This is a genomic window from Pseudomonas sp. RIT411, from assembly GCF_003057735.2.
GTDB lineage: Bacteria > Pseudomonadota > Gammaproteobacteria > Pseudomonadales > Pseudomonadaceae > Chryseomonas > Chryseomonas oryzihabitans.
In genome coordinates, this window is record NZ_QBIZ02000013.1 from 53,792 (window position 1) to 111,264 (window position 57,473).

50 protein-coding genes and 1 pseudogene (2 of these 51 running past the window's edge) are annotated in these 57,473 nt (G+C 62.1%); 12 read left to right on the forward strand and 39 right to left on the reverse strand.

What is annotated here, in order from left to right:
- Positions 1–170 carry the beginning of a hypothetical protein gene (locus DBY63_RS17330; RefSeq protein ID WP_177411472.1) on the reverse strand. Its footprint begins 814 nt before the window's first position, so the window shows 170 of its 984 coding nt (coding positions 1–170); the start codon lies at positions 168–170; its stop codon lies off the left edge, out of view.
- 174 nt (positions 171–344) lie between these two features.
- Here DBY63_RS17330 and DBY63_RS17335 point away from each other — a divergent pair.
- A pseudogene (locus tag DBY63_RS17335) lies at positions 345–671 on the forward strand (lysis system i-spanin subunit Rz); the annotation flags it as partial.
- Between the two features lie 128 nt (positions 672–799).
- Here DBY63_RS17335 and DBY63_RS17340 read toward each other — a convergent pair.
- From DBY63_RS17340 to DBY63_RS17370, 5 genes are all read right to left on the reverse strand, one after another.
- The gene (locus DBY63_RS17340) at positions 800–1,012 is read right to left on the reverse strand and encodes a hypothetical protein (RefSeq protein ID WP_108576172.1); all 213 of its coding nucleotides are present in this window, start codon (positions 1,010–1,012) and stop codon (positions 800–802) included.
- Between the two features lie 1,643 nt (positions 1,013–2,655).
- Positions 2,656–4,032, reverse strand: a complete 1,377-nt coding sequence (locus DBY63_RS17355) for a gluconate:H+ symporter (protein WP_108576169.1) — start codon at positions 4,030–4,032, stop codon at positions 2,656–2,658.
- Between the two features lie 89 nt (positions 4,033–4,121).
- On the reverse strand, positions 4,122–4,952 hold the full coding sequence (locus DBY63_RS17360) for an amidohydrolase family protein (RefSeq protein WP_108576168.1): 831 nt from the start codon (positions 4,950–4,952) through the stop codon (positions 4,122–4,124).
- 28 nt (positions 4,953–4,980) lie between these two features.
- Positions 4,981–6,270: an MFS transporter gene (locus DBY63_RS17365; RefSeq protein ID WP_108576167.1), complete on the reverse strand. Its 1,290-nt coding sequence runs from the start codon at positions 6,268–6,270 to the stop codon at positions 4,981–4,983.
- A 132-nt stretch (positions 6,271–6,402) separates the two neighbouring features.
- Positions 6,403–7,134, reverse strand: a complete 732-nt coding sequence (locus tag DBY63_RS17370) for a GntR family transcriptional regulator (protein WP_108576166.1) — start codon at positions 7,132–7,134, stop codon at positions 6,403–6,405.
- Positions 7,135–7,486: 352 nt separating this feature from the next.
- Between DBY63_RS17370 and DBY63_RS17375 the strand changes: the two genes are divergently transcribed.
- On the forward strand, positions 7,487–8,068 hold the full coding sequence (locus DBY63_RS17375; protein WP_108576165.1) for a hypothetical protein: 582 nt from the start codon (positions 7,487–7,489) through the stop codon (positions 8,066–8,068).
- Between the two features lie 989 nt (positions 8,069–9,057).
- On the opposite strand, the gene DBY63_RS17385 is transcribed toward DBY63_RS17375, so the two are convergent.
- The 26 genes from DBY63_RS17385 to DBY63_RS17510 form a co-directional block, all read right to left on the reverse strand.
- Positions 9,058–9,762: a GntR family transcriptional regulator gene (locus tag DBY63_RS17385; RefSeq protein WP_108576164.1), complete on the reverse strand. Its 705-nt coding sequence runs from the start codon at positions 9,760–9,762 to the stop codon at positions 9,058–9,060.
- A 3-nt stretch (positions 9,763–9,765) separates the two neighbouring features.
- The gene (gene hpxZ / locus DBY63_RS17390; RefSeq protein WP_108576163.1) at positions 9,766–10,173 is read right to left on the reverse strand and encodes an oxalurate catabolism protein HpxZ; all 408 of its coding nucleotides are present in this window, start codon (positions 10,171–10,173) and stop codon (positions 9,766–9,768) included.
- Positions 10,170–10,844, reverse strand: coding sequence for an isochorismatase family cysteine hydrolase (locus tag DBY63_RS17395; RefSeq protein WP_108576162.1), 675 nt, complete (start codon positions 10,842–10,844; stop codon positions 10,170–10,172). Before DBY63_RS17395 ends, hpxZ begins: the two co-directional genes overlap by 4 nt.
- A complete protein-coding gene (locus DBY63_RS17400; RefSeq protein WP_108576161.1) occupies positions 10,841–12,373 on the reverse strand; it encodes an ATP-binding cassette domain-containing protein in 1,533 nt (510 codons plus the stop codon). Before DBY63_RS17400 ends, DBY63_RS17395 begins: the two co-directional genes overlap by 4 nt.
- 3 nt (positions 12,374–12,376) lie before the next feature.
- Positions 12,377–13,066 (reverse strand): isochorismatase family cysteine hydrolase, encoded by a 690-nt coding sequence (locus DBY63_RS17405; protein ID WP_108576160.1) that lies wholly within the window; start codon positions 13,064–13,066, stop codon positions 12,377–12,379.
- 3 nt (positions 13,067–13,069) lie between these two features.
- A complete protein-coding gene (locus tag DBY63_RS17410; protein WP_108576159.1) occupies positions 13,070–14,077 on the reverse strand; it encodes a formamidase in 1,008 nt (335 codons plus the stop codon).
- Positions 14,078–14,089: 12 nt separating this feature from the next.
- On the reverse strand, positions 14,090–15,010 hold the full coding sequence (locus DBY63_RS17415; protein WP_108576158.1) for an ABC transporter permease: 921 nt from the start codon (positions 15,008–15,010) through the stop codon (positions 14,090–14,092).
- Positions 15,003–16,115 (reverse strand): ABC transporter permease, encoded by a 1,113-nt coding sequence (locus DBY63_RS17420; protein WP_108576157.1) that lies wholly within the window; start codon positions 16,113–16,115, stop codon positions 15,003–15,005. Before DBY63_RS17420 ends, DBY63_RS17415 begins: the two co-directional genes overlap by 8 nt.
- Positions 16,116–16,122: 7 nt before the next feature.
- Entirely contained in the window at positions 16,123–17,232 is a 1,110-nt protein-coding gene (locus DBY63_RS17425) for a BMP family ABC transporter substrate-binding protein (protein WP_108576156.1), read from the reverse strand.
- 26 nt (positions 17,233–17,258) lie between these two features.
- Entirely contained in the window at positions 17,259–19,046 is a 1,788-nt protein-coding gene (gene atzF, locus DBY63_RS17430; RefSeq protein ID WP_108576155.1) for an allophanate hydrolase, read from the reverse strand.
- A gap of 448 nt (positions 19,047–19,494) precedes the next feature.
- Positions 19,495–21,120, reverse strand: a complete 1,626-nt coding sequence (locus DBY63_RS17435) for a methyl-accepting chemotaxis protein (RefSeq protein WP_108576154.1) — start codon at positions 21,118–21,120, stop codon at positions 19,495–19,497.
- Between the two features lie 345 nt (positions 21,121–21,465).
- A complete protein-coding gene (locus DBY63_RS17440; RefSeq protein WP_108576153.1) occupies positions 21,466–22,125 on the reverse strand; it encodes an HAD family hydrolase in 660 nt (219 codons plus the stop codon).
- Between the two features lie 66 nt (positions 22,126–22,191).
- A complete protein-coding gene (locus tag DBY63_RS17445; protein ID WP_017638721.1) occupies positions 22,192–23,730 on the reverse strand; it encodes a sodium:solute symporter in 1,539 nt (512 codons plus the stop codon).
- Entirely contained in the window at positions 23,727–23,972 is a 246-nt protein-coding gene (locus DBY63_RS17450; protein ID WP_108576152.1) for a hypothetical protein, read from the reverse strand. The genes DBY63_RS17445 and DBY63_RS17450 overlap by 4 nt, the downstream gene beginning before the upstream one ends.
- 226 nt (positions 23,973–24,198) lie before the next feature.
- Positions 24,199–25,134 (reverse strand): choline kinase family protein, encoded by a 936-nt coding sequence (locus DBY63_RS17455; protein WP_074585153.1) that lies wholly within the window; start codon positions 25,132–25,134, stop codon positions 24,199–24,201.
- Positions 25,135–25,139: 5 nt separating this feature from the next.
- The gene (locus DBY63_RS17460; protein WP_108576313.1) at positions 25,140–26,081 is read right to left on the reverse strand and encodes an aminoglycoside phosphotransferase family protein; all 942 of its coding nucleotides are present in this window, start codon (positions 26,079–26,081) and stop codon (positions 25,140–25,142) included.
- Positions 26,082–26,092: 11 nt separating this feature from the next.
- Positions 26,093–27,373, reverse strand: a complete 1,281-nt coding sequence (locus DBY63_RS17465; RefSeq protein ID WP_108576312.1) for a Zn-dependent hydrolase — start codon at positions 27,371–27,373, stop codon at positions 26,093–26,095.
- The gene (locus DBY63_RS17470; RefSeq protein WP_074585150.1) at positions 27,351–28,109 is read right to left on the reverse strand and encodes a DeoR/GlpR family DNA-binding transcription regulator; all 759 of its coding nucleotides are present in this window, start codon (positions 28,107–28,109) and stop codon (positions 27,351–27,353) included. Before DBY63_RS17470 ends, DBY63_RS17465 begins: the two co-directional genes overlap by 23 nt.
- A 234-nt stretch (positions 28,110–28,343) precedes the next feature.
- Complete coding sequence (locus DBY63_RS17475) at positions 28,344–29,774, reverse strand: amidase family protein (RefSeq protein WP_074585149.1); 1,431 nt, start codon at positions 29,772–29,774, stop codon at positions 28,344–28,346.
- A 497-nt stretch (positions 29,775–30,271) separates the two neighbouring features.
- Positions 30,272–31,135, reverse strand: a complete 864-nt coding sequence (locus DBY63_RS17480; RefSeq protein WP_108576311.1) for a replication initiation protein — start codon at positions 31,133–31,135, stop codon at positions 30,272–30,274.
- 2,596 nt (positions 31,136–33,731) lie between these two features.
- Complete coding sequence (locus DBY63_RS17485; RefSeq protein WP_223855338.1) at positions 33,732–34,361, reverse strand: ParA family protein; 630 nt, start codon at positions 34,359–34,361, stop codon at positions 33,732–33,734.
- A 1,004-nt stretch (positions 34,362–35,365) separates the two neighbouring features.
- Entirely contained in the window at positions 35,366–38,029 is a 2,664-nt protein-coding gene (locus DBY63_RS17490; RefSeq protein ID WP_108576310.1) for a DEAD/DEAH box helicase, read from the reverse strand.
- Positions 38,030–38,068: 39 nt separating this feature from the next.
- Positions 38,069–38,791 carry a hypothetical protein gene (locus DBY63_RS17495; RefSeq protein WP_108576309.1) on the reverse strand — a complete coding sequence of 241 codons (723 nt, stop codon included), beginning with the start codon at positions 38,789–38,791 and terminating at the stop codon, positions 38,069–38,071.
- 35 nt (positions 38,792–38,826) lie between these two features.
- Positions 38,827–39,387 (reverse strand): hypothetical protein, encoded by a 561-nt coding sequence (locus DBY63_RS17500; protein ID WP_108576308.1) that lies wholly within the window; start codon positions 39,385–39,387, stop codon positions 38,827–38,829.
- Positions 39,384–39,776, reverse strand: a complete 393-nt coding sequence (locus DBY63_RS17505; RefSeq protein ID WP_108576307.1) for a hypothetical protein — start codon at positions 39,774–39,776, stop codon at positions 39,384–39,386. The genes DBY63_RS17500 and DBY63_RS17505 overlap by 4 nt, the downstream gene beginning before the upstream one ends.
- A gap of 1 nt (position 39,777) precedes the next feature.
- Complete coding sequence (locus tag DBY63_RS17510; RefSeq protein ID WP_108576306.1) at positions 39,778–40,029, reverse strand: hypothetical protein; 252 nt, start codon at positions 40,027–40,029, stop codon at positions 39,778–39,780.
- A 239-nt stretch (positions 40,030–40,268) separates the two neighbouring features.
- On the opposite strand from DBY63_RS17510, the gene DBY63_RS17515 reads away from it, so the two are divergent.
- Positions 40,269–40,484, forward strand: coding sequence for an Imm31 family immunity protein (locus tag DBY63_RS17515; RefSeq protein ID WP_077172088.1), 216 nt, complete (start codon positions 40,269–40,271; stop codon positions 40,482–40,484).
- Between the two features lie 123 nt (positions 40,485–40,607).
- Here the strand turns inward: DBY63_RS17515 and DBY63_RS17520 are convergent, their stop codons facing one another.
- Entirely contained in the window at positions 40,608–42,437 is a 1,830-nt protein-coding gene (locus DBY63_RS17520; RefSeq protein ID WP_108576304.1) for a phosphoadenosine phosphosulfate reductase family protein, read from the reverse strand.
- A gap of 375 nt (positions 42,438–42,812) precedes the next feature.
- On the opposite strand from DBY63_RS17520, the gene DBY63_RS17525 reads away from it, so the two are divergent.
- The 4 genes from DBY63_RS17525 (at position 42,813) to DBY63_RS17540 (ending at position 47,076) form a co-directional block, all read left to right on the forward strand.
- Positions 42,813–43,820 (forward strand): CBASS cGAMP-activated phospholipase, encoded by a 1,008-nt coding sequence (locus tag DBY63_RS17525; RefSeq protein WP_108576303.1) that lies wholly within the window; start codon positions 42,813–42,815, stop codon positions 43,818–43,820.
- Positions 43,821–44,972, forward strand: a complete 1,152-nt coding sequence (locus DBY63_RS17530) for a cyclic GMP-AMP synthase DncV-like nucleotidyltransferase (RefSeq protein ID WP_108576302.1) — start codon at positions 43,821–43,823, stop codon at positions 44,970–44,972. It begins immediately after the preceding gene.
- An 86-nt stretch (positions 44,973–45,058) separates the two neighbouring features.
- The gene (locus tag DBY63_RS17535) at positions 45,059–46,603 is read left to right on the forward strand and encodes a ThiF family adenylyltransferase (RefSeq protein ID WP_256594424.1); all 1,545 of its coding nucleotides are present in this window, start codon (positions 45,059–45,061) and stop codon (positions 46,601–46,603) included.
- Positions 46,582–47,076, forward strand: coding sequence for a Mov34/MPN/PAD-1 family protein (locus tag DBY63_RS17540; RefSeq protein ID WP_256594425.1), 495 nt, complete (start codon positions 46,582–46,584; stop codon positions 47,074–47,076). The genes DBY63_RS17535 and DBY63_RS17540 overlap by 22 nt, the downstream gene beginning before the upstream one ends.
- A 218-nt stretch (positions 47,077–47,294) precedes the next feature.
- On the opposite strand, the gene DBY63_RS17545 is transcribed toward DBY63_RS17540, so the two are convergent.
- From DBY63_RS17545 to DBY63_RS17555, 3 genes are all read right to left on the reverse strand, one after another.
- Complete coding sequence (locus tag DBY63_RS17545; RefSeq protein ID WP_108576299.1) at positions 47,295–48,554, reverse strand: DUF1173 family protein; 1,260 nt, start codon at positions 48,552–48,554, stop codon at positions 47,295–47,297.
- 186 nt (positions 48,555–48,740) lie between these two features.
- Entirely contained in the window at positions 48,741–49,310 is a 570-nt protein-coding gene (locus tag DBY63_RS17550; RefSeq protein ID WP_108582473.1) for a hypothetical protein, read from the reverse strand.
- A gap of 171 nt (positions 49,311–49,481) precedes the next feature.
- On the reverse strand, positions 49,482–51,107 hold the full coding sequence (locus DBY63_RS17555) for a methyl-accepting chemotaxis protein (protein WP_108582474.1): 1,626 nt from the start codon (positions 51,105–51,107) through the stop codon (positions 49,482–49,484).
- A 413-nt stretch (positions 51,108–51,520) separates the two neighbouring features.
- Here DBY63_RS17555 and DBY63_RS17560 point away from each other — a divergent pair, with 413 nt between their 5' ends.
- Both DBY63_RS17560 and DBY63_RS17565 read left to right on the forward strand, forming a co-directional pair.
- Positions 51,521–51,754, forward strand: coding sequence for a hypothetical protein (locus DBY63_RS17560; protein ID WP_108582481.1), 234 nt, complete (start codon positions 51,521–51,523; stop codon positions 51,752–51,754).
- A gap of 11 nt (positions 51,755–51,765) precedes the next feature.
- The gene (locus DBY63_RS17565; RefSeq protein ID WP_108582475.1) at positions 51,766–52,317 is read left to right on the forward strand and encodes a hypothetical protein; all 552 of its coding nucleotides are present in this window, start codon (positions 51,766–51,768) and stop codon (positions 52,315–52,317) included.
- Positions 52,318–52,324: 7 nt separating this feature from the next.
- On the opposite strand, the gene DBY63_RS17570 is transcribed toward DBY63_RS17565, so the two are convergent.
- Positions 52,325–52,963 carry a thermonuclease family protein gene (locus tag DBY63_RS17570; RefSeq protein ID WP_256594428.1) on the reverse strand — a complete coding sequence of 213 codons (639 nt, stop codon included), beginning with the start codon at positions 52,961–52,963 and terminating at the stop codon, positions 52,325–52,327.
- Between the two features lie 262 nt (positions 52,964–53,225).
- Positions 53,226–53,861 (reverse strand): hypothetical protein, encoded by a 636-nt coding sequence (locus DBY63_RS17575; protein ID WP_108582477.1) that lies wholly within the window; start codon positions 53,859–53,861, stop codon positions 53,226–53,228.
- Positions 53,862–53,982: 121 nt separating this feature from the next.
- On the opposite strand from DBY63_RS17575, the gene DBY63_RS17580 reads away from it, so the two are divergent.
- The 3 genes from DBY63_RS17580 to DBY63_RS17590 all read left to right on the forward strand — a co-directional run bounded on the left by DBY63_RS17580 (position 53,983) and on the right by DBY63_RS17590 (position 55,480).
- Entirely contained in the window at positions 53,983–54,465 is a 483-nt protein-coding gene (locus tag DBY63_RS17580; RefSeq protein ID WP_108576388.1) for a hypothetical protein, read from the forward strand.
- A 171-nt stretch (positions 54,466–54,636) separates the two neighbouring features.
- A complete protein-coding gene (locus tag DBY63_RS17585) occupies positions 54,637–54,903 on the forward strand; it encodes a hypothetical protein (RefSeq protein WP_007162497.1) in 267 nt (88 codons plus the stop codon).
- A 127-nt stretch (positions 54,904–55,030) separates the two neighbouring features.
- Positions 55,031–55,480 carry a hypothetical protein gene (locus DBY63_RS17590; protein ID WP_108576389.1) on the forward strand — a complete coding sequence of 150 codons (450 nt, stop codon included), beginning with the start codon at positions 55,031–55,033 and terminating at the stop codon, positions 55,478–55,480.
- 192 nt (positions 55,481–55,672) lie between these two features.
- On the opposite strand, the gene DBY63_RS17595 is transcribed toward DBY63_RS17590, so the two are convergent.
- Positions 55,673–57,473 carry the 3' portion of an error-prone DNA polymerase gene (locus DBY63_RS17595; protein WP_177411473.1) on the reverse strand. It continues 1,295 nt past the right edge of the window, so only the last 1,801 of its 3,096 coding nucleotides appear in the window; the start codon falls outside the window, past its right edge; the stop codon is at positions 55,673–55,675.

The following is a 57,473-nucleotide window of genomic DNA, read 5'->3' on the forward strand; positions in this document are numbered from 1 at the left end:
GCTTCTAGCGCGCGCTGCAGGATGTCCGGCAGCCACGGCAGCGCTGCGGCCATTCGCCAGCGTTCGGCAAACTGGCAAGCGCTGAACGTCCCATTCTTGCCGTTGGGCACCACGAACCAACCACACTGGACAGCTTCGGCTATGAGCTGGACGAGCTGCTGCGGGCTCATCACCGGCGCCGTTGTCGTGCTTTTGACCGGCTTCGGCTGAGTCCTCAATGGGTGGCGTCTGGTGGCAGGGTAGCTAACGCGAAGGCCGAGACGGCGAATCAGGCGGTGCTGCATAAGGCCGACCTGGCCGCCATCTCGAACGCCGCGGCGCAGTAGGTCACCCAGGCCCTAGCCAAGCAAGAAGAAGCCCAGCAGGCCGGGACCGATATGGACCTCAAGCACACGAAGGAATTGAAGGATGCACAAGCTGAGAATGATGTGCTGCGCGGCAAGCTTGCTCGCGGCGGCGGCGGCGGAGTGCGTGTCGCAGCCAGCTGTCCAGCCAATCCCGTCAGCGTGCCTGCAGCCGCCGGCGCCGCCAGCGTGGACCATGCAGGAACCGTCGAACTCTATCCAGAAGCTGGACGCAACGTTCTCGACGTCAGAGCCGGCATCATCGCCGACCAAGCTGCCCTGAAGGCATTGCAGCAATACGTCCGGGAGGTCTGCTTGGTGCGTTAGGTCGGCACCCTTGTCGGGCTTGGTTGTTGCTGCTCAAAAGATACCAAGCACTAGCGCTAGAAAGGCCGCGCCCAAGGCAATAGTCGCTATGGCAAGTACGATGACCACAACCCGCAGCTCTCCATCAGTCACCTATCTGCACTCTGCGTACGGTTCGCCGAACATGCCCACTCAAGGAGTGCGGTCTCCTCTCTTGTCCGGGCTTCGCCGCGTTCTTGAAGCTGAGTGATCAATTGCGCCAGAAATCGGGGATCAGTTCGAGCATGATCCATCACCACTTGCAGGTTCAGATCATCGAGAAACATAGTGCGAAGCTGATACTCGCCGTTGCTGATGCCCATGGTTCAGCTCCAAAAATGGCCCGGAGTGGCCTTGGGGAGGCCAGGTTAGACGTTTCGCTGTGGTGCAGATAGCGCCGCTTCGCTGAAAGAAGAGCTAATGCTCAGATGTACTCATACATTGCGCAAAAGAAAGGCCTGGACTCCTGTCCGGGCCTTGGCTCAATACCTTTGGGGGCTGATCGAGCCTGAAGTATTAAGCATAGATCACAGCGAAGCGGCGCGCTCAGTGCAAAATCGAGCCAAGCGGTGTGCCTGTAGAGGTGCCGGTCCATGTATTGGCGGAGGACGCCTGCTTACCTACCCGCGCGGAATGTGGGCTGCGCAAGGAGGACAAACCTGAGGTTAGGGTGTAAGTGTTGCTGCCGGAGCATCGTTAGCGGCATGGCTACCAGCGAAATCTGGCAGCGGGGGGTCGTAAGCGATCAGGGCCTGTCTAACACCATGATTAGGCGATAATCACGGCTGTGATAAACACCGCGCTAAGCCCGATGCACATCGCGCTCAGTGTGAGTAGCAATGGATAGCTCTCATCAACTGGGACGCCTGGGGGGCACGTTTTCTCAGCCTTTGGGAGGCTATCTCTCCCGCGCTGGTCCCTGCGGTCGAAGAGGGTTACTGCTTTGGTCAACTGATGCCGCAACTGAATAATCCTTTTCAGTATGGGGGCTAGGCGACGAATGCCAGCTATTGGCGCTGATTGTCGCGGTGAAAAACGACAATAGCAAGACTAATGCTGCGCAGCACGTCAAGCCCGCCAAAACGTCAATGTCAATGTCAATGTCAATGTCTGATCGCATAGCTTCCTCCAGTCACTGCCGCTTGAGCATGCCGTTTCGGTTGAAGGGGTAGGACAGACTGCGGTCGCGGAAGTGCGGAAGCGTCAGTGTAAGCGTGCCAGTAATCCCTCAAATCTGAGAGATTTAAACGTAGGGGGATCTCGCCTAGTCCGCTATGCGCAGCTCCACGAAGATGGCTCTGATTCGGTCCCAGCTAGATCTTTCACGAGCGCCGAAGCCGCGACCATGCTTGCTCATGCCGCCCGCAGCTATAGACCACGCTTTGGCCACCAGGAGCTCACGCTGCATGCAGGTGTGACAGAACACGGTCTGGTGTCCTATCAGGGTACGGATGGTCTCGCAGATTGCCAGCTGCTCCTCATATGAACACTCGCCTGATTCCAGCAGTCGGGTTGCACCAATTAGGGCTTCGGAGATGGAGGGTTTACTCATCGCTTGGCTTGAGTCGACAGGTTATGGATGCAGCGGTGAAGGGGCACCGCGGCCATCACGTCGCGATCAGTGTCCGACTGAAGGGATACAAAATACCGCCGCGCCCAGGGATAAGCCTCGCTGCAGGATCGCCTGCCAGTAGTACTCTAGAGGGAAGGTAGACCGTTCCGGGGCGAGGAACTCTATGGATTTCATCTTGGCAGCCTGCAGTTGATGCGGCCAGCGTATGAAGAATCGATAGAACGCAAGGTGCCAGTGTTCGAATCAAAGCTGCCGTTGGCGGTGGGCAGCTACTGGCCAAAAGCGGTCGATAGCGCTGCGCGAGTCCAACCCGCTGCAGCTGCCGCTCCTGATCGACGACCAATAAGGGGCTTTACAGAGGTTGGCGTCCTGATTTGACGCCGCCTCAGATCATTACACGACCACGTTCAACAGCAACACCACAATCAAACCGACCATGGCGACGATCGATTGCACTACCGAAATAGTCTTGGTGGCTTCGCCCATCGTCATGCCGAAGGATTCCTTCACCATCCAGAAACCTGCATGGTTGGCGTAGTTGAAGAACAGCGAGCCGCAGCCAATGGACAAGGCCAGCAGCGGCAGGTTGAGGCTGGGATCAGCACCGGCAAGCGGCGCCAGCAAGCCGGCAGCCCCTACGATACCTACCGTGGCGGAACCGGTAGAGACCGAAAGCAACATGGCGATCAACCAACCGAGGACCAGCGGAGGGAACGCCGACTGCTGAGTCAGGTGCACGATCGCATCGCCCACCTTGGCGCTGGTCAGCAGTTGCTGAAAGGCACCGCCGCCGGCGATGATCATGATGATCGAGGCGATTGGCTTGAGGCTCTTGCCCAGCGATTCGCGCAATAGCTCCGCATCGCCGCCGCGTGCGAGTACCAGACTCGCCCCGGCGAACAGCACGCCCAGCAGCATCGCTATCAGCGGATTGCCGAGGAAACCGGCCATTTTCAGTAGCGCATTGTCCTTGGCCAATACCATCTCGGCGACGGCATGGATCAGCATCAGGATCGCCGGCAGCAAGGCTGCCAGCACGCCAAGGTATACGCTGGGGCTTGGTTTATCGTCGGCTTTTTCAGCCAGGGTGAACTGATCCAGCAACACCTGATCGGGCCGAGTGCTCATGCGCGGGGAAATGAATGCGCCATACAGGGGGCCGCCTAAAATCATGGCCGGGATAGCCGCCAGGAAACCATAGAGCATGGTCGGCCCGACCGAGGTTTTCAGTGCGGCGATGGCCGTCAACGGGCCAGGGTGCGGCGGGACCATACCGTGCATGGCGGCCAGGGCGGCAATCACCGGAACGCCCACATAGACATACGCTGAACCCTTGAAGCGCGCCTGACTTTCCAGCTTGCGCGCCACGCTGAAGATCAGCGGCAGCATGATCACCAGGCCGACCTCGAAAAACATCGGAATGCCAATCACAAACGCGACCATCATCATCGCCCACGGAATCATCCGATCCGATGTGCGCTTGAGAATGACCGCAGCAATCTGCTCGGTGACGCCGGCGTCCGCAAGTATCTTGCCGAGCATCGCCCCCAGCGCGATGACCACCCCCACTGCCCCCAGTGTCTTGCCAGCGCCGGTGACCAATTGCGAGACGATGCGATCTGGCTCCATACCGGTTGCAAAGCCTACGCCGACGGAAACTACCAGCAAAGCCAGCAGCGGGTGCATTTTGAGGCGCGAGACGATCAGCGCTACCAGCACCAGGACGCTGATCAATGCCGTCAGTAACAGATCTATATCTAAGGGAGTCATGAAAGGTTCTCGGTTGGGCTGGTGCCAAACTCTTGTAAGTGGATGAGGTGAATGGCATCTGCAACGGCTAAGTTGCAGCGTTCGTCTTTCTAGAAACCAAATAACCTGCGAGGCGCTTGCACCAGCAGCGAGGCGCTGGCTTGCGCCGAAAGCTCCAGGGCTTGCAACTGTTCGACGACGGTGGCGAAACCTATGCTTTGCTCATGCTGCGTATGCGGCCAGTCGCTGCCCCATACCAGGTGAGGCAGGCCAAAGCTTTCTTCCAGCAACGGCAATGCCCTTCGAGCGAAGCCGATGTTCTGTTGAGGCGTACCTCCCAGACGATAGATTCCCGATACCTTGATCCAGATCGAACCTTTCGGTCCGGCCTCAAGCAACTCGCCAAACCCGGGCTGATCGAGACCCGCACGCGCGTCCGGCCGCCCAAAGTGATCGATCACCACTTTCACGCCGAACGGCGTCAACTGCTGGATCAAGCTCGGCAGATCCTTGACTTCCCGATGTAACTCGACATGCCAGTCGAGAGCAGCGATATCGCTGAAAAACCCTTGCCAGGCACTGTCGCGAAAGTCGGGCAAAGCTTTGCCGACCAGGTTCAAACGCACGCCGACCACGCCTAGTTGAGCCATGTCATTCAAGGTAGAACGACTGATGCCTGGCTCCAGCACGACCACACCGCGCAACTGCTGAGGGGCTAGCTTCAACGCCGCCAACAGGTAGCTGTTGTCGGTGCCCAGGAAACTTGGTTGCACCAATACGCCATGACTCAAACCATGGGTTTGCAAATGCTCGAGGTACTGGTCGAGCGTGGCGTCGTACTCGGGACTGTAGCGCCGTGCACCAACCAGCTGCAGATCGCGGCTGAACACATGGGCATGGGCGTCAATGCCGGTGATCGACGTGGGGCGTGGAGCTGACATGGATGTTATCTACTGAAGGTTGGGATCATCACGCCCGAGCGCGTTGATTGCCGTTGATAGTGGCCGGAGCGGGGGTGGCATTGGCTGCAAGGTCCCTGTCGCGGGTCTCAGGCAGGCAAAGTGCGGCAAGCACCGCCACGCCGTAGGCGATTCCGGCATCGATACCGATCGCCGAACCCAGCGACATGGAAGCACTCATCTGCCCGACCAGGAATGGAAATACAGCGGACAGCACCCGCCCGAAGTTGTAGCAAAAGCCAACGCCGGCGCCGCGCACATCGGCAGGGTAAAGTTCGTTGAAGAGCGCTCCCAGGCTGGCCGGAATGCCGGCAGCGAAGAACCCTAACGGGAACCCCAGGAACAGCATCTGCGTATTGGTCAGCGGCAAGAATACGTAGCACTGCACCGTGGCCATGCAGCACAGGGCGAACAGCACGATGTTTTTCCGACGACCAATGCGATCGATCAAATAGCCGCTGGCCACGCAACCACACCAGAAGGCGAAGATGATCACCGCCAGATAGCCGCCCGAGTTCAACACGGACAGATTGCGCTCGGTCTTGAGGAAGGTCGGTAACCAGGTCATCACCGCGTGATAGCCACCGTGCGCGCCCAGTCCCAGCAGCCCGCCAAACAGGGTCACGCGAATCAGTTCCGGGCGAAAAATGCCCGCAAGCGACTTGAAGAAGCTCTGCGGGATGGCGTTGTCTTTTTGCAGACGCCGGAAGCTGTCCGGCTCCTCAACGTTACGACGTACCCAGAGGATCAGGAACGACGGCAGCAAGCCGACAAGGAACATCACGCGCCAGGCCATGTCCTGTGGCACGGCGGTATAGATCAGCGTGAACACCCCGACCGCCAGGCCCCAACCCACCGCCCAGGCACTTTGTACAGTGCCCATGACCTTGCCGCGATAGTGCGGATTGATCGTCTCGGCCATCAGCACCGCACCGGCCGCCCACTCCCCGCCAAGCCCGAAACCCTGCAGCGCCTTGACCACCAACAGCTGATTGAAGCCCGTGACGAAAGCCGAGAGAAAGGTGAAGAACGAGAACCACAGAATCATCAACTGCAAGGTGCGCACGCGGCCGTAGCGGTCAGACAACGTCCCACCCACCCAGCCACCGAGTGCCGAGGTGACGAGGGTAACGCCGCTGATCAATCCGGCATCGCCCTTGGTCAGCGCGAAAGCGGCGATCAGCGCCGGAATCGCCAGACCGAACATCTGTACTTCCAAGGCGTCGAGCGACCATCCGCCGAAGCAGGCCCAAAATGTCTTGCGCTCCCGAGGAGTGATTTGGCGATACCAGCTGAACATGATTCTTATCCTTATAGGTGTCACGCAAGGCAGCCGATTGCCAACCCGCCGCGACAAGGTCAACTCCGGCAAACGAACAGCGATCGGGCGGCGATCCGGCCGCCGCGAAGCGCTTCGCTACGCAAACAGGCGTCAGCGGATATCCACGCGGTAGCGGAAATGCTCCGCGCGGCCACGCGAGCGACGCCATTCCAGAGGGCTACCTGCGTAATCGTGGGCCAAACGCTCGATCACGATCACCGGACTGTGGACCGGTACCTGGAGCAATCGGGCATGCACGTCATTCACCGCTTCGGCGGTCAGCGTTTCTTCGGCCGATGCAACAACCTGTCCGCACGTTTCTTCGTAGATCGGATACAGCAGCGGCCCTTCGCGACTGAGGTCGATCTCCAGCAGCGCCTGAAAACGCTGGCGGGGTAGCCAGATTTCCTCGGCGAGCACCGGTTTAACATCGAGCAATCGCACACGGACAATGTGAATGACCGGCGCATCGGCGGGCAATCCTAGCGCTTGCGCTACGGCCGAAGGTGCTGCAACGGGTTCGATCGAGAGGATGCGACTCTCTGGGACCTGGCGCTCACCGGAAACCGTCTGGAATCGGAAGAAACGGAACAGGGAGGATTGAAACTGCGCTCGTCGAATGAACGTTCCTCGCCCCTGCTGACGTTCCAGAACGCCCTCACTGACTAACGCATCAATCGCTTTGCGCACCGTGCCGGTGGACAGCTGATATTCCGCAGACAGCGCCGCTTCAGTAGGGATCGCCTCGCCCGGACGCCAGCGATTATGGGCGATCTGCTCAGCCAGCTGGTCACGCAGTCGCTGGTACAGCGGCAGTCGAGCATCACTGGAAAAAGAATTCATCGACTTTATTCACCTTATTATCTAGTCATCTATATGAATATTGTGTCGAGTATTTGCCCAGATAACTTGGCTGTCAAGGAAGGACCCGTCGTCCCGCTGACGAATGGCTGCCCTACCGCCCTGCTCATAGACAAGCGGGTGGTCGCCGATGATGTTAGCTTCTAGCCGATCGTTGCCCACCGATCTAACGGCAGCTATGGGTCGATTGCTGCCATTAGCTGTTCCGGGTTAGGTATGTCCAGAATGTCGCACCAATTTCGGAAATTGAGGCAAGGCCTGCGGAGGAGCCGCCAACTTGCGTTCTAAAAAGCTGTGTCAGGGTGATTGGCAGATATCAACCAGGAGCTTCACCATGACTACCGAAATCCTCCCCTCCCCTACCACCGTTACCGCACTGAGCGCCGTCGTGCCGGGCTGCTTTGTCTTTCATCGAGATGAGCCATCCCGCTTCGGTGCCATCGAAGTAATGAGCCAGGATGGCCTGGTAAAGGGCCTGTCGACGAAGCAACAGCAGATCCTGCTTTTTGAGCCAGAGGCGCTCTTCACCGCTGCGCAGCTGGCCGACGTCATCATCGATCTCGCCGGCCAAGCGGCAACGCCGGCGAGCGCTGGCCAGTTAGCGGCCTACGCTCGCACCCTAGGCGAGGCCTATGGCGCGCACAGCCAAGCGGGCGACCTTGCCGTCGGCGACTTCGCGTTCTACCCCGAGGATCCAGATGCATACGGCCCCCTCGCCATCCAGGCGATTACCTCGAAGGTCACCGCCTTCAGCAAGTACAAGGAGCTGGAGTTGGACTTTGACCAGGCAGATCTGAGCACTGCCGACCAGCTGGCTGAAGAGCTCATCAGCGCTGCCGCCATCGAAGACCTCGAGCTGCGGCATTTAAGGGTGTCAACTCGCGCCAAAGCCCTGGCCGCGGCTTTCGCCAGCTAGCCTTCCTAGCTGACTACAGCATCCGCCTTCACCAAGGCCCTTCTTGTTGGGGCCTACCCTCTTGGATACCAATCTCGCCGGCGCCTGGCGAGTTGTCTCGCATCCTCCCTACCACCGTGCGGTGCCGAGTTTCGCTATCGCAGGTCTGCGTTCTGCATGTAAGCCTCTAGCCATCGCAAAGGGATCCGGGGGTGCTCCCAGGTACCTGCGGCAGCACCAGCTGCAGTTGGTCAGGCAGCGCGCGCAGTCGCTCGGCGTTTTTCCTCAGCGCAAGCCACAGCCTCTCCGTCTCGTCCCATGACGCCAACAGCTGGCAGACCTCCCACCAGTCGATAGTGCCCAGACCCGTGAAAGGGAGGGATTTGGTGTTGCGTTACTCACGGTCTTCGATGGTGAATCGGCGGCTACATGTGCGATCTTGAAAGTGGAGCACTGTCGGGTAACGCGGACCTGGTTTCGGATAGTCGCTATTCAGACCAGTCGCAGAAGAAGCAACGGGCTGGCAAGGCGAGACGATTCATGCCGCAATCCATTTGTCGTATGCATACGACAAACTAGGTATGCAGGGCCAGTACCTGTGCTGGAGCAGAGCTGACTCTCCTTTTTCGTATGCAGACGACAAATCATAAGCGGCCGTCTTAATGTCGGTACCGCTGTAGCTGCCTGGAGTGCGGGTGCAGGCGCTGTCCGACGCCGGGCCTTCACCTACTATTGATTTCGCAGCGCACGGTCGAGCTTTCGTAATGCCGCGTTGGAAGCGCTAAAATTGGCTTGTCGCGCTCCGAAACAGTGCTAAACCAGCCGCCTATCAATAGCAGCGGTACTAGAGCAATTCACCTCGGCAACCCGGGCAACGCGTAACAGCCCTCAATCTTATTCTTGCTTACGTAAGCGCTTACGCACTTAAGCACTTGCACGCTTGCGCCAGGGGTGTCTAGACGGTGTACATCGCAAAGCTGGTCGAGGTCCTGGAGGAACGCGTGCTACCCTCACGCGTCGGAGGCCGTCGGTGGACGCTCGAAGCGGCGGCGCGCCTCGGACAGCATCGAGAGGCTGAGCTTGCGGACCTCGATCTTGCTCTGCTCGATATGGGCCCTCAGCATCAGCAGGGTGTCATCGCGCTTGCGCAGGCGCAGTGCCTTGAGGATGCTCACGTGCTCGTTGTAGGTCTCTTCGATCCGGGCGCGTTGGGAGAAGTCCAGACGCCGGACGATGCGGATGTGCTCGGTCACCTCGCGGTGCACCCGCAGCATCTCCCGGTTCCCCGTCGCGGCCACCAGCCCACTGTGAAAGGCTTCGTCCAGTTCGGCAACGGTTTGCATGTCGGTGTGGCGCTGGTCCTGCGGCACGATCCAGACCTGGCACAACTCCTTCAGCATTTCCGGCAAGTCGACCAGCCCGCACAGCCGATCCACGGCGGCGGATTCGAGCACGATGCGCAGGTCGTAGAGCTCGTCGATACGGGCGAAGTCGAGTGGCTTGACCATCCAGCCGCGGCGGAACTCTACCTCTAGATAGCCTTCACGTTGCAGGCGGTACAGGGCGTCGCGTACCGGCGTTCGGGACACCTGGTAGCGCTCGGCGATCTGCGTCTCGGTGAAGCGGTCATGGGGCAGCAGATAGAAATCGAAGATTTCCTGCTTGATTCTCAGGTAGATCTGCTCGCCCAGGGCGTTGGTCTGGAACTGGGTCATGGGTTATCCCCGGGCGTCCAAGGTGTCCAGGTCGATACTGACGTGGGCGGCGACGACCTTCCACTCCCCTTCCAGACACAGCCAGGTCTGCATCTGGCGTCCGACCCGTGCGGTAACGCCATCGCTGAATTCGGTGCTGACGGTGGCGCAGTCCTCGCCGAAGGTGGTGATCACCGTGTGGTGCAGACGTCTGCCCGCCCCGACCGGTTGGCAGAGCCGTCGATACGCGGCGATGGCCTCGCTGCCATAGAGATTTTCCGCCACCCCGAAGCGCACCGTGTGGGGCGACGACCAGAAGTAGCCGTCGAGCGTTTCCAGCTCGTTGGCGATCAGCGCCCGCTCGTAATCGCGAAAGGCCGCCGTCACCGCGGCCACTACCTCGGGAAGATTGATTGCGGAAACCGATGTCATGGCAGGTCCTTGTGCAGGGCGGCTTCCAGGGCCGCCAAAGAGGCCGTCCGGCCGACGATGCCGCCCTGGGCGACGATCATGTCCAGTGTCGCGCGTTTGAACGCCGGGAAATAGCTTTCCGTGGCCTCCTCGATCACCAGACAGCGATAGCCGCGATCGTTGGCTTCCCGCATGCTGGTCTGCACGCAGACCTCGGTGGTGACGCCGGCGAACACCAGGTGACTGACACCCTCGGCTTGCAGTCGCTCGTGCAGACCGGTCGCATAAAACATGCCCTTGCCCGGTTTGTCGATCACCCACTCGCCCTCGATCGGCGCGACCTCGGTGATGAGCTGGTTGCCGGGTTCGCCGCGGACCAGGATGCGCCCCATCGGGCCGGGGTCGCCGATACGCAGCCCGGGCACTCCGTGGGCGTGCTTGGCCGCCGGGCAATCGGACAGGTCGGGAAGGTGGGATTCGCGGGTATGGATCACCCGCAAGTGGTGCTGACGGGCCAGCGCCAGCAGCCGCTGCACGGCCGGGATGATGGCCTTCAGCGGCGTCACATCGTTGCCCAGCGCCGCGCCGAAGCCGCCCGGCTCGATGAAATCCCGCTGCATGTCGATCACCACGAGCGCCGTGCTGGCTGGCTCGAAGGCGAAGGCGTCGGGACGGGCGTTCACCTGGATCATACGGCCTCCGCCTGCGTCTCACCGCCCGCCATATGGTGACCCAGCACGGCCCGGTCGGCCTGGGCGATGGCGGTCTCGAAGCCAATCCGGCCGTCATGCATCACCAGGATGCGATCGGCCAGTTCCAGCAGCTCATCCAGGTCTTCGCTTAACAGCAGCACCGCCGCACCGGCATTCCTGGCCGCGACGATCCGTTGGTGAATGAGCGCCGCCGACGCGAAGTCCAGTCCGAACACCGGATTGGAGACGATCAGCACCGCGACCCCCTCGGTCAACTCCCGCGCCAGGACGGCACGCTGGACGTTCCCCCCCGACAGGGTACCGATGGGCCGCTCCGGATCGGCCGGCGTCACCTGGAAGCGCGCGATGAGGTCACGCGCCTGAGTACGGATGGCTCGGCGATCAAGGCGCCAGCCCTGGCGGCACAGCGGTGCCTGGTCGAAATTGCGCAAGGCCAGGTTCTCCGCCACGCTCAGGCTGGCGATGCAGGCATTGCGCAGCGGCTCCTCCGGCAGGCTGTAGAGGCGTAGGTCCTGTATCTCGCGGCGGGTGGCGTGATAGCGCTGGCCATTCACCCGGATCTCGCCGGCACTGGCCTTGCGCTGCCCCAGCAGGGCCTCGGTGAGCTCACGCTGGCCGTTACCGGAAATCCCGGCGATACCCACGATCTCGCCGGGGCGTACGGCCAGCGACAGCCCGCTGACCGCCAGCGTCCCCTTGTCGCCCGGCACATCCAGCTGAACCACCTCCAGGCGAGGTGCCGCCTCGATCACGCCGGACCGCTCGAGCTTGGCCGCGGCGGCGCCCGCCTCGCCCATCATCCAGCTGGCCAGGGATTCGGGTGAGGTATCCGCGACGGCCGTGCTACCGACCAGCCGGCCCTTGCGCAGGACCGTGACGTCATCGGCGAAGGCGGTCACTTCACGAAACTTATGGGTGATCATCAGCACCGAGATGTCTCCTCGATGGGCCATCTGCTGCATCAACCCCAAGACTTCATCGGCCTCCTGGGGCGTCAGGACCGAGGTCGGCTCATCGAGGATGATGAAAAGCCTTTCCAGGTACAGCTGCTTGAGGATCTCGAGCTTCTGTTTTTCACCCGCCGCCAGGCTGCTCACGGGTCGCTCCAGGTCCAGGCGGAACGGCATGCCCGCCATGAAGGTCGCCAGCCGCTCGCTCTCCTGCGACCAGTCGATACGCCAGCCCAGGTCGCCACGTGACAGCACCAGGTTTTCCGCGACGCTGAGCCCGGGAGCCACGGTGAAGTGCTGGTAGACCATGCCGATTCCGAGGGCGTGGGCATCCCTCGGCGTGCGGATCTGTCGCTCTCGGTCGTTCACCAGGATCGCGCCTTCGTCGAGCGGGCCATAGCCGACGATGCCCTTGACCAGGGTGCTCTTGCCCGCTCCGTTTTCGCCCAACAGGGCGTGCACGGTGCCGGCCCTGACCTTCAGGGAGACCTCAGCCAGGGCGCGAAAGCTGCCGAAGGTCTTGCCGGCACCGATGATCTCCAGGTCCAGGGCGCGCATGGCTCAGCCCCCTGCCAGCACGGCGAGCAGCATGGACGAGTCGCCCACCGCACCAAAGACCCCACCCTGCATCTTGACCATGTTGAGCGCGGCCATGTGGTTGCCGTGGTCCGTGGCGCCGCAGCAGTCTTCGAGCAGGATGCATTCGAAGCCGCGGTCGTTGCCCTCGCGCATGGTGGTATGGACACAGACATCCGTGGTGATCCCGGTGAGGATCAGGTTGGCGATGCCGCGGGTGCGCAGAATGAGCTCAAGATCCGTCGCATAGAACGACCCCTTGCCGGGCTTGTCGATGACGATCTCACCGGGTAGCGGCGCCAGCTCCGGAATGATTTCCCACCCTGGCTCCCCCCGGATCAGGATTCGACCGCAGGGACCGTCGTCGCCAATGCCGGCGCCGATGTTCCGCGAGCGCCAGCGCTTGTTGGCTGGTAAGTCGGACAGGTCGGGACGATGGCCCTCCCGGGTATGGATGATGGGAAATCCCTGGGCCCGCATGACCTCGAGCACAGTCCTTATGGGCTCGATGGGCGCGCGGGTCAGCGACAGGTCGTAGCCCATGGCATCGACATAGCCGCCGACGCCACAGAAGTCGGTCTGCATGTCGATGATGACCAGGGCGGTGTTGGCCGGATCGAGGCGACCGTTATAGGGCCAAGGGTAAGGCGCTGAGGCGAGCTGACGTGGACTCATGGGTCACTCCTGAGCTGAGGGCGTGAACAGGCGCTCCGGCGCGGGCATTCCGCAGGAGGTGCCATCGGTGTGGACCACCTGGTCCTCCCACGGCAGCCGATAGCGGCCCGCCGCCAGGTCATGCATGTAGGTGTAGGGGCAATCCTGGGCGCCGCCCTTGACGGCGGAATAGCCACGATGGCCGAACTGGTAGATGTTGTTCTCCACCCCCCAGTGCACCCGCGCTTCACGCACCAGGTCCGGACGCATTTCACAGCAGACGATCTCGTCGGCACGACCGCCGCCCTGGTTCATCACGCTACCGTCGAAATCGACGAACATGGCTTCGCCCATAGAGTCGAAGGTGCCATCGGATCCACACATGCAGACGCTGGCGGTCTGCAGCAGATTGCAGAAGGCATTGGCCTGATTGGTGATTTGCCAGGCATGACGGATCGGGGCGGTATAGCCCGCGGTACGGATCATGATCTCGGCACCCTTGTAGGCGCATTCGCGCGCCATTTCCGGGAACATGCCATCGTGACAGATGATCAATGCCAGCTTGCTGCCACGCGGGCCGTCGCAGACCGGAATGCCCTGGTCGCCCGGCTCCCAGGGCTCGACCGGCACCCAGGGATGCATCTTGCGGTAGTACAGGCGGATCTCGCCGGTGTCGTCGACGATGAGGCCACTGTTGAAGGGGTTGCCCGCTGGATTGGCCTCCATGATGGAGAAGCACCCCCAGATGTGGTGGTCGACGCAGGCTTGGCGGAGCGCCGCCACTTCCGGCCCTTCCAGGGAGCAAAGGATCTCCGGTGAGGTATCCATGGACAGCCCGTGCAGCGAGTATTCCGGGAAGACGATCAGATCCAGGCTGGGCATGCCCCGCCGGGCCTTGCCGACCATCTCCACCACCCTCTGGGTCTGCGCCCACAGGGCCTCCCGGGTATGGGGATCCGGCAGCGACAGCTGCGCCAGACCGATCACGACGCCATTGGGCGACTTGTTCAAACCACCAAGACCACTGGACATGAGCTTTTACCTCTAGCGGGTGAGACTGAGCTCGCCAGGAGCACCAGTCAGGGTTCGATTCGGCCGGCAGGTGACGAGCATCACCAGCAGCGTCAGGGCATAGGGTGCGGCGGCGAACAGGTAATAGCCGGTACTGATGCCCACTGCCTGCAGGGCGGGGCCGATGGCGCCGGCCGCGCCGAACAACAAGGAGGCCCACAGGCAGTTCAGCGGTTGCCAGCGCGCGAAGATCACCAGGGCCACGGCCATCAACCCCTGGCCACTGGAAAGTCCCTCGTTCCAGCTGCCGGGGTAATACAGCGAGAGATAGGCGCCGCCGACGCCGGCGAGAAAGCCGCCGACCGACGTCGCCCAGATGCGTACCCTGATCGGGTGATAGCCCAGGGCCTGGGCCGATTCGGCATGATCACCGACCAGGCGCAGCATCAGGCCCCAGCGGGTGCTGCGCAGCCCCCAGTGCAGCAGGATGGCCAGGGCCACACCCAGGAAGAACAGCACATTGATGTTCAGTGCCGAGCGCACCCGCTCATCCGCGGACCAGTGCCCCAGCGAAAACGACGGCAGCATGGGTGCCTGCGGCTGGATGAAGGCCTTGCCGAGAAAGAAGGCCAGGCCCGTTCCCAGCAGGATCAGGGCGATACCGAAGGCGATGTCGTTGACCTTGGGTAGCGAGCAGACGATGCCATGCAGCAACCCCAACAGCAGGCCGGTACAGCCTGCCGCGAGCACGCCCAGCCAGGGTGAGCCGGACAGGTAGGACGCGGCATAGCCGGTCATGGCCCCCGCGACCAGGATGCCTTCCAGGCCCAGGTTGATGCGTCCGCCTTTCTCGGTGAGGCACTCGCCAAGGCTGACAAACAGAAAGGGCGTACCCACCCGCACCGCGCCGGCCAGCAGCGCCAGGAAAAAGGTCAGCCAATCGAGGTTAGCCATGTTCGGGAACGCCTCCGACCGGGTTTGCCGCCTTCGCCAACAGCCGCAGACGCCAGGCCGTGATACGCGGGCTCAGGGCTTCCCAGGCCAGCAGATTGGTGAACAGGATGCCCTCGAGGATCAGCGTCGTCGCATCGGGCAGGTCCAGGCGCCGCTGCAACAGGCTGCCGCTGGCCTCTACCCCGCCCAGCAGCGTGGCGCAGAGGATGATGGCCAGGGGGTTATGCCGGGCGGCGAAGGCCACCAGAATGCCGCTGGTGCCATAGCCGGCGATCAGTGCCGCGTTCGCACTGCCCTGCACCGCCGCGACCTCGAACATCCCGGCGAGCCCCGCCGCCGCCCCGCCGAGCAGGCAGGTCATCAGTACCAGGCGATTGACGGAAAGTCCCAGCATCCGCGCGGTTCGCACGTTGCCACCGACGATGCCCAAGGCGAAGCCGCTGACACTATGGCGCAACAGGACATAGGCCAGCAGGCAGGCGATGACACCCGCCACCAATCCCCAGTGCACGGCAAAGGCGTCGCTCACCGCGCCAATGAGATAGCCATCCTCGAGCGGCACGGTCGAGGGCTTGTTCAGGCTCGCTGGATCGCGCAGGGGGCCTTCGACCAATTGCCGAAACAGCGCGATGCCGATGTAGGAGAGCAGCAGGCTGCCGATCGTCTCGTTGAGGCCGCGACTCTGCCGCATCCAGCCCGACAGCCCGATCCACAGGCCGCCGACCAGCATGGCCGCCAGGCCCATCAGTACCAGCATCAAAGGCCCGGGAAAGGCGGGTAGCCACAGGGGCAGCACCGCGGCGGCCAGACCGCCCAGGACCAGGGCCCCTTCCCCGCCGATGATGATCAGCCCGGCCCGGGCTGGCAGCGCGACGCACAGGGCGGTCAGCATCAGGGGCGCGGCGCGCTGGAGGGTATTTTCCCAGGCGAAGGAAGAGCTGAAGGCGCCTTCGAAGACCAAGGCGCCCGCCGCCAGCGCCGGCTTGTTCTGCACGGCGAGGAAGAGCAGAAACAGCGCGCCCGAGGACAGCACGGCGAGCAGCGTGGGCAGTCCAGACAGCGCCCTGGCCGCCAGCCGTTGCAGCTTGTGTTCGAGGCTATTCATGCCACCCTCAGATCTGGCCCTGGACGCCTTCGACCAGGTAGTTCATCCGCTCCAGCACGACGTCGGTCTGCGGCTGGCTGGTACCGTCCGCGATGACGACAGTGCCCTTGTTGTCCTTGATCGGCCCCTTGAAGATGACGAAGCTGCCCGCGAGCATCTGGGCCTTGATGGCGTCGGCCTGCTGCTTGGCCGCGTCGCTCACTTTCGGGCCGTAGGCCGAGGTCTTCACGAAGCCGTCCTTGAGCCCGCCACGCATGAAGTTGATCATCGGCTTGCCGGCCTGCGCGGCCTCGACGTGGGCGCGATAGGGGGTTTCCCAATTCCACTCGGCACCGGTGAGATAGCCCTTGGGCGCCAGGGCAGCCTGGCTGGCGTGATAACCACAGGTCATGACACCGCGCTTCTCGGCGGTCTCGACGATCACCTTGGGGCCATCCACGTGGCAGGTCAGGACGTCGCAGCCGCGGTCGATCAGGCTGTTGGCCGCCTCGGCTTCCTTGACCGGCAGCGACCAGTCACCGGTGAAGATCACCGTCACGGTGATGCTCGGGTCCACCGAACGGGCACCAAGAGTGAAGGCATTGAGGTTGCGCAGTACCTGGGGCACGGGCTTAGCCGCGATGAAGCCGAGCTTCTTCGACTGGCTCATATGGCCCGCTATCACGCCATTGAGGTACTGCCCTTCATCGATGTAGCCGAAGAAACTGCCGGCATTGAGCGGATCCTTGCCCTCCTGCCAGAGACCACCGCAGTGGGCGAAGCGGACATCCGGATACTTCTTCGCCACCTTGAGCACATGGGGGTCGAAGTAGCCAAAGGAGGTGGGGAAGATCAGGGTGGCGCCATCCTGGCGGATCATCGCCTCCATGGATTTCTGCACCGCCACCGTCTCCGGGACATTCTCTTCTTCAATCACCTTGACGTTGGGCAGGGTCTTGATGATCGCAGCGGCCTGCGCATGGGCCTGGTTGTAGCCGAAATCATCGCGGGCGCCGACGTAGATGAAGCCGACGACGAGGGGCTTGTCGGCAGCCCGGGCCAGGCTGAACGGGAGTGCGGCACTGGCGCCGATCAGCCCTGCCAGCTTGATGAAATTGCGACGGTCGATAGGATTCATGTCAAGGTCCTCGGTGGGTGTCGGGATCAGAGCGAAGCGCGATAGGCGCGCCAACCTCCAAAGCGGGTGATGTCTGGGGCGCCATCGAGGCCGGCAGGCTCGCAGATAAAGCCCTTGACCCAGCGCCCATCGGCCAACTCGACCGAACCTATGCCGAGCGGCGCGGGAATCGCGGCGACGAAGGCGCCGAAGAGGCGCAGTGGCATGGCCCACACCTCGAGGTCGATCGCCGCACCCTCCTCCACCACCCTGACCAGGCCAGGCTTGGCCGGCTGGGTATTGGCCAGGGCATAGAGGCGGTAGTGGTCACTGGTGGTGGTGCTGGACAGGCGGCGGGCACCGCTTTCGAGCAGTTGCCAGTTCAGCGGCTGGCCCCAGAGATGAGCACCGACGACGGCCACTTCCACCTGGGGTTCATCCGCATCCAGGGGCGCGAGGGCGATGGCGTCGCCTTGGTCTTCGCCCTCGAACAGCGATTGCCAGCGGGCGGCCGTCTCGGCCAGGTAATGGTCCGAACCAGCCCGGCCGATCAGGGTGATACCTGCCGGCAGACCATCGGCCCGGGGTACCCCTGGCAAAGCGAAGGCCGCCATGTTCATCAGATTGACGAAATTGGTGTAGTGACCCAGGCGCGCATTGCTCTGGACGGGATCGGCCATGACCTCGGCGATGGTGGGCATGCACGGCGCCGTGGGCACCACCAGCAGGTCGAAGCCCGCCAGCAGTCGCTCGGCGTCCCGAGTCAGGGCTTGCAGCCGGTATTGCGCCTCAAAGGTATCGACCGCGGTGAAACGATCCGCACCAGCCAGGATGCCCTTGACCACGGGATGGAGGGCAGCCGGTCGCTGCTCATAGAACTGCCCTACGGCCGCCCGTCTTTCGGCCACCCAGGGCCCCTGATAAAGCAGTGCGGCTGCTTCGGCCAGGACGGCATAGGGTATTTCGTCGATCACGACGCTGGGATCCTGGCGCAACCGCGCCAGGCTCTGGGCGAAGGCTTGCGCGGCCTGGCCGTCGCCGAAGAATTCCGGCTGCGCCGGTACCGCCACCCTACACTGCCGGCGCTGCACCGGCCGGGCCAGGGGTTGGCGCGCATAGGCGTCCTCGGCATCGTAGTGGGCCGCAACCTGCATGACCTGCCAGGCACTGGCGGCATCCGCGGCGAAGATGGACAGCGTATCGACGCTCCGGCAGGCCGGCACGACGCCGCGGCTGCTCAGCAGTCCCAGGCTCGGCTTGAGCCCGACGATCCCATTGAATCCGGCGGGCACCCGCCCGGAGCCGGCCGTATCCGTCCCCAAGGCGAAGGCGACATAGCCCAGGGCGACGGCGACGGCCGAGCCGGAGCTGGAGCCGCCGGACGCGTAGCGCTCATCGACCGCGTTGCGCACGGCGCCATAGGGCGAGCGGACGCCCACCAGGCCCGTGGCGAACTGATCGAGGTTGGTCTTGCCGACCAGGATGGCGCCGGCATCCAGCAGACGCTGGACGACGCAGGCGTTTGCCCGGGCCACGTAGGCGAACTCCGGACAGGCCACCGTCGTAGGGAGTCCTGCCACATCGATGTTGTCCTTGACCGCGAAGGGAATGCCAAAGAGTGGAAACCGCTCCTGCAGCGCGCCGCCGAGCTCGTTGGCCTGCTGCTCCAACTCCCGGGCCCGCGCCTGCAAGGCCTCTTGCGGCAGACGGTGAATCCATACCTCTGGTCGATCACTGAGCTCCAGCATCTCGAGCAAGGTCTGTACGGTCTGGCTGGGCGTCAGATCACCTGCGGCATAGCGCTGGGTCAGAGTACTGATGGGGTACGGATTCATGAGCATTCATTCTTGTATACAAGTGTGAATTCAAGATTTGCATGCTCTGTGCCAACCTGCCCCTGAAGCAGCCCAGGACTACCGTCACCGTCTATCTCAAGCCCCGCACGCTCGAATGACCAACCGGCGTCCCGGTCGGTGATCAATCTGCGCACCAGTAGCGTGCAGCGAGAACCCTGGCGCACCAGCACGGGGAAACCTTCCTGTCCCACCACCGCCTCACACGGCCGCCCTCCCGGTTTGGGCGTGCCGCTCGTCATCCTGGCAGCGCGCCCGGTGAAACCGGGGATCAGCGCGACCCTGACCCTTGCCCATCCTCACCGTGAGGCCGCCGAAGTCCGACCAAGGCCGCGAGGGACCCTGCCCCCTCCCGCATGAGGCAGCTCCCCTGCTGGCTGAATCCGCCTGCCGCAAGTTGACGGCCCTAGGGTGCGCGCCCGACCTCGTCTTACAACTGGAAGCGACCGACCTGTCCCGAGAGCGAAATCGCCAGGTCCGACAGCTGCCGGCTCGCCGCACGGGTCTGGCTGGCGCCGGTAGCAGTCTGCACCGACAGGTCTCGGATTTGCACCAGGTTGCGGTCGACTTCCCGCGCTACCTGCGCCTGCTCCTCGGCGGCGCTGGCGATCACCAGATTCCGCTCGTCGATGCCGGATACCGATTGGGCGATGGCGACCAGTGCGGCATTGGCCGACTCCGCCCGGTCACGGGTCTGCCGTGCCTGGTCGGCACTGGTCAGCAAGGCGTCCACGGTCTGGCCGGTGCCCTGCTGGATGCTGCCGATCATGCCTTCGATTTCCCGCGTGCTTTCCCCGGTGCGATGCGCGAGCGCCCGAACCTCATCGGCCACGACCGCAAAGCCACGCCCCGCATCGCCAGCGCGTGCCGCCTCGATCGCGGCGTTGAGAGCCAAGAGGTTGGTCTGGTCCGCGACCGAGCGAATGACATCCAGCACCTGGCTGATGTTGCGGGTCTGGTCTGCCAGTTCCCGTGCCCGTTCGCTCGCGCCTATGACGTTATCGGTGAGCCTCTGGATCGCGCTGAGCGTTTCGCCCAGCTGCTGCTGGCCTTGGCGCGCCGTCTCGGCCACCTGGCGTGACTCGGCAGAGGTCGAAGTGGCGTTACCCGCCACCTCTTCTACCGCCTGGCTCATTTCGGTGACGGCGGTGGCGGCCATCTCGATTTCGCTGTTCTGCTGCTGGAGCATCTGGGCGCTTTGTTGAGTAACCGCCGACATTTCTTCCGCCTTCGACGCCAGCTGCGTCGCGGAATGCCCGAGGTGCCCCAGGGTGTCACGCAGGTTCGCCTGCATCTGACGCATGGCTTGCAGCAATTGGGCCGCCTCGTCGCGCCCCTGGGTGTCCAGGACCTGCGTCAGGTCGCCACTCGCGATGGTCTTGGCCGCCGCGACCGCTGCCGCGATAGGCCGAGTCATGCTGACCGTCAGCCGCCAGGCCAACAGCAGCGTAAGGCTCAAGGCCAGGGCAATGGCGATCCAGGTGACCGACTTCGCCTGGCCATAGGTGGCGCTGGAAGCATCCGCCGCGGTCTGGATGTCTTCCTGGTTGATCTTCCGCAAGGCCTCGGTGCGCTCGTTCATCTGATTGCCCTGCTGCGTCATGGCGGCTTGCACGAGGGAGCGCCCCTCATCCATCTTTCCCGCCAGTACCAAGTCGGCCACCCGGTAGGCGTTGGCCAGATAATCCCGGTAGGTATCCCGCAGTACCTCGAAGGATTGGCGTTCACGATCGGACATGCCCTGTCGCTCATAGCGACCGAAGCCCGTCGAGACCTCGCCGCTGATGGCTTCGATCTTCTTCCGCGTCGCCGCGACCGAAGCGGCCTCAGGTACGGCCAGCAGGCGCAAGACTTCGATTCGCGTACGGGCCACCTGGACCGCCAGATTGTCCGCCTCGAGGATACCGGGAACACTCCTGGTCTCTATCACCAGACTCTGCCGCCGGATCTGGGTCATTTCCAGAACGCTGAAGATGCCCAGGCCCGCGACCAGGATAGCCATAAGACCGAAACAGAAGAGACTGCGGTGAGCGATGCTGAATAAGCGAAAAGACATAGCGAAGAACCCATGATGAGAGAGGCAAGCGAAGCGGCTGAAACCGCGATTACTTGAGCAGAACCTGTCTGGCGTGCCGCTTTCGATTGCCGGAGGCGGCCACTGACTATCGACGACAGCACGCACGAGAGGGCCGCACCGCTCCGTCAGTTCAGGCTTTAACGAACGGTCGGCAGCGGCGCTCGGCGAGACGCGACGCCTGGCCCCGCACAGCTTGAGCCACGCTGATGACCAAGGCGTGTCCACCGGTTCCAGCAGGTCGCCGTGTAACTCTGCCGCGCCGCGGCCGGAGTCAAAGCGTTCTGGAGCGTGACGTTATGCCGCAGGCTGCCGAGCCGCTAAGGTTCAGGCGATCCGCCAGTCGAGCACCTTCCATCCTGCGGCCTGGGCTTGAGCCAGCAGTACCTCGTCGGGGTTGACCGCCACTGGGTGCTCGACCTTGCTCAACAGGGGCAGGTCGTTACGGGAGTCTGAGTAGAAACTGGCGCACGCCAGGGACTCGTGCTGCTCCTGAAGCCACTGCTCGAGACGGATCACCTTACCCTCACGGTAGGTGAGCACGCCCGAGGTGCGCCCCGTATACCGACCTGCGACCACCTCCAGGTCTATCGCCAGCACCTCCTCGATACCGAGGCGGGCCGCGATGGGTTGGACCAAGAAGGCCGCCGAGGCCGAAATTACCAGCAGACGGTCGCCCGCCTGGCGGTGGGCCTCCACTGTGCTGCGGGCACCGGGATAGAAGCGCGGTGCGATGACAGTATCGAGGTAACCGTGCACCACCTCGGCCACCTCCGCGGGCGTCCGGCCAACCAGCGGTTCAAGACTGAACGCCATGTAGTCTTCCATGGCCAGTTGCCCCTGGCCGTACAGGGCCATGAGCGCCTGGTCGCGGCGCGGGAAGTCCTCGGCGTCTACCCAGCCGATGCGTGCCATCCAGGCACTCCAGAGGCTGGCGCAATCGCCGTGGATGAGGGTTTCGTCGAGGTCGAACAAAGCAAGAGCCATGGGAAGTTTCCAGCGTGTTGAAGAGACGCGGCCGCCAACAGCGCGCTGGCGGCCGGGAAGGACGGCTCAGCCCATTGCCGGCGCTACCGCACCTTTGGCGGCCGGCCGCGGGGCCACGCCGAGTTCGAACAGATCGGCGACCCGCCGGCTTTCCGCCTCACTGGGCTTGATGGCCAGGGCGCAACCCACGAACACCAGGGCATTGAAGATCACGCCGACGATCCCGCTGGTGAGCGAACCCAGGGCAGCGATGTCGTCCGGGTAGAGCACCGTCAGGACGATGGCGATGAGAATGCCGGTGAGCATCCCCAGGATGGCGCCCTGCTTGTTGCCCCAGCGGGTGAAGATGCCGAAGAACAGCGGCACGGCCAGCTGGATGATCCCCTGGTAGGAAATCTGGGCCAGCAGCTGCAGGCGCGAGTAGTTGAACGTCAGGTAGGCCACCACCGCAGCGGCGGCGATGAAGACGATCATTCCGCCCTTGGCCAGCGCAGTGAGCTGGCGGTCGGTCCGGGGCGTGGTCCAGGTCGCGAGATCATTGGCGAACTGCACACCGCAGACCTGCACGCAGCCGTCGACGTGCCCGATGCTCGCGGCCAGGACGATGGCGATGGCCAGCGCCAGCAGCCACGGCCCGCCGATATCGAACAGGGACAGGAACCAGCCCTGCTGCGGATGGGCCGCCACGTTCGGGTCCTGGCTGACCGCGGCGGCGAACAGCATGAGGATGCCGTAGAAGCCGCCCACCAGCAGGATGGTGTAGACCGTGCCCTTCTTTACCGAGCGGACGCCGCTGGCGGTGTAGATGCGCTGGAAGCTCATGGGCCAGCACATGGAACCGATCACCCCGGTGAAGATCAGGCTGAACATGTACCAGGCGCCATAGCCGGTGCCGGTGTCTCCGGGGATCAGCAGCATCTTGGCCGGCAGCTCGGCCAGGTTGGCGAAGGAGGCGTTTTCACTGCCACCCAGCAGGAAGACGCAGAGCGCCGCGGCCAGGACGTAAGCGATCAGGCCCTGGTACATGTCGGTCATGATCAGGCCACGCATGCCCATGCTCACCGTCCAGTATTGGCGGATCAGCACCACCAGCACGCCGGCGGTCAGGCAGGCGGTGATGCCCCAGCTGCCGAAGCTGGCGAACTGGAACAGCATGGCCAGTGCCTGGATGCCCATGACCACCCAGGGGAATACCGAGATGATGCCGATGATGGACGCCAGTCGCTTGACCGCCGGGCTGTCGAATCTCATGCCCAGCAGGTCGGGCTGGGTGGTGAGGTTGAATCTCTGGCCCCAGGTCCAGGCGCGATTGGCCATGAGGTACATGGCGGTCACGCCGAGGGTCGAATAGACCATGCCGTAGAAGCCGAGGGCCCCGCCCACCGACAACGAGAAGAACGCCGTAAAGGTCGCGCCCGGCCACCAGGAATTGGTGTAGCACATGGCGATGTACCAGGGCCCATAGGAGCGACCACCGACCGCGTAGTCGGCGAAGTCATGGCTCTGCTTGTTGGTGAGATAGAGCACGGCGATCATCCCGGCCAGGAACAGGCCGATGACGCCAAAGCTGATGAGCATGTCGAAGGAGCTACCGGCAGGAATCATGGCTGAGTCTCCTCGGGGATGTCGCCATTGGCGGATTCGACCAAATAGAGCGCCGCTACACCGACGCCGAGCAGTACGGCGATGAGGATCCAGTAGAAGATCGGCAAGGGAATGCCCAGTACCAATTGAGTGCTGCCGCTCACGCTGAGGTAGAACGGCGGGAACACCGCCATCAGCAGCAGGGCGAAGAAGTACAGACCGAAACCGCAGGTCTTGAGCGAGAAAGGACGGGAGGACGTCATGATGACATCCCCTTCCGGACGCCGTAGCGCAGCGCTGCGGACGATACACGAGGGGAAATGAGACTGTTCACGAGGACTGGCTCCTGTAGCAGGCCGACGGTTGATCGAAAGAGGCTTCGCGAGGCAGTCGAGGGGCGCGCCTGCGCGATGAAGAGGTCATCTGCAGGGGGACGCCGGTATTTCATATCGTTGTCGGCCACCTTCTGCGAAGTGGCTCGGGGATCCGTCAGACCTGCCTGAGCCAGGTCTCCCAGCGGGAATCGTGGATGACGCTGCGGGCGCGGCTGTGCTTGAGCGCGCCGTATTTGTAGAAGTCAAAGTCGATCTGCGAGACGGCGTGCTGCACCATGGCCCAGGTGGACCACTTGAGGTCGGCCAGCGCCTTGTTGACGTACACCCGCGCCAGCGTCTGAGGGGTCACGGCGCCGAAATAGTCTTCGAGCAAGGCCAATTCCATGTCCGGGGCGAAGAACATCTCGCCGAACCAGAGCGCCAGTTCATAGTGGCGATCATTGTTGGAGGCATATTCGAAGTCCACCAGCCGCACCTCGGCCGCGGCGTTGAGCATGAAATTACCGGCCAGGGTGTCGTTCATGCAGGGCGCCAGATCGACCCCGGACGCCTCCAGTGCCTGCCGGGCACGGCGATACTGGCGGTCGAGCCAGGCATGGTCATCGGGCCATTGCCCGCCCAGCTCATGCACCTGGCGCTGGTGCTCGTCGATCATGTCGAAGGCCGTCTTGGTCTGGATCAGCAACGGCTGGTCGTTGAAGGCCTTGAGTGCACGCAGCGCCCGGTGGCGGACGTCGCGATCGAGGAAGTCACGATTGGACGAGGCGCGCCAGCCCTCCATGAACTCGAAGACCTCCACGCCGTGTGCCTCGAGAAAGGCCACCACCGGGGCGCCATAACCGGTAGCCGCGGCCTTGAGGCTGGCATCGTGGGCGGTACGCCGGTCGATGAAGAGCTCCGTGCCCTGCCCCGGTACCTTGAGGAAGAACGCCGTCGGCGCCCCCTCGATCTGCACCCGCCAGTTGGTGTTGGAAATGCCGCCACTGACCGGGGCATAGTGGGCCGTGCAGCCGGCCCAGGGCTCATGAGCGAGAATCGCCTGCTCGAGCTGCCGCTCCGCCTGGGTACTCGCTTCGCCTAGTCGCTTCATCTCGCTCATCCTCGTACCTGACGGAGCCAGCTTTCGAAGCGCGACTCCTGAATCGTCATGCGGCAGCGCAACAGGGTCCACTGGCCGACCTTGGAGAACTCCAGCGGCCGCGCCGAGGCGACGCCGGCCCACAGGCCCCACAGCGTCCAGTACCAGTCATCGAGCAGACCGTAGAGGCGGCAGCGGGCGTAGTCCCCGTCGCTCGCCATCGCACTCCAACGAGCGATACCGGCGCGCCATTGCGGCTCGAAGGGATAGAGCTCATTGAGGGTGACGGCGACGTCGTACCAGGGATCGAAGCAACCGCCCCGATCGAAATCCAGCAGCCGGAATTCGCCTGCAGCATTGACCATCACATTGCCGGCGAGGCCATCGCCGTGCAGCGGGCGCGCCTCGCCGGGATGCTGGCGCAGGGCGTGCCACGCCTGGTCGACACAGTCATCGATCCAGGCATGGTCGGCGGGCAAGGCCACTCCCTGCTGGCGGCAGAGCGTGCGGAGCTTTTCGAGATCGGCCCAGGGCGATCGCTCGAAGGCCGGTGCCGGCCCCTCCTGCACCGCTCGCTTGAGCCGCCAGAGAACCTCCAGGCTGAGCTCCGGCTGCAGTCGGTCGAGGCGTGCCCAATGCCAGTCCTCTGGCGCCAGGCGCTCGAGCAGCATGACACCCTCGTCGGCATCCGCGAGCCGCACCGCCGGCGTGACCCCGGCCGCGGCCGCGCAGCGGGTCGCCTCGACGCTCTGGGCGAAATCGATGAGTGGCCGCATGTCGTCGTACAGCACCTTGGCATAGAAGGCGCCCTGGTCACTGTGCACGTGGAAACCCGCCCACTCACAGGCCAAACGGATTGGCGAGGCCACGCCCGGGGTGCCCGGTGTGATCTGCAGGGCGGTCAGGCCTGCTGCGGCCAACGCATGTTGCAAACGATCGAATTCGAGGGTGGACGTCATGGCGCAGGACCTCAGAGGTACAGCTCAGGTTGGCAACAGGTGCGATACAGCAAGGCCGTGAGAATGCGTAATCCCTGGTGCAGATCGGAGGTAGCCGAGAATTCCGCTTCGTTGTGCGACAGTCCGCCCTGGCTGGGTACGAACAACAGCGCCGCGGGATAGCGACGCCCCAGGCTGATGGCGTCGTGCCCGGCGACGGTGGCGCTATCGCCGGCGGGCACCCCCAGCGCCGCGCAGGTCAGTCGCGCCAGGTCAGCCAGTCCTTCGTGCAGGTGGCTGGATTGGCGCAGTTGCTCGCTTTCGAGCGTGAAGGTGGTGCCGGTACGGGCGGCGATCGAATCGAGGCTGGCACGGAAGCGCTCTTCGGCCTCCACCAGCAGCGCCATGGACGGCGAACGAAACTCCACCCACAGCCGCGTCAATGCCGGCACCACGTTGGGGGAGTTGGGCTCGAGTTCCAGGCGGCCTACCGAGGTGTGCATGTCCAGGCCATGCCGCTCGGCTTCGGCCCTGACAGCCACGATCGCCTCGGCCGCCGCCAGGAGGGCATCGCGACGCACCGCCATGGGCGCCGGACCGGTGTGGTTCTGCTCGCCGTCGAAACGAACCCGCCATTTCAAGGCGGCCCAGGTGCGCCGTACCACACCAATGGCAAGACCCTGGCTTTCCAACTGAACGCCCTGCTCGACATGCATTTCCAGGTAGGCGGCGACGGGCAGGTCCAGCATCGCCTCACCGCGATAGCCGATCTGCGCGAGGGCTTCCCCCAGCGTCACCCCGGCGCCGTCGCGGCTGGCCCAGGCCTCGTCGACCGAGAGACTCCCGATGAAGGCGCTGCTGCCGATGAGACTGGGCTGAAAGCGCGCGCCCTCCTCGTTCGTCCAGTTCACCACGGCGAGATTGAAGACCGGCGCTTCACCGCGCGCCTCGAGCTGGCGAGCCACGCTGGCGATGGCGACCGCACCGGCGAGCACGCCATAGACACCATCGAAACGACCGGCCTTGGGTTGGGTATCCAGATGGGAGCCGCAGAGCACATAGGGCGCTGCAGGGTCGAAGGTCATCAGGCCAAACTGGTTACCGACGGCGTCGACCTGCACCGTGAAACCATGGGCGCGGAGCCAGGTGCTGAAAACATCGCGCATGGCGCCATCCTCTGCGGATGCGGCCAGGCGCTGCAGGCCGCCGTTGGCGGTGGCACCGATGGCCGAACTCTGCGCGAACAACGCATCGAAGGCATCGAGGTCCGCCGCGTCGGCAACGGGAAAGTCACGGGTAAACGAGCTCGACATCGGCTGACTCCAGACAGCGCACGAACTCGGCGGATGGCGGCCGGTTGCTGACCAGCGTATCCACCGCCGAGAGCGGCAGGGTGTTGATGAAGGTGCGGTGACCGAACTTGGCGTCGTCCGCCAGGATGACGCTGCGGCGACAGTTCACCGTCAGCGTGCGACGCAGATGCGCCTCGGGTTCCTCGTAGTCCATGAGCCCCAGCTCGGCATCCACCGCGCCGATCCCCATGAAGGCGATGTCGTAGTGAAAGCCCGCGGCGAACGCCAGGGTATGCGGGCCGATCAGGGCGTTATCGTTGCGGCGGATATCCCCAGGGGTCATCAGCACCTGATTGGCGCTGTGCTGTGTGAGCAGCAGGCCAATATCCAGGGAGTTGGTCACCACCCGCAGGGCTTTGAACCGGGTGAGCTGCTGCGCGAGCGCCAGGGTCGTCGTACCGGTGTCCAGGAACAGCGCCATGCCGTCCTGGACCAGTTCCGCCGCACAGGCCGCCAGACGGGTCTTGGCGCGCGTCTGGATGCGGCTACGCACCTGCAGGGGTTGCTCTTCGTTGGGCTTGGGCAGCACCGCACCGCCATGGATCCGACGCAGCTTGCCGGCCTCCTCAAGGTGCTTGAGATCACGCCGGATCGTCTCTTCCGATACCTGCATGGCTTGCGCCAGGTCTGCGGCCTTGACGCGCTGCTGCAGGTTGATGAGACGCAAGATTTCGTCAAGGCGAGGCTGGTTCAGCATGGCAGGAGTCGTCCGCAACAGAGAGAAGCGCTCAGTGTAACGGGCTGCTCCGGCTGATTTCGCGCGGCGTGCGTGCAGCCTCGCCGCGACCTTGGGCGGCGAGAACACGCGAGGCGATAGCGGGACGGGTGAAGCCATGGAACGTTCCTTTCACGGATGGAGCGGTGAAAGGCAGGTTGGAAAGGTGGTGCAACGGGCCAGCCTCTTTAGCGGGCGAGCGCCGTGTGGATCAGGTCAACGCAGCAGGGGTGGTACTCTATGAGCCCAAGGCAGCAGGGCCTCGACGGCGGCGCAGAACTGCAGGACCGCGGCATCCGCATGCCGGGGCCCCACCACCTGCAGGCCAATGGGCAACTCGTCGGCACTCCAGGCACAGGGCAGGCTCGCCGCAGGATTTCCCGACAGGTTGAAGGGATAGGTAAAGGGGGTCCAGCGCGCCCAAGGGGTGCCGCTGCCGGCTGCCTCGTAGCCCTCCTCCGGCCCGGTCAGGTGGGCGGGAAAAGGCAAAATCGGCAAGGTCGGCAGCAGCAATAGATCGTAGGACTCGAACAACGCGTGGACCTGGTTGGCAAACATCGCGCGCTGCTGGGAAGCCGCAAGATAGTCGGCGAGATCGTACTGACGCGCCTTCTCGATCAAGGTGGCGAAGCCGGGATCGAGCTCGCCCAGTCGGCCGCCCAGGGTCTTGCCATAGGCGATGCCGCGCCCTGCTACCCAGAGCGTCTCGAAGGTCGTCAGCGGATCGCGCCAGTCCAGGGTCAGACGCTCGACCTCGAGCGGTAGTTGGCGTGCCAGGATGTCCACTGCCGCGTCCACGCCAGCGGCCACCTCTGGATGGACGGGGGTCTCGAACAGCGTCGGACAATAGGCTACGCGCAGCGGGGATAATGGCTGATCACAGCGCGCCAGGTAGGACTCCGTCGGCGCCGGAAGCGCCTGGTGATCGAGCGCATCCGGCCCGGACAACACATCGAACAGCAAGGCGCTGTCCCGCACGGTACGGGTGATGGGCCCCGCGTGGCTGAGCGTTTCCGTCGCCGACCACGGCCAGGTAGGAATGCGGCCGAGAGAGCCTTTCAGGGCGAAGGTGCCGCAAAAGGAGCTGGGGATCCGGACCGAACCACCCCCATCCGAGCCCAGGGCCGCCGGCACCATGAACGCCGCCGTGGCGATGGCGGAGCCGGAACTCGAACCACCGCTGGTCAAACTCGTATTCCACGGCGTGCGGCCGTCGCCAAATACCCGCGAGGTGCTGGCGCCGGTCCAGCCGAATTCGGTGGTCGCCGTCTTGCCCAGCACTATCCCACCCGCCGCTTTGAGGCGCTGGATGATAGGAGCATCCTGGGTCGGTACATAGTCGAGCGCCGTGAGCGACCCCCGGGTCGTCCGCAGGCCAGCGGTGTGGAACAGGTCCTTGATGCCGAAAGGCACGCCATGCAGCGGGCCGCGGAAGCGTCCTTCACGCGCCTCGGCGTCTAGCAGCTGTGCCTGGTTCAACGCATGATCGACGTAGACGTCTCCAAAAGCCCTAAGCGTTGGATTGGTGGCTTTTATGGACTTTAGGCAAGCCTGCACAAGCGTGACCGAAGTCAGTTGACCTTCGCGAATGCGCTGGGCGGAGCTGATTACATCGAGTACAACTCCCTCTAAATCCAGCTTTTGCATAGAATTCCAGACCATTTCGCAGCTCAGGTGTCTAAGCGGCATTGAACAGCGAAGCGAGGTCACGGTCAAGCATAGAAAATTAGGATTTGTGGAATATGTGGTTTTTTTGGATAGCCTCACAGGAAGGTGAGTAGGTACTGATGGAAGGATGAGAAGTAGTGCTGCTCAGCGTGAAACAGCGGCGACCAAGGCAGTACCCCAGCCTATAGCCGACGTGGCTAACCCTAGCCGTCAGCGTCCTTTGCAAGCCGAGCCTCCATGGCTTGCCGAACGACCAGTACGACGCCATTTTGTGGGAGGTCTAGCGCCATTTGGAATGAAAGGGGTGTTAGGGAGACCCGCAAGTCGCAAAGGCATTCCACAACCTGGGTGGCAGGATCGCGCGATGATGAGCTTTCTACGCAGGTCGCCTAATGCTGAGCTGTCGGTGAAACACCTTTGGCAAGACCTGCGGATCGTGAGCGACAGGGTTCCACGCTAACCGATGCAGAATTCGGCTAAGCGCCACCGGACTCATCTACATCAATGGGGAAGGTGAAGTTCGGATCGTCCTCGCTCAAATCTTCGAAGGCGGACGCCAGCAGCAAGCTGGGATCCTCCGGCAGATCAATTTCAGTCAAGGGCACAAGCTCCTCGTCACCCAGGTTGAGCGGTAACTGTTGAGCGAGATCCTTGAACATAAATTTGATCGCAACGACTCTTCTCGCCTCACGCTTCAGTTCGTAGGTGACATCCAATCTACTCTTGGTACGCAGCTCTTCCACAGCAGGATCAATCACGCGCTGGCGGAGATTGTTAAAGCGCTGGTAGGCGTCAGAAAGCCCTAAAGCGGTCCTGAGTGTCTCGATCTCGATGTATGCCCATCCGGTTTTCTTGAACTGCATGAGCATCTCAAAGAGCCGAAACGAGTGAGTAGAGTCGAGACGTGCGACCCGGCGGAGGTCGTAGCTGGTGAGCTTGGTGTGAAGTCGGGATAGGTACGGCATAACGTGGATCGTGAAGGACAGCTCCACCCTCCCCTCGCCAGCGATGTAACGCGCAGCATCGACCCAGCGCTTACGTTCCACTGCAGATCCATCGAAGGTCTTCACCTCGCGCTCAAACAGAACGTCGGCCGTCTCCTTCATCTGCTCGTAGGCATGACGAAGCTGCACACCGTAGATCTCTGAATAGAGCAGTGCAGACACAGAAATCTTCTTCGGCATCCCTTTCCGAGGGTCGATTTGGCTTATCGCAGCCAAAATGAGCCTCTGCTCGTTGAGGGTAAGCCGATACGACGCTGTGATGAGCGTATTTGACTTCGTTACCCGAATCGGCCGAGGGTCAGCTTGATCAGGAACGGAGGTGGATACCTTTGACATGGAGGGACCTGGTAGGAAGCCTTAAACCCTACTAGTGCCTTCCCCTGTAGTCGATACCGGGTCAAGCGAAAAAAGAGTCAAAAGCCCGCACGGCGCGCTTTCCGCGCGACAATCAACTGCCTTGGCGATCAGGCAGAGTCGAGTTGTAGTCGTCTCGAGGAGACGCATTGGCAGGTAGTAAAACATCGTCCGAGCGGACACGCGAGTACCGTAATTTGTAGTCGGATCGATCAGAGGGAGCGTAGCGTTCTACCGAGAGGCCTGCTGAGAGGCGTTTGTACCGTGATTTGTAGTCGCAACACCCACCTTAGAAATCCCTTTGGTGCGGCATAGCGGGTCTGACCGCTGCACTACCGTAATCCGTAGTCGCATTGCATGGCCGATCGTGTTCTAGGCTCGCAGTGATCGGTCTGAGCGGCTGGGTACCGTAATCTGTAGTCGTATCGGATGGGCGGTGACCGTGCTCGAACCGCGGAATAGGTGTCTAGCTGCGTCTATACCGCAATCTGTAGTCATTAGGAGAGGTCAGCCCTTAAACAGCCGCAATCTGTAGTCGATCGGCCGAGCAAAACGATTTTTTGCTTCCCTAAGCGTCTGTTTAGTGCCGTAATTTGTAGTCGTAAGGAGGAAGGTCACTCGATCATGCGGTATGAGATACCGGAATCTGTAGTCGTTTCAGCAGGTTAGAGGACGGCCAAGCCGTAATCTGTAGTCGTTGACCGAGAAGTATTGCTGCGATGACTACCGGAATTTGTAGTCGCTAGACATGATGGACGCATTTTCTCGCCACTGGTACGAGGCGCTTGATGACGATGGCAGGTGCAACCTGCAAGCCGGCCTCGGATAGGCAAGATCTCAGATTTTATCGTTTAAAATCAGCACCTTAGGAATGTTTTCCTGCGGTCTTCACATTGAACGCCTCGAGGGGGAGCGAACTTAACCCCGCGTTTTATCGCCTTCGTGCTAGCGCTGTGCATCTGGACAGCCGCAATTTGTAGCAGGTGGGACTGCTCACCGGTGGATAACAGCCGGCATCCGTAGTCGTGACTGCCGGAATCTGTAGTCGACCGACCCGGAATTCGTAGTCGCGTCAGCCGTAATGCCTAGTCGCATTACCGGATTCTGTAGTCGATACCCCCCTTGGAACCCTTTGCTGGCGCGGCTTCCAGCGTCTTAAAAACAAGAGAAAAACAAGAAATAAAGATCTAAAAAGCTCTTAAAGGGAAGGCAGCTGTTGATAAGCACGCCTCGGCATAGACGTTGATCTGTAATCGACTACAGATCACGGCTGAGGGACCGTAGCCTGTGTAGTGAAGGTCCTGTACGTCTGCGCACCTACCCTTTCCACCGGATGGCAGCCCAACGAAATATTCGTCGACAGCAGGTCCAGGGGATCCAACCGGCTTCGCAAACCATCAAGACCTTGCTAAGACCCTCGTCAAATACCTAACGCTGTGATCCTGATGGGAATACACCGAAAACGGGCCGTACTATCGCCATGCGCCCGATTCTAGAGTCGACGTCGCCCCACCCACAAAACAGCAAGCTTCCTAGATGGCACGTGATCACCTTCTGCTCAGAAGGGCACCGATCGCCAAATTCATTGATGTCCAAGGCATACAGCCTAAGCACCGGATATTGACCCTAACGCACTGAGGTACCTCACTGATCGAGGTCTCGGCAGCTTTGCACCTACCAAAAAACGCTGGTACGACCAGGTTGGCTAACTGAGGTGCGCAAGCATGGAGGTTTAGCAAGTATCGAGCAGCTCTGGGCGATCAGTCCCTGATGAGTGCTTCACGCAGCTAACCAGCCACGATGCACAGTCGCCCCGCCCTCGCCTGCCACGAATACCAGCTCCCCATTAGGATTTAAGGGGTTTTGATGATCTGGTGCCGCAGGAGCGCGCGGAACGCTGGCAACGAATCCCAATACAGCTATCAGAAGCAGTCCTGGGAGGCTTTGAGGATGGGATCCTAGACGCGGCGCGCTGGCAAGCGAGCTAGTGACGACAACACCAGCTTAAAGCTAGCCAGCGCTAGACACACCGGTCGGTGAATTACGTTGTAAGCAGCTATCAGCCTACCGCGGCCAACAAGCTTGAGACGTTCACCGCTGTGACTGAAGGTGTCGGCGCTGAGGATATGCATCAGCTTGCGCTGACCTACTTCATGATATCTGGCAGAAGCGTTGAGATATCGCATGCCAGACATCGCTTTCAGGCAACGTGCGGTCTATCTCCCGTATTTCTCGCACCAAAGATCGAAAGCCTCGATGAAGATGTCCTGGCCTGTCAGCCCTAGGTCGATACGCGCCAACTGGAGTTTCCTGTATCGTTCAGCGTCGCACTTCACGCTGAGCGTCCTGTTTTGTCCAGCTTTCGCTGCTGGCGCAGGCTCCTCGGTCGTATGCTGTGTAGCGACCGGGTTGCTTTGAGTAACACTAGGTACTGACGGTGCTGCAGATGTGACAGGCTCCGCCGCTTTGGAGGTGTTGAGCATTGAGCCGAGATCTCGAGGAGTGCGAGCCATTGGGTCCTACCTTCTATGCAAATTCTTAGACATTCATGCGAGTGCTTGAGTGCTTGAGCAAGCACTTAAGCACGTGCTTGCTGGAATTCTAACTCTTCCAAAACGTAGTCGCACAGCTTTCTGATGTCCCGCGCTGCCGAGCAGCTTGGTCGAAGCTCCTGCGGTACCCTACCGTCAATACCGGCTTCGACCATGATGGTACGGCGCGGCATCGGTGGGCAAAGCTTGCCGTGCTGAGACAGGGCCACCATCACGTCTTTAGTAATGTTCGTGTTGAGCGTCACTTCGTTCAGAAGGAACACAAAGGGCTTGTTCTCATCCTTCACCAACGTCAGCGTCTGCCTTACTGCACGCAAATCGTGTGGGCCTGCTTTGACCGGAATGATCACGAGGTCAGCGAATTTTACAGTCGCAGTGATAACGTCGTTAGACTCGGGAGGTGTGTCGATGAGGACGTAGTTGTACCCCTCCCCTTCCAGCACGCTGAGTGCCGCCCCTAAGCTCTCGTATGGGACGTTTGACATTTGCGGCTCTTCAATTTCACGCTCTTGCCACCATTCGGTAAGGCTGCCTTGCGGATCCGTATCTATCAGCATTACCCGATTTCCCCGGCGAGCCAGCTCCACTCCCAGGACTTCCGTCGTAGTGGTCTTACCAACACCGCCTTTCCTCGACGCAATCACCACTGTTTTCACTAGAGATCTCCTTAAGTACGCGCTCGCCCGCTTAGGTGCGTGTTTGCTCATTTGCTTACGTACGTGCTTACGCGAGCGTTCATGCAAGCAATTCTTGCGAGTATACGTTTGCATGCTCGCACGCTCAAGCGTACGCGTGCGTAGGTAAGCACTCATGTGCTTGAATGCGTAAATGCTTGCGTGTGTCCTATGATTTCCAGGTGGTTGCTTGGGGCGCTTAGAAATAATCAAGTCTGAGGCCCGGGTATCGACACCCTCTGCGTGCGTAACCAAGCATTTGCTTATATAAGCATGCGCGTCACAAACGGTAGTTTTGGGTTGAAGTCGGAGATAGTTAACCGGTGAAAGCAGATAGATGTAAGCCATAACGGGTATCGCTAGGCCGCCCGTTAGTAACGGTTCATGCACCGAAATCAATGCGGCGACTCTTTCGTCGTTCCCGTAGAGACCGGTGGCCAACACGCTTGCCGGAATGGCGACCCCCACACATGCTTGGGTGCTTGGGTGCTTGGGTGCTTGGGTGCTTGGGTGCTTGGGTGCTTGGGTGCTTGGGTGCTTGGGTGCTTGGGTGCTTATGCGAGCACGGGTATCTACGGTGCGCTCTTAGCGGCGACCTGATCACTCATCAAACAAATTGGAATAGCCGCTCACTTAAGGGCTTAAGTGCTTAGGTGCTTAGGTGCTTAGGTGCTTGCTTAAGTATGTGCGCATTTGCGCATTCCGCACCTGTTAGCACATGGGAGCCCTGGATTTGCTGGGAAGCCAGGCTCCCGGCAAGAACTGATCTGCATAGGCGAGGGGCGTAGCTCAGCTCCTACGATTTTGAAAGTGAGCCCATGCTTCCGCGAGTAAGCGCATAAATACGTAAGTGCGTAAGCACTTACGTACGTACCGGATTGCGCAGGGGGTAATGCTGAGGGCGTTTGGAAGCTCCCGCGTTCCTATTTTGAACGTGAGCTAAAAAGGGTTGCCGGCAGCTGTGAGTCATCTCGCTGCTCAGACTGCTACGAGAAAACGCCCAAGCCGCGCAGCGCAGCATGCTTCGCATGGGCGAGCTTGCCGGCCTTCAGCAGGGTTTTCTGCCGAGACACCCACGAACCCAGCCGCAGCCCGTCGGCAGTTACATGCTTCACCGGTACCGAGGCGCCGGCATTGGCAGCCAGGTAGTCTTGGAGCGCTGCATAGTGCTGTTGCCAGGCAGCTTCAGCAGGATCGAACGAAAACCCAGCGGCCAGCAGCCGGCCGTGGTCCGGATCCTCCGGTTTGTCCTTCAGCCGCGTGCGTTGATTCGAGCACCACCTGCCGAGCCTGTAACCATCGCTAGTCACGTAGGCGATTGGCACATCGCAGTGGCCATGCGCGGCCTTGAACTGCTCCAGGTGCTGCAGGCCCTGATCGAAGGCCGCACCGAACATCTCCCACACGAAACCCAGCTGGTTCAGCAGCTCGATTCGCTGCTGGTCCATTTGGCCGTCGCGGTAGCGCGCGCGCTGATTCCCGACCCAGGTACCGAGCGCTGTCCCATCAGGCAGCACGAAGTCGAGCGGCACGCTCACGTGGCCATGCTGTGTCCGGAATTCCTTCAGGGCGGTATAGGCGGCTTCCCAGCGGGCATCCAGCACGCCAGCGTCGAAGTCGAAGCCCAGGGCGGCCAGCCGATCACGCCTGGACAGGTCGATCTGACGGCTGCGCTGATTCCGGCACCAGTCCGCCAGATCGGTACCGTCTACCAGCACCTGGCGCTGGGCAACGCGCAGGTGGCCATGCTCCTCCTTGAACGCCATCAGCGCCTGATACCGTTTCTCCCAGGCGTCGTCGAAGGGGCTCAGGATGAAGCCCAGGGCCTCAAGCAGCCGCTTCTTCCGCGGCGCCAGCCGGCCGAGGCGATAGGCCTTGCGCTGCTCGCTGCACCAGTGGCCCAGGGCGAGCCCGTCCGCGGTGACGACGTCGATGGCGGGGGAGGGCGATCCTGTGTCAGCCAGATAGCTGCGCAAGGCTTCGTATCCCCGCTCCCAGGCATGCTCTCGCGGATCGAACTCGAAACCGATAGCCTCCAGCTGCTCGGCACGGTTAGGCGCAAGCCGGCCTAGCCGGTGGAGCGCGCGCTGGCGTGAGCACCAGGCGCCCAGGGTGTGCCCACCCGGTGTGCGATAGCTGCGCGCGACCCGGGCGTGGCCACGGTCAGTCACGAACGCTCGCAGCAGCCCATAAAAGTGCGGCCAGCTGCCGGCGATGCGCCCTACCAGCTCCGTCGATAGCACCGCCTTGAGGCTGGCGGCCCAGGCGCCGGCGTCAGGACGGCCAGCAGGCGCGATGACGTGCAGCTTGTTGAACCAGCCGGGCGACGTAGGTTGTCCGGTTTCGCCCTGGTCCACTGCGGCGCGCTGCACCTCGTTGAGCATGGCGTCGTCCTGCTCGGCGAGCGCCGCCAGGGTCCGCCAGACCGTGGACATGTCGCTGCGCGCCACGGCCTGGATGAGGGACTCGCCGGAGCTCCGCTTCAGGCGCAGGGGTATCAGGACATAGCCGTAGCGCTTGCCCGGCGCCTTGCGCACGGCGCGGCCGAGCGCCTGGACGATGTCGACGTGGCTCTCCCGCCGGTGCATGAAGGCGACCAGATCGGTATCCGGCACGTCGACCCCTTCAGCCAGGCAACGTGCGCACGACAGCGCTGCGCGCGAGGCCCGGCCGTACTGGTGCAGCAGGCGGGTGCGCTGCCACGAGGGGAAAGAGCCATCAATGTGGCGCGCCCAGAAGTCACCGGCACCAACGGCCTCCCGCAGCGCGGTGGCGAAGCGCTTCGACTGCGAGATCCGCGAGTAGAAGGCGAAGGCTTTGCGTGCGCCGACGTCGGTCATCGCGCGCAGCAGCTCCTGGGCGTGCACCGCGTAGCGGCGCTCCTCATCGTCCAGCGCCTCGGCGAGCTGCTCGTCGTCCGCTTCCTCCACGGAGATGATGACGCGGAAATCGCAGATGATCCCCGCGGCGACAGCGGCGGAGTAGCTGAGCTCGTAGGCGACCGGACCGAAGACGGCCTCATCCGTCATGGAGTAGATAGGCCCGGTACCGGCGGGGCCTTCCTCCTCAGCGATGGCCAACGGCGTCGCAGTGAGGAAAAGGCGCCTGTCGATGCGCAGGGTAGGGTGATCGTTCAGCGCGAAGCTGTTGCGCCGGCCGGCGGCGCCGGCTGTCTTGTGCGCCTCGTCGAGGATCCCCAGGTCAAAGGCAAAGCCGGGCGACAGGCCCAGGGCGAGGGTAGGGGCACTGGCGTAGGTGCACAGCACGATGAGGTCTCGACCCAGGGCACCGACCTTCAGCGCGATCTCCTCAGGCGAGGTGGTGACCGCCACCGGTAGATCCTCGAGCACCTCATGCTCGTCGTCGAGCGTGGCCACGCTCTCGTCGCTGCAGACGCATAGCACGCGTTCCAGATCCAACTCGGCGTTGCTCACCCAGGCCTGCAGCGTCTGGCTGACCAGCGCGAGCGACGGTAGGAAAATGACGATGCTACGAGCACCGAGCGCTGCAGCGACGCCCTGTGCAAGCCGAGTCTTGCCGGTCCCACACGCCATATGCACCTGCAGCCGGGCCCGCCGCTTGAATCCGTCCAGGATGCGGGCGCGGGCTTCGAGCTGGTGGGGGGCGAGGAGGCTGTAAGAAAACTGCATCGGTAGTGGGCGGCGGTGACGTAGTAGGGGAGGGGGGGATTATCGCACCGATTCGGCTGGTGCTTCAGGTGCGCGCCGGCGCACAGGGATACCCCGGCGCTGACGGGCGCTGGCATAGCGGGCAGGGGTCCCTCCATGCTGCGCCGCCAGGTCCTTATCTGACCAGGTACCCAGCAGGCCGGTGATTTCCCTGAGCGGCGTCTTGTTCGAAAGCACCTGCTCGCCCCGGCGGATCGCCTGGATCTGCACCACGCCGCAGCCGGCCCGGGCGGCTAAGGCCTCGTCAGATAGGAGGGGTAGCAGCGCCTGCAACTCGGCCGTCCAGTTCAGGGCGTCGCGGGTCGACGGAATGCCACGGTCCCGACGCAATTTGCTGACCACGGGTTGAGCGATGCCGAGCGTCGAGCCGATCGCCAGGTCCGTGACGGTGCCCAGCATGGCCTCCATCTCTGATCGATCCGGCACGTGCCGGGGGATGCCTAGCCGCGTGCGTACCTGTTGGATCTGGAAGTCGCTGAACCCGAACTCGCGCGCCAGCTCGCCATCCGAGCGCTTGCCGAGTTGCGCTACCTGGTCAGGGCTCAAGACCGCCGGCGCCACGGTAGCGCGTGGAGGTGACGGGATCTTGCGCTCCGTACGCCATTTCCAGATCAAGCGTCGGTTGACCCCCAGTCTCTTGCCCAACTCGGCATCCGGCAGCTTTCCGAGAAGCTCGGCCACCTCGGCGGGCGGGCCATCGCGCTTCTCTTTCCAGGTCAACATCGGGGCGTTCGACGCCGGGCGCGCAGGACGGCTCTTCACGGTTGGAGCCAGAACGCGAGGTCGGGGTAGGTAGGCAATGGACGGTAAGGGGTAGCGCGGACGACGCAGAAACCGGCGTGCATCAAACCATGAATGCCGATGTAGCGACGTGCCGCCAAAGCAAGACGGATGTCGCGGCCGCCGCCGCTGTATTCCCTGTCCAGGATGATGAGCTCATCCGGTACGCCTAGATGGCGACCGGCAGCCCAGGCCCAGGCGGTGGCTTCTGGGTCGCTCGCCTGCAGAAGCGCTCGAAGTGTCGGGTGATCCGGAGGCAGCTCCGATACCGACGGGTCGTCGAACACCTTGCCGATCGCGCGATGGACGTCCCCGGACAGCATCGCGCGGTAGAGTGTCGGCACCAGCGCCAAGTGGCCAGCCTCGTGCAGCAGTGCCGAGATCGAGCACCGCGGATCCAGGTGAAGCGCCCCGGCAACGACCTCGATATGGTCGATGAAGCCCGATGCGCCCGGGCGCCAGAGAACGGTGAGGCCGATATCTGCCAGGAACTCAGCGGTCTTCAGAACGTAGGGGCAACCAACGGAAAGGGAGGTCATGCGGGCGATCCATCGGCCTGGTGCTCAGGGCGGCGCCGGGTGATCAGGTAGTTCCCAGCCAGGGAAGAGATCACCAGACCAGCGAACAGTCCGACACCGGTCAGGTTGCCCCCCTGCAGGTGCCAATGCGGCTGCTGATAGGCCATGGGGCCGTCTGGCATCTGGATCGTCAGTGGCGGCTCGGGCAGCGTGATGGTCCAGGTACCGTCGAGGTTGCCCTCGGCTCTGCCTCTGACCTTGCAGCTCGACGCACCGTAAGACTTCACGACCGCGCAGCGTTCCTTGTCCAGAAACACATCCACCGGATCCATGATCTGCAGGGCGAAGCCGAGCCTCATGAAGAAGGCTAAGCACATGGCCGTCCAGACGATGCTCAGGAGAAAACGCATATCAAATTCTCGGTCGTGGCAGCAACCCGAGCTGCGTGAGCTGGTCGGTCGGTATCGAACGCGCAAGATTCCAGAGCAGTGCAATGCGCTCGGCCACCAGGTGCCGCGTCTCGTCGTCCTGGCTGTAATTGTACGTTGATGTGCATAGCGCGACGTGCCCATTGTCCAGTCGTACGGTCCGGCCCTGGAACTCTGTCGTGCCCGCTGATAGGCGGATCAGATGCTCGATTTTCTGGCGGGGATCGGTGGACATAACAATTCCTACGTTCGATTGGCTGAGCTTGTCTTTCGCCGGCTGATAACGACCCTGGAGGGCTGTGTCGGTACGGCTAAAGCATGGCACGTGCGCCCAGAATGCAAGGGGTGAATCCACACCCCCAGACGGACTAGACTCCCGGATAACTCGACCGGTCAAGGTCACGCGCCAGAGCCCTTCGAGTCGATGAGTCGCGATCCTGCGGCCGCTTTTTTTGCTACATGAGAATCAACCAGATGGCGGAAACCATAGGCTTTTTTCAGGAGGTCGAAATCTGCAACGCTGATCACGAACACTATGGGAAAAGGGGCGTGATCTTGGGTATCAGCGAAGAAGGCGAAAGGCTGTTCGGCTACGCTGTTTTGATTCACGGCATGAAAACCACGACCTACTTCGAGCCGACCGATTTGGCGGTCACAGGAACAGAGTTCCCCCGAGAGCAATTCTATTGACGGGCCTCTCTGTTCTGCCGCAGCACTTCGGGCACCAGTCCACTTCGCCGCTGACTCCGACCCTTTGTTCACCCTGGGCGCCTCCTGGGCTGCCGTTTGGCGTTTGTAGGGGAAGCGCCAAGCCTAGAAAGCCATCAGGTACTGGCCAGAGTCTGTCACCGCGGGCGCCGGCCGTTCGGCGGACGCCGCATACGCACGCAGCCGCGCCGCCAGCGCCTCAGGATCGTTGAGCACGTCGCGCACGCCGGCGCGATGCAGCTGGTTGCCAATCCGCAACATGCGATCCCAGGAAGAGTGGCCACCCTTTTTGAAAGAGACCACACCGAAGCGCGCCAGGTAGTGCACGACTTCGGAGGGATAGACGTCCGTGTGCGGACCGTAATACTCGAGCGCGCGGTCGAGCTCGAATTCGTAGAACAGCTCTACCCCCTCGTCGTCGATATCGAATTCCTGCGTCTCGTTGACGTGGGTGTAGTAGACCCCGCCCTTGTTGATCACATGCTCGGCGCCGGCGGCTGCAGCGCTTACCGAACGCAGGCCCTCATGGAAGCCGTTGAAGTGGCGATCCGCGAAAGGCACCTGGATCGACTGGCCGACCTTCAGCGCAGACCGTGGGTGCTCCTCGTAGACCTCAGGAATCGCGTACCGGCGGCCGCGCTCGCAGATCTCGCGGTATTCGTATAGAGCGGTGAACGGGCGCTGGTAGGCGTAGCGCCCCCAGTACAGGTCGATCGTCAGGATCTCCTTCATGCCCAGCAGCGTGAAGCGCCGCGGCTTGCGGTTGGCCATGGCCCAGTCGGCCTCATTGGCATCGATCGTCAGCGCATAGCGCAGCAGCTCCAGGCAGAATTGTGGCGAATACGCGTTGGCGGCGATCGTCAGGTAGCCGGTGTCCGGGTCGACGGTGCGCGACGCCCAGTTGCGGGCCGCTGGATCATAGTGGCGGGCCTTGAGGTAGTTGCGGAAGTCGTTCAGAGGCTTCATCCAACGATGCTTGCCCGACTCCTCGGCCAGCATGTTGTCCATGCTGCGATCGGTGCTCACCCGCAGGCAGCCCCAGCAACCATGACGGCTGCCGCACGAGGTCTTGCGCTCGGCGCCGCCGTCACGGATGAACACGTTGATCATGCATTCGCCGGCCGCGTCCCGGTAAACGTCAGTGAGGCGCTTGAAGTCAGAATAGGTTTCAAAGCGCTCGTTGGTGACTTCAGCCAGGAAGCAGAAGATGTCCTCGGTGGTGAAGTCGGCGATCGGACTGAGCACCCAAGTCGAAGTTTCGCCAGGCTTGGCCGTGTTGACAGGGACATCGGCGCGCTCGCCGCGGGCTTCCATGTTCCGCTCGCGGGCTGCCGATTCGTCCCGGCGGGTGCCGATCAGCAGGACCAGGTCCTCGTCCCGGAAAGCTTTGCCCAGCTCGGCCTTGATCTTGGCGCGGATCTGGCGCTTGGTGCGCTCCAGCGGCGCCTTCTTCAACTGCTGCTGGCATTTGGCGCTGTTGCCCGGGAGGCTGGCCACCGTACGGCCGCCGATCATCAACACCAGCCAGTTTTCGGTGAGGTTCGGCCGGCAGATCCACACCCGTACCGGAAGCGCTTTGGCCTTGGCATAGGCGCGAAGTGCCTTGATCTCGCCCTGGGCATAGGCGTGCACCACCGGGTTTTCCATCAGGGTGTCGCTGTTCATGACGTGCAGCTCGGGGACGGCGAACTCCTCGGCTTGCAGCTCTTCCATCGCTCGCAGGGCTAGCGCGACCATGACGCTGCTGTCCTTGCCGAAGGACGATGCGGCTACCAGGTGCTTGCCCGCCTGCAGCAGACCTTTCACTACCGCGACCGCGGCCCGCACCTTCTCTGCTAGGGAGGGCTCCACCAGCCGCGCCGGCGCCGTGATATCCAGGAGGCTGATGGCGTGTTTGTCAGCGGGGCGGAAGAGGGTAGGGGCGACGTGCTGCATGGCGGTAGCTCGAAAGTCTTGAGGTACCCTCAAGCTACCGGCGATCTTCAGAATGCAAGTCTCGTGTCGGTTTCCGACCCAAAGCTGCCTTTGGCGGTGGGCAGCTACCGGCCAAAAGCTGCCGTCGAAGCCCGCTCCCTCCGCTTTAGGCCAGAAGCGACCATTGGTTCTTGCGATGAATGCATTCCAGTTTTCCCTGGCCCACCTACTCAATCGCCGCCCCTCACCTAGACAACAAATCAATGGCCCCTCCATAGGCCAAGGCGTGGCTACATCAAAGATTTAGACAAGCCCATATGTAGTGCTAGCATTTAGCCTTTGATACCATATCCGGTATATTGCAAGCTGAGGTAGTTAGGCTGCGAAGGAGGGGCTATGGCATCTACTGAGTCACGAAGACGTACCTACCATGTCCTGGCACTATCCGGGGGAGGGTATCGTGGGCTGTATACGGCTACGGTACTAGCTGAGATGGAGCAGGTTCTAGGCCGGCCGATTGCTTCGCATTTTGATCTGATCTGCGGAACCTCAGCGGGGGGACTGCTTGCTTTGGGGCTGGCAAGCGAGATTCCAGCGCCTGAGCTGAAAGCCATGTTTGAAAACCAAGGCCAGCAGATATTTGGAGCACGCAGCTGGTGGCGCCGGCGAGTAGGAATGTACTTTAAAGCCAAGCACTCCAACGAGGGGCTACGGTCGGTACTGGAACAGCGCTTTGGAACGACCACCATCGGCGATCTGAAGCATCGAGTACTGATACCTGCAGTTAACTATACGACCGGCCGGGGTCAGTTTTTCAAAACCCCACATCACCAGTCCTTTGAGCTTGACCATCGGCTAAGCCTTGTCGATGTCGCTCTGGCTACTTCAGCAGCACCGGTCTACTTCCCATCTGTCCGTAACTCTCGTGGCGTCTTCGTCGACGGTGGATTGGTGGGCAACGCTCCTGGTTTGTTTGGCCTCCACGAGATACGCACTTTCTTGGACAAAGACCCAGAGGCCCTTGTCCGAGTGTTGGCGATTGGAACCATGACTGTGGGGGCGACGATTAGTGGAGGCACTGACCTGGATCAGGGGCTGCTAGGGTGGGGTAGCAGCCTATTCGACCTAGTCATTTCGGCGCAGGAGTCATCTGTCGACTACATGCTCACTCAGTCCATCGGTGGAGATTATTTCAAGATTGATGACCCTGTGACTCCTCAGCAGAGCAGTGATCTGAAGTCACTGGACGAGGTAACAGCAGCGTCCACCCTTACGCTTCGCGATCGAGGAGCAAGCGCTGCACAGCGCGCTCTTGGTGATCCTCGCTTCGCTCCTTTTCGCAACCACGTTGCAGTACGTCCCACTTTCTTCCATGGCCCGAACAAGAATTCGGAGGGCGCGTAAATGCTCAATGTCTCCAAGCTGTTCTATACGGAAACAACAGATGACTGTCTGCTGAGCTCGCTTGAACTTTCCGATACCGAGCGGGCATACATCGCTTCGGCCAAAGAGGACGTACGTAACTGTCTTCGCGCAGGTATTCCCCACTTTCTACGGTCGAAGGGCTACGAAGGTCAGGTGCCGACACCACGTTTTTTCACTCAAGGATCTTGGGCTTATAAAACGCTCAACGCTCCCGCACACATTCCCCCACAGCAAAGCGACTGCGACGACGGAGCTTACCTGCCGATCAGCTTCTTGAAAGCTACGAGAAGACCTAGCCTTGCGAGTGCGATTTTCTTCGAGGCTGCAGAAACTGCGCTTGCAGAGTTCGTAGAAAAAAGAAGGTACCTTGGCTGGCGACTCATTAAGGATAAGGACACGTGTATCCGGGTCGAGATATCTGATACGGCCCACATCGACATTCCGCTCTACTCAATCCCCGACGAGGAATATGCCACCCTCACTCGGGCTGCAAATATGCGCGGGTATATGAGCTTGGATGAAGCCTTTAGCGCTCGTCGGAGCGAGTCGTGGGCTGATCTGCCCACCGACCAGGTAATGCTCGCGCACAGAAAGGAAGACTGGATTAGCTCAGACCCACGACCAGTAAAAAAATGGTTCGTTGAGCAGGTACAAGACAAAGGCGAGCAACTCCGGCGCATCGTTCGTTACCTTAAAGCCTACCGTGACTGGCAATGGCAATCAGGTGGTCCTTCATCCATATTGTTGATGGCGGCGGCTGCGCCGCTGTTCACCAAAATTCGTGAACGAGATGACCTCGCACTGCTGGAAGTACTCAAAGAACTTCCTGCCGCGTTACGAGCGGGGGTTAATAATCCTGTTGATGATTCCGAGAGTCTGACCGCCCGGCTCGGTGCGGATGAGGTTGAGCAGGCAGCGAGAAAGCTCGAAGAGCTTGAGGTGAACCTCAACGGTGCGGTTAACGCATCGGATGCTACCTCAGCATGTTTGTGGCTCCGCAAGATGTTCGGGCCACGCTTCCCGATGCGTACTGATTTGGTGAAAATTGCCACTGTTGCAGCAACGATTGCAGCGATACCTGCTCAACCCGCTGTCGCTAGCGAGTTCGTTGGCAAAACCAAAGCTGGGTAGAGCAAATGGACTCTCCGCACGAGGCAGTCATCGAAGCACTGGCAGCGCGGGGGTTCCGGTACGCCGGGCGTGCGGCGGACAGTTGGATGTCGTTCTATGGTGAGCTCCGTACCACTGAAGGTGATCACGGCTGCGAAGTGTGGGTTGATCCTGACTTCTTCGCATTGCCTCGAGTAAGGCTCTGCGTCGTACCAGAGAGCCTTCGCCCGATTGCCCCACATATCGTTGGGAACGGGGGACTCTGCTACCTCGCTGCAGGCATGGTTGTCCTAGACTTTTTCGATCCTGTCGGACAGACACTTCGTTGCCTCGAAGAGGCAGAGCGTGTGTTGGGGCAGGTGCTCAGGAAGGAGCTGGTAGCTGACCTCACCGAGGAGTTTTTCATTCACTGGTACGCGGGTGAATGCATCTTCGATGTGCAAACACCGAAGTTGGGGGAGGTACCTGGCTTCTGTTTGCTAGGGAGGGAGGGCTCCCGTATTCCGGTCATCGCGGATGATCTGGAAATCACATCCATGAAGCTCGACCTTATGGGGTTCGAGGCTAAGCGGCAGCGTATCCCCGCGTACATCGTGCAGACCGATGTAGAACCTCGGCCAAGCCAAGAGAACTGGCCACCTAAAACTGTGGCTGACTTTTTAAGTTGGCAACGCCAGCTGGATAAGTCCTGCGCTAAGAAAGTCGAGCAGCGCATCAGCGAAGCATCACGAAAGACAGGCAAAGATGCTTTGATCATCATCAAATCACCACGGTTACGGTATGGCATTCAAATCCATTTCGATCGGTCTGCCCTACCTACAGAAAAGCTTGCGAATGTCCGTGGGACTCAGCGCTTGTACAGCTATGAAATCACTCGGATCCATGCAATGCGTTTGGATGCAGCCTATTTGGCTCAACGTAACATTCCAGGAATGCAAACGCTGGCTGGTAAAAAAATCGCAGTTATCGGCTGCGGGACGATCGGCGGATATCTGATTGATGCTTTAGCAAAGGCTGGGGCAGGTACTGGAGGTGGTCTACTGACCCTTGTTGACTATGACACTCTAGGTTCACAGAACCTTGGTCGACATCGGCTCGGCATGCAGGCGCTATTCATGAATAAGGCGGAGGCGATGCGCATCACGCTTCGGGTCGAAAACCCCTCTGTGTCGGCTCGCTCTTTGGAAGTCGACGCTCGCGATGCCCATCTTGGCCCCATTGATTTGCTGATCGATGCCACTGGAGAGGAATCTCTAGGTCATTGGCTATCACGGCGGTATGCCGATGCGCTGCCGATGCTTTCTGTTTGGATTGAAGGCCCTGGAGTTGCTGTCCGGGCGCTGATGAAGAAGCCTGGTCCAGGCGGCTGTTACCGATGTCTGAGTGAGCATCAGCGTGCTGGCTGCCTCCCCACTGTTGAAGGCGGGGTGCCACATTTACTGGCCGGGCATGGGTGCGAAGGACTGTACGTCCCTTTTCCTGCAACGGTTTCCCTTCAAGCGGCAGCTCTTGGTGCCGAGATGGTATTGGCTTGGGCTAATAACACTGAAATGCCGGCGTTGCGCACCAGAATCACAGATTCGGCTTACGACTTGGCCACACCAGACTGTGACGTTGTGACGGCGAAGGGGTGCCCAATTTGCAGCACCTAACAGATTGGTCAGCTCATGACGGTAGATTTCTCATACATGTTCGGCCATGCGTACTTTCAGTATTCGAAGCTTATGTTCAGCGCAACACATCAGACCCGGAGAGCGGCGGCATTCTCCTTGGTATTGTCCATGGTTCTCACCTAGAGCTGGTACACGCGACGCCCCCATTCCCTACTGATAGACGGACTCGGTACAGCTTTGATCGTGACTTAGAAGGGCACACCGAGATAGCTGATCAGCTATGGCATGAAAGTAAGGGGATCATTCGGTACGTAGGTGAATGGCACACTCACCCGGAGATCATCCCGTCACCCTCAGGTATTGATTTGATAGAGTGGAAAACGTCAGCTGCTAAGCGTACGGATGGTCGACCTCTCCTAGGGCTAATCGTGGGAATTAAGGGTATTTACATTCAAAGCACTTCGGCCTCGGGCAAGGCATTGGTCTACGACGTGCTCACGAAGAACGTCTAGACACTTTCTGCTCCGCGCGCTCCCAGGCGGGGCGCTCTGATCCCTCGCACGTATTTAATGTCAGCTACTGGCCGGTAGCTGCCGACCGCCAACGGCACCTTTGGGTCGATTGCTGTCATCGGCTAATTTCCGTTCAATTGTTTCCAGAATTTCGCAGCAATTTCGGAAACCGACAGTGAGCCCGGACGTTTGCGCTGCTAGCCCGGTTTCGCGTTGACCTACCTGGAAGACCCGTATGCCGCGGGGAACGCCGGTATGTGTTCTCCGCGAGGGTCCTGGGTCGCGTCCCAGCGCCACCAGCCCGTCTTGCCGTACTCGCTGCAGTACCACTGTTCTTTCGTGCCGCGCCGTTCCAGGTACTGCGGTGTGGCCATGCCGAAGACCTCGAGCGCAAAATCCTGCTGCATATCGAGCAGCCAGAAGTCTGGGAAGACCGCGCACTCATCGGCGTCGTAACGCAGCGGCTTGTCGAACTTGCGCCCCTCATCCCGCAGCTTCTGCTCGATTTTGCCTTCCAGGTCTGAATCGAGCGGGATCCACTGCTCGCTCACCTGCATCAGCGCCACCTCGAGCACATCCGCCTGGTGGGCTTTACCCGGGCGCTGCGCGATTTGAGCGATAGCGATCACCCGGCTTCCCCTTCGCCAGGCGCCCAGCTCCCGTCCGAATCGGCGAGAGGCGGTTTCCCATACGGCAGGGGGCAGGTAGAGCGTTGGCATCCCGAATGGCCCAGTCACCGGCAATCTCTCCGGCGAGCCGCTGTGCCGCTCCTCGTCGTACCTGGCCAGGGGACTGACGACGACCAGCCGCCAGTTGCGTGAAGCCGCGTTCGTGGCGATCTCGCGGTTGGTGGCCTCGCGCCGCTTCTCTTTCTGAGCAGCCAGCAGCAACACCTGGTCGAGCTTGATGCGAGGGGCTACCGAAACCCGCCCGGCGCACTCGTGAAGCAGGTGAGAAACCAGCTCTCCATTACGCTTTCCCGCCATCGCCGGATACCAGGTGGTGAGCCGGCTTTCCGACCAGAGAAGATGCAGCAGGCCCAGGAGCGTCATGGCCGGCTTCTTCACGCCCGGGGCGGCCGGCGGGGAGGGCGCCGCATCTTCAGCTTCCCCAGGCGCTTGCTGCCGTACGCCCCGGGCGAGCCTCACCTTCATACCCCCGTCGGCGGTTTCTTCCACCACGCCGACTGCGTAGCCCTGCAGACCGGAGCGTTCCGGCGCTGCTGCATAGAAGCGACAGTCATTGGCGTGCTCTGGGCCGCTGTGAGGGTAGCGGGCAAGGTGGTAGCCGTCCGATCCTTCGCGCAGCTTGATCGTCAGCTTTCGCTCGCCGCTCCCGGGGCATCCGCACAGACCGTGCTCCCGGCCGTAGGCGCGTTCCAGGACGCGCTTCCAGGCCGCGGCATACTGAGGATCCGTTTGGAACTCAGGGGAGTATGACTTCCCGCCCAGGGTGATCCGATAGCGGTTGTTGAGCATAGGCGTAGGCCTCCAAGCCATGGTGGCAGCAATCTCCCCACCGCGGCCCGATAGCGAGTGTCGCCGGCCAGCCGCGCTGAGGGGGAGATCCCTGTCAGTACAGCACGGCAGCCGCCTAGGCAAACGCCGGATTGAGCACGCTTCGGGCGTGAACCGCGCAGATTTGGCCGGCGGCCGGCAGTGACGCTAATCCCGGTACTGAAGACCCACGGCGGATCGGCAGTTGCGATGCTCCAGGCTGCCAGCCTTATACGGCCAGCAGACACGGTCCTTCATGCTTGGCGTCTGGTGCACCACCGTGACCTTCGTCGGCTGCGGGGGCGCCTCTTCTGGCGCCAGGCTTCGAGGGGCTTCGCTGAAGCTCACCACGTTATCGGCCCCGCGCGGTGTGAAGTTCCGGTCGTTGAAGACGGTCTGCTTGCCGGCCGACGCTGCCGGCGACTGAACGTTCGAGGGTGGGGTTTCCGAGGCGGCCGCATTTCCTTCCACGGGTGAAGGCGTGGCGCGGCGCACCGTGCCGCGGACGGTATCGACCGGCTCTGGGGCAGGGTGGGCTGCAGCCTCGGCGCGAGGGGCGGGCTGGTAAGTACCTACGGATAGCGGTGGACCCGGAAGAGCCCGGCTGGCCAGCTCCAGGGCAGCAAGTGTCGCGAGGCCGCCGACGGCAAGGCACACGACTAAAGCGACCGGCCGCGCCCTACGCGGCTTCTGCACCAGCCAGTCAGGCGCATCATCAGGCTCAGCACTCATTGCCATGTTCAAAAGTCCTTTTTCCTTTGCATCCAGGGCGACCAGTCGGTGTCACTCGGTGGTGCCTGATTACTGGTGCTAGGTTAAACGGAATTGGCGCTCAAGCTTAGCCATTGTCACGCCGACACTGGCTTCGCACGTTGAGACGATGCAGGCTGGAGAGCCAACGTCCGCGAATTACACACGGAAGCGGCGGATTTGTCCGTTCAGTTCCACGGCAAGCTCGGAGAGCTGCTGGCTGGCGGCTCGGGTCTGTTCAGCGCCCGCAGAAGTCTGCGCCGAGAGATCACGAATGCGCACCAAGTTGTGGTCGACCTCGCGGGCGACTTTGGCTTGCTCTTCGGCTGCACTAGCGATCACTAGGTTGCGCTCGTCGATGCCCGACACCGACTGGGCGATGGTGGCCAGGGCGGCGTTGGCCGACTGCGCCTGTTCGCGGGTCTGGCGGGCCTGGTCAGCACTGGTCAGCAGCGCATCGACGGTCTGGCCGGTGCCCTGCTGGATGCTGCCGATCATGCCTTCGATCTCGCGAGTGGACTCCCCGGTGCGGTGGGCCAGGGCGCGTACCTCGTCGGCGACCACAGCGAAGCCACGGCCGGCATCTCCGGCGCGCGCGGCTTCGATAGCGGCGTTAAGCGCCAGCAGATTGGTCTGCTCTGCGACCGAACGGATGACGTCCAGCACCTGGCTGATGTTGCGGGTCTGCTCGGCCAGCTGACGCGCCTGTTCGCTGGCGCCCAGCACGTTCTCAGTGAGCATCTCGATGGCGCCCAGGGTATCGGTTAGCTGACGCTGGCCCTGGCGTGCGGTCTCGGTGGCCTGACGCGATTCGGTGGAGGTCGAGGTCGCGTTGCCGGCCACCTCGTCCACCGCCTGGCTCATTTCGGTGACGGCGGTTGCGGCCATCTCGATCTCGCTATTCTGCTGCTGCAGTGCGTGGGAGCTCTCCTGCATCACCGCAGTCATTTCCTCGGCGGCCGACGCCAACTGGCTGGCGGAATGGCCCAGGTGACCCAGGGTGTCGCGCAGGTTGGTCTGCATCTGCTGCATGGCCTGCAGCAGCTGGGCGGCTTCGTCGTGACCCCGGGTATCCAGGGTCTGGGTCAGGTCGCCGCCGGCGATGGTCCGGGCGGCAAGGACCGCCTCGGCGATGGGGCGGGTCAAGCTCAGAGTCAGACGCCAGGCCAATAACAGCGTGATGCAAACCGTTAAACTTACGGCAATCCAAGTAATGGATTTTGTCTGAGCGTAAGTCTCGTTAGACTGCCTTGCCGAGCTCCCCATATCGTCGAGATTGATCTGTACCAATCGATCCGTTTGGTCATTCATTCTGGACCCGAGCTCGGTCATGCTGGTTTGAGCGAGGTGACGCGCTTCATCCAGCTTTCCATCTGTGACCAAACCGGCTACTCGCCCAACATATTGCATGTATTCGCTATGCAGCCGTTTCACGTTTTCAAACGTAGTACGTTCATCGTCTGAATCGATTAGCTTTTCGTAGCGGTCAAACCCCGTCTCAGCCGCCTTAGTTATCTGATCTATAGACTGCTTGGTTTTCGCGACGGTGGTGGGATCAGGAATCGCAAGGAGACGCAGCAATTCTGTTCGTGTGCGTGCTACCTGAGTAGAAATGTCATCTGCGTTCACTATGCCAGGGACTGCGTCTTGCTCAATCTCCAGGCCTTGGGCGCGCATGGTCGCTAGCTGCATTTGACCGAACAGACCCAAGCCGACGATCAGGGCGGCGGTCAGGCTGAAAGAGAGCAGCAATCGTTTGGCTATTGATAGCGATCGAAGAGACATCGGGTATAGCTCCGTTTGGTGTTACCTCCTTGAATCGGCTCGCCGCTTCGTTTCTGTAGAAGATTTGTCACATTTTTCCGAGAAGGCTCCGCGTGAGCTATAAGCCCCTACTTCACGGCGATGACGCCGGTGTAGCTGTCGTCGCGTGCAGTTGAAAAGCAGTTGCGTGAGAGCCGTTGTACAACACAGCCCGACAGGGAGCAGCCCTTTTGGTTCGAGCCGTTACGCCGTGTCCGCTGCACCCTGCCTGCGAAACAGGCAGGCCTATGTAAGAAATTTCAATTGCCGTGCGCGCCGCTGTAGACGACACCGCGCACCTCTACTCGCTGGCGCCCAAGACGGCGCCGAGTTGCATTTTTCAAATGCTCGATACCGTGCAACGGATCTCTCATCACTCTCGAGGCATTCGGAACATGGCTACCCAGAAACACTTCGACGCCGCGGCCGAGCGGCTGCTCGGCAAAACGGCCTACCAGGGCCTGCTGGCATCCGGTTATTCGCGCCCGGACTTCTGCCGCGAAATTGCGCAGATGGCGTTCATCGGCTGCCTGGCCGACTCGGCAAGCAAACAGGACGATCTCCTGCTGATCCGCCAGGTCGCTGGGCGGCTATGGAAAGGCGCCGGCGATACTGGGTTGGACGAGTAGGGGGTCTCGTAATGGACGACATCAAGAAAGCGGAGAGAAAGCGCTTCGAAGCGGCCACCCAGCAGGCGGATTGGAACGCGGTGGTGCAGGGCAACCCCACCAACACGGTGCCGGTCTGGATCTATTCGGTGAATCCGGAGCACGGCGCCCGGTTGGTCACACAGCTCTCGGTCGAGGGCTACCGCGCCGCACGCCAGCGCGGTGGCCTGCCGCTGCCAAAGGGAATCCAGGCGTGGGACGCGCTGCAATACGCCTTGACCAACTACGAGGCGGCGAAGGATCACGCGGCGCGCCTGGTGCTGCACGAAGAGCTTGCGGGCGCCCTGCTGACCTATGCCAGCCACACCAAGACCTGGGGCATGCTTCCCCCGGTAGGCCAGGTGCAGGGCATCCACGTGGTGATCGGCGATTGGAACACCCGCAAGGCCGGCCGCGTGTTCAAGCCGGCAGCGGTCGTGGGCCGTGAGCTGCTCAGCCGTCCGGACGTAGTCGCCCTCCTCGACCAGCTGATCGCGGCCCATACTGCGAAGCATCCGGCAGAAGGCCCCATCCGGGCCCGCTAGTTACCGGCTACCGGCAGATGGCTTCGCACGGCACCCCGTCGTGGTCGCCATCGATCCGGCTGTTGCCACAGTGCTGCAGCTGATACTTCGCCTCGGCACAGCTCGCCATCTGCCTGCAGGCCTTCAGCGGTGTGCAGCTGAAGGATCCCGCGGCGCTGGCGCCCTCCGAACCGCCAAATTGAGAGAAGGACGTCGGTCGCTTCGGCGGTACTGCCGCCGGCGGCTCGCCCTCTCCAGCTTGCGCGTCTTGACGCTGATCACGCGCGGCGCGGCGCCACTCCCACGGCGGTACCTGCTCTGCCTCCGGTAGCGCCCACAGGCCACGCTTTTGCGCCTTGGCCTGCGCTTCCAGATCCAGCAGCGATCGATCCTTCAGGTATTGGCGATAGACCCACGCGGCGCCCTGGCGCACCTGCTCGGCATTCACGTCCGTATTGCCCTGGTACACGCGGGCCACCCGCCGGCCGTAACGGTCAGTGTCTTGCACCTCCAGGCGGACATCCTTCGAAAACACCATGGCCGCCAAGGATTGCTGGGCGCGGTTGCCGTAGGGCTGTTTGCTCTCCGGGGTGTCGATTTCCGCAAGCCGGACCTTGATCTGCTGCTTGGCGGTGGTGAGGCACGTCAGGGTGTCGCCGTCGTGCACGCCCACCACGCGGCAGTCGATCGTTTCGGCGAAAGAGAGGGTAGGGAGGGTTAACGCAAGGGCTACTGCTAGCTGCCGAAGCATATGAGGTCTCAGATCCGTTGTAAGAGGGGAGGTCCGCTATCACCGGGCGGGCGCTGCCGCGTTTCCGTACTGCCAGCGACGCCGACGCGGGAGTGTAGCGGCGGTGCGGATGACTGGCAGGGTCTATGTGGGGCAGAAGCGGACAGAGGAGCGAAAGGTGGCTATAAGCGGAGGCGGGCTAGCGGCGGTGGCCACCGTCAGTGGCGGTACCGCCGGCGGCCATCTTCTTGCGGTTGGGGCGCTTATACGCGGGGATCTGGCGCTTCAGGCGCAGCTGTCTCACCTTGCTGTAGTGGACCCCGTGCCTCAGGCCGATCACTCGATCGCTATCGGTGCCCAGATCAGCCAGTAACGCCTCGCTCAGCGGCTTTTCGTCCTGCAGCTTTGGAATGTCGCGCCGTTTGCGTTCGCGGTACACCAGGTCGTCAGGAATCCCGAACCGGTGAGCGAGCTCGGCGTCTCGCAACTTGCCCAGTAGCGGCACAGCCTCCGGGGGCAGGGTGTACACCCGCGGCGCCCGCTTCGCCGGATCCAGCCCCTGGCGCAGGCGCATCAGGTAGACCGCGCGCCGGCTGATGCCGAGCCGCCTGGCGACGGTCGCATCGGGTTCCTGTCCAAGGAGGGCAAGGTTCTCCGGGCTCCATCGGAACAGCGTCTCGCGCTGGAAGCCGCCCTGCTTCAGGTCGTAGGGCGCGATGGCCAGCGACTGCCGCTTGCGCGCCACGGTCATGCGCGACATACCCCACCGGTCGCCCAGGGCGGTATCGCTCTCGGTGCCCAGCAAGGCAATCATCTCGTCCGTCCAGGTCTTCATCGGAACTCACAGCATCTGCAGCGCCAGCCAGTCTAGCGGCATGGCGCCAGGCGGACCACGGCAGGCCTTGCGTTTTCCGGATCGGTGAGAGGGTAGGCCATCACCTGATGGAGACCCGAATATGGTACCGGTTGAACAGCTCAAAGCCGCGGTGGAACAACTTCCGAAGTGGAGCCCGCAGATCACCAGTCAGGTAGGCTGGGTCAACTGGCGCCGCGGCTTCCAGATCAAGGCGCTCTGGTACGGGAATTGTTCGCTCCTGTGCTACCTCGACTTCAAGGACAGGGTCGCCCGGGACGACACCTTGGCCACTGCCTTCAGGCGGTTCGCCGCGCCCGGCGCCCGGCCGCGAAAGAGCGATGGCCATGGCTGGTCCTGCCTCGACTACTCGTTCCAGTCTGACCAGTTCGTGTCCATCAATGAGCTGGCGGAGATCGCGGACGCCAAGGGTTATGCGTACACCGTCCTGTACGTCCAGGAATGTGTGGGTGCTCGGCCGGTCTTCGCGACGCTGGGCATTCCGCTGGTACCGGGCGAGATGGGCAAGGAATGGGTGGGCGGCCAGTTCATTTCCTACGCCTGTCCTTCTGGCCAGAATCTGTAGTCGTCTGCCACGCCTGCTGCCTGGAAGAGACCAGCCAAGGCCGGGCGGCGCGGTACCCCGTCACCCGGCGAGCCGTAATCTGTAGTCGTACCCTGCGTCACCTGACGACCTGCTGCCGGCCATCCCGGCACTGCGCGGTATCATCGCGCCTCAACTCGTGAGGCGTGCGCAATGCTGGTGATCCATCTGGAAAGTGGTCGAGTAATCAACCTGGAGCGCTCGGTGAGTACCGTCAACGGGTACGGTATCTGGGAATACCATCGGAGCCAGAGCTCCAGCATGTGGGTGCCCGACTACACCCCCTACCGCCACCTCGCCGTCAAACCGCCGGACCCGGCCATTGGCCAGAAGGTCACCGTGGCTATCTGCAAGCTCGGCGCGCCGGAGGAAGAGTGGAAGCCGTTCAGATCCGGGATCGCGGGATTCGACGGGATCTGAAAGCGGTCGCAGTAGGCGAGTTAGGCCTACCCCGGTGCGCCAGCTGCTGAGCCCATCGCGGCTTGCGTATCTGAAGACCTATGGGACGTTGGTCAGCATCACTCAACGATGCTGACGGAGCTTCCCCATGCAGACCCCCAACACCTCATCGACTCCGGCTCTGCCGCTACAGCTGTGCGTCCACCGCTATTACTCCAGGGCCGAAGACCCGGCCTTCCAGCAGCTGCTTGTGGTTTGGAACCAGGTGGCGCCGATCCTCGCTGCGGCGCCGGCCGGCACCATTGCCAAAGTCGACAGCGAGTCCCTGTTCGTCGCGCCGGTAGGTGGTGCTCTGGCGATGTTCCTGTCCGCAGACCTCACCCCAACGGCCGTCGACGGCAACATCTTCCGGCCTGAGGATTTCGACGGCATCGGCGCCGATGAATTTGCCGAACTGCAGAGTGCCTTGGAGCGCTGGATGGCTGCGCCAACGTACGACACGCCCTGCACCCCGTCTCACCTCGCAGACGTGCTCGCCGCTAACTACGGGGAGGCGGGAGCGCCACGTGAATGGCGGTGGTCGGGCGAGACCCTATAGGCCTTCAGTAGCAAGGCTTCACGCCTTGCGGTCCACCAGGGCAAGCAAGATTCGCATGCCCTGGAGACACCCCGCGCCAGTCGGTATAGCGGAAGTATCCCAGCCGGTATACTTCCGCTCTTGAAGCATCCCCTCCGGCGCCACATCACCGTTCATTCTGCCGATCCAAGACCTGCCCACTCGAAGATCCGGTCAATGAAAATCTCGGCTTCGCGTATCGAGACCCTGCAGCAGCTCGCTGATGTCCTCCAAGCGGCCGGCCACAATGTGCAGCACGCCATCGCGCGTCTCTACCGTTCCATCCACTCGCAGCAGCTGTGACGCCACCAGCTCCCGCCGCTGGCGCTCTGCCAGGGTTCGCCACACCACCACGTTGACCATCCCGTACTCATCTTCCAGCGTCACGAAGGTCACGCCGCTGGCGGTGCCCGGCCGCTGCCGGCCTACAACCAGGCCAGCAACCCGGGCCGGTTGCCCATGACGCCGCTCCTTCAGCTCATGCGAGCTCATCAACCGCCGGGCCGACAGCTCCGGCCGCAGCAAGGTGAGCGGGTGAGGACCCAGGGTGGTACCCAGGGAGGCATAGTCCGAATAGAGGTCCTCACCCACGGTCGGGGCGACCAGCTCCTGGATCTCCTCCTCAACGACCGCGCCCTCAGCGAATAGGGGCAGCTGCGGCTCAATCGCGGCCATGGCCCATCGTGCTTGAAAGCGGTGCCCTGCCAGGCCCTTCAAGGCTCCCGCATCCGCCAGGCACTCCCGGGCCTTGGCATCGAGGCCTGCCCGTAGGCACAGCTCAGTGACATCGCGGAATGGCCGCTGCCGGCGGGCCTGCTCAACGGCGCGCCCTGCTTTCTCGGCCAGGCCGCGCACCATCCGCAGGCCCATCCGGATCGCCGGCTGCGGGCTATCCGCGACAGCCTCGAGGCTGCAATCCCAGTCGCTGCAGGTCACATCCACCGGCAGGGTCTGCAACCGGTGGTGCCGGGCGTCCTGAAGGATCTGGTCGGGGCTGTAGAAGCCCATAGGGTAGGAGTTGATCAGCGCCGCGGCGAAGGCCGCCGGCTCATGGCATTTGAGCCAGCAACTGGCGTAGGTCAGCAGGGCGAAGCTGGCCGCGTGGGACTCGGGAAAGCCGTAGCTGCCGAACCCCTCGATCTGGCGGAAGATGTCCGCGGCATACTCGGCGGTGTAGCCATTGGCGAGCATGCGCGAGGTGAGCCGCTCCCGGTGCGACTCAAGGCCCCCATGTCGCTTCCAGGCCGCCATGCTGCGCCGCAGCTGATCTGCCTCGCCCGGGGTGTAATCGGCGGCAAGGATGGCGAGCTCCATCACCTGCTCCTGGAACAATGGGACACCCAGCGTTCGGCCGAAGACGCGCTCGAGTTCCGGCGGGTAGCTGATCTCTTCCTGCCCCGTCCGTCGACGCAGGTACGGGTGGACCATCCCTCCCTGGATGGGGCCCGGCCGGACGATGGCCACCTCGATCACCAGGTCGTAAAAGGTCTGTGGCTTCAGCCGCGGCAGCATGGCCATCTGGGCGCGTGACTCGATCTGGAACACACCGAGCGTATCGGCGCGGCTGATCATGGCGTAGGTCGGCTTGTCCTCTTGGGGCACGGTGGCCAGGGTCAGCTCCTCACCCCGGTAGCCCCTCACCAGGTCGAAGCACCGGCGCAGGGCGCTGAGCATGCCCAGGGCGAGGATGTCGACCTTGAGCAGGCCCATCGCGTCGAGATCGTCTTTGTCCCACTGAATCACCGTCCTGCCCTCCATGGCAGCGTTCTCGACCGGCACCAGGGTGTCCAGTGTCTGGTCGGCGATGACGAAACCGCCCGGGTGCTGGGACAGGTGCCGCGGGAAACCGATCAGTTCGCCGGTGAGCACCAGGATCCGGTGGAGCAGGGGGCTATCAGGGTCGAAGCCCGATTCGCGCAGTCTCTCTGGTGGCGGCAGGTTGTCCGTCCAGCGGCCGCAGCAGTCCGCCAGCACG

Bases quoted from the DNA above. Each gene is read 5' to 3' on its own strand.
- DBY63_RS17460 (WP_108576313.1), bottom strand. From the start codon at position 26,081: ATGACGTCCACCCTCGAATTCGATCGTTTGCAACATGCGTTGGCCGCA.
- DBY63_RS17470 (WP_074585150.1), bottom strand. From the start codon at position 28,109: ATGCTGAACCAGCCTCGCCTTGACGAAATCTTGCGTCTCATCAACCTG.
- DBY63_RS17560 (WP_108582481.1), top strand. From the start codon at position 51,521: ATGGCTACCCAGAAACACTTCGACGCCGCGGCCGAGCGGCTGCTCGGC.
- DBY63_RS17555 (WP_108582474.1), bottom strand. From the start codon at position 51,107: ATGTCTCTTCGATCGCTATCAATAGCCAAACGATTGCTGCTCTCTTTC.
- DBY63_RS17505 (WP_108576307.1), bottom strand. From the start codon at position 39,776: ATGCGTTTTCTCCTGAGCATCGTCTGGACGGCCATGTGCTTAGCCTTC.
- DBY63_RS17420 (WP_108576157.1), bottom strand. From the start codon at position 16,115: ATGAATAGCCTCGAACACAAGCTGCAACGGCTGGCGGCCAGGGCGCTG.
- DBY63_RS17340 (WP_108576172.1), bottom strand. From the start codon at position 1,012: ATGGGCATCAGCAACGGCGAGTATCAGCTTCGCACTATGTTTCTCGAT.
- DBY63_RS17365 (WP_108576167.1), bottom strand. From the start codon at position 6,270: ATGTTCAGCTGGTATCGCCAAATCACTCCTCGGGAGCGCAAGACATTT.
- DBY63_RS17480 (WP_108576311.1), bottom strand. From the start codon at position 31,135: ATGTCAAAGGTATCCACCTCCGTTCCTGATCAAGCTGACCCTCGGCCG.
- DBY63_RS17355 (WP_108576169.1), bottom strand. From the start codon at position 4,032: ATGACTCCCTTAGATATAGATCTGTTACTGACGGCATTGATCAGCGTC.
- DBY63_RS17545 (WP_108576299.1), bottom strand. From the start codon at position 48,554: ATGCTCAACAACCGCTATCGGATCACCCTGGGCGGGAAGTCATACTCC.
- DBY63_RS17405 (WP_108576160.1), bottom strand. From the start codon at position 13,066: ATGAGTCCACGTCAGCTCGCCTCAGCGCCTTACCCTTGGCCCTATAAC.
- DBY63_RS17575 (WP_108582477.1), bottom strand. From the start codon at position 53,861: ATGAAGACCTGGACGGACGAGATGATTGCCTTGCTGGGCACCGAGAGC.
- DBY63_RS17510 (WP_108576306.1), bottom strand. From the start codon at position 40,029: ATGTCCACCGATCCCCGCCAGAAAATCGAGCATCTGATCCGCCTATCA.
- atzF (WP_108576155.1), bottom strand. From the start codon at position 19,046: ATGAATCCGTACCCCATCAGTACTCTGACCCAGCGCTATGCCGCAGGT.
- DBY63_RS17440 (WP_108576153.1), bottom strand. From the start codon at position 22,125: ATGGCTCTTGCTTTGTTCGACCTCGACGAAACCCTCATCCACGGCGAT.
- DBY63_RS17525 (WP_108576303.1), top strand. From the start codon at position 42,813: ATGGCATCTACTGAGTCACGAAGACGTACCTACCATGTCCTGGCACTA.
- DBY63_RS17415 (WP_108576158.1), bottom strand. From the start codon at position 15,010: ATGGCTAACCTCGATTGGCTGACCTTTTTCCTGGCGCTGCTGGCCGGC.
- DBY63_RS17550 (WP_108582473.1), bottom strand. From the start codon at position 49,310: ATGGCAATGAGTGCTGAGCCTGATGATGCGCCTGACTGGCTGGTGCAG.
- DBY63_RS17400 (WP_108576161.1), bottom strand. From the start codon at position 12,373: ATGCGCGCCCTGGACCTGGAGATCATCGGTGCCGGCAAGACCTTCGGC.
- DBY63_RS17435 (WP_108576154.1), bottom strand. From the start codon at position 21,120: ATGTCTTTTCGCTTATTCAGCATCGCTCACCGCAGTCTCTTCTGTTTC.
- DBY63_RS17520 (WP_108576304.1), bottom strand. From the start codon at position 42,437: ATGCAGCACGTCGCCCCTACCCTCTTCCGCCCCGCTGACAAACACGCC.
- DBY63_RS17515 (WP_077172088.1), top strand. From the start codon at position 40,269: ATGGCGGAAACCATAGGCTTTTTTCAGGAGGTCGAAATCTGCAACGCT.
- DBY63_RS17455 (WP_074585153.1), bottom strand. From the start codon at position 25,134: ATGAAGCGACTAGGCGAAGCGAGTACCCAGGCGGAGCGGCAGCTCGAG.
- DBY63_RS17425 (WP_108576156.1), bottom strand. From the start codon at position 17,232: ATGAATCCTATCGACCGTCGCAATTTCATCAAGCTGGCAGGGCTGATC.
- DBY63_RS17530 (WP_108576302.1), top strand. From the start codon at position 43,821: ATGCTCAATGTCTCCAAGCTGTTCTATACGGAAACAACAGATGACTGT.
- DBY63_RS17410 (WP_108576159.1), bottom strand. From the start codon at position 14,077: ATGTCCAGTGGTCTTGGTGGTTTGAACAAGTCGCCCAATGGCGTCGTG.
- DBY63_RS17535 (WP_256594424.1), top strand. From the start codon at position 45,059: ATGTCGTTCTATGGTGAGCTCCGTACCACTGAAGGTGATCACGGCTGC.
- DBY63_RS17580 (WP_108576388.1), top strand. From the start codon at position 53,983: ATGGTACCGGTTGAACAGCTCAAAGCCGCGGTGGAACAACTTCCGAAG.
- DBY63_RS17385 (WP_108576164.1), bottom strand. From the start codon at position 9,762: ATGACCCAGTTCCAGACCAACGCCCTGGGCGAGCAGATCTACCTGAGA.
- DBY63_RS17360 (WP_108576168.1), bottom strand. From the start codon at position 4,952: ATGTCAGCTCCACGCCCCACGTCGATCACCGGCATTGACGCCCATGCC.
- DBY63_RS17565 (WP_108582475.1), top strand. From the start codon at position 51,766: ATGGACGACATCAAGAAAGCGGAGAGAAAGCGCTTCGAAGCGGCCACC.
- DBY63_RS17465 (WP_108576312.1), bottom strand. From the start codon at position 27,373: ATGTCGAGCTCGTTTACCCGTGACTTTCCCGTTGCCGACGCGGCGGAC.
- DBY63_RS17450 (WP_108576152.1), bottom strand. From the start codon at position 23,972: ATGACGTCCTCCCGTCCTTTCTCGCTCAAGACCTGCGGTTTCGGTCTG.
- DBY63_RS17475 (WP_074585149.1), bottom strand. From the start codon at position 29,774: ATGCAAAAGCTGGATTTAGAGGGAGTTGTACTCGATGTAATCAGCTCC.
- DBY63_RS17395 (WP_108576162.1), bottom strand. From the start codon at position 10,844: ATGATCCAGGTGAACGCCCGTCCCGACGCCTTCGCCTTCGAGCCAGCC.
- DBY63_RS17490 (WP_108576310.1), bottom strand. From the start codon at position 38,029: ATGCAGTTTTCTTACAGCCTCCTCGCCCCCCACCAGCTCGAAGCCCGC.
- hpxZ (WP_108576163.1), bottom strand. From the start codon at position 10,173: ATGACATCGGTTTCCGCAATCAATCTTCCCGAGGTAGTGGCCGCGGTG.
- DBY63_RS17375 (WP_108576165.1), top strand. From the start codon at position 7,487: ATGACTACCGAAATCCTCCCCTCCCCTACCACCGTTACCGCACTGAGC.
- DBY63_RS17370 (WP_108576166.1), bottom strand. From the start codon at position 7,134: ATGAATTCTTTTTCCAGTGATGCTCGACTGCCGCTGTACCAGCGACTG.
- DBY63_RS17500 (WP_108576308.1), bottom strand. From the start codon at position 39,387: ATGACCTCCCTTTCCGTTGGTTGCCCCTACGTTCTGAAGACCGCTGAG.
- DBY63_RS17590 (WP_108576389.1), top strand. From the start codon at position 55,031: ATGCAGACCCCCAACACCTCATCGACTCCGGCTCTGCCGCTACAGCTG.
- DBY63_RS17445 (WP_017638721.1), bottom strand. From the start codon at position 23,730: ATGATTCCTGCCGGTAGCTCCTTCGACATGCTCATCAGCTTTGGCGTC.
- DBY63_RS17585 (WP_007162497.1), top strand. From the start codon at position 54,637: ATGCTGGTGATCCATCTGGAAAGTGGTCGAGTAATCAACCTGGAGCGC.
- DBY63_RS17495 (WP_108576309.1), bottom strand. From the start codon at position 38,791: ATGTTGACCTGGAAAGAGAAGCGCGATGGCCCGCCCGCCGAGGTGGCC.